This window comes from Hoeflea sp. TYP-13 (genome assembly GCF_040932035.1).
In the GTDB taxonomy this organism is placed as follows: Bacteria; Pseudomonadota; Alphaproteobacteria; order Rhizobiales; family Rhizobiaceae; genus Hoeflea_A.
Window position 1 is genome coordinate 171,882 of the sequence record NZ_JBFRBB010000001.1, and the last position, 55,934, is coordinate 227,815.

At 57.9% G+C, this 55,934-nt stretch carries 59 protein-coding genes (2 of these 59 cut by a window edge); 47 read left to right on the plus strand and 12 right to left on the minus strand.

Annotated features, from left to right (window positions below; translation table 11 throughout):
- Positions 1 to 204, minus strand: partial view of a GntR family transcriptional regulator gene (locus ABVT35_RS00785; protein WP_368464174.1) — the beginning only. Its footprint begins 510 nt before the window's first position; 204 of the gene's 714 nt are visible here — the first part of the coding sequence; the start codon lies at positions 202 to 204; its stop codon lies beyond the left edge, outside the window.
- A 115-nt stretch (positions 205 to 319) separates the two neighbouring features.
- Between ABVT35_RS00785 and ABVT35_RS00790 the strand changes: the two genes are divergently transcribed.
- From ABVT35_RS00790 to ABVT35_RS00840, 11 genes are all read left to right on the plus strand, one after another.
- Positions 320 to 1,846: a UxaA family hydrolase gene (locus tag ABVT35_RS00790; protein WP_368464176.1), complete on the plus strand. Its 1,527-nt coding sequence runs from the start codon at positions 320 to 322 to the stop codon at positions 1,844 to 1,846.
- A 28-nt stretch (positions 1,847 to 1,874) separates the two neighbouring features.
- Complete coding sequence (locus ABVT35_RS00795; protein ID WP_368464178.1) at positions 1,875 to 2,210, plus strand: TfoX/Sxy family protein; 336 nt, start codon at positions 1,875 to 1,877, stop codon at positions 2,208 to 2,210.
- Positions 2,211 to 2,328: 118 nt separating this feature from the next.
- On the plus strand, positions 2,329 to 3,066 hold the full coding sequence (locus ABVT35_RS00800) for a FadR/GntR family transcriptional regulator (RefSeq protein WP_368464180.1): 738 nt from the start codon (positions 2,329 to 2,331) through the stop codon (positions 3,064 to 3,066).
- A gap of 122 nt (positions 3,067 to 3,188) precedes the next feature.
- Positions 3,189 to 4,265 carry a sugar ABC transporter substrate-binding protein gene (locus tag ABVT35_RS00805; RefSeq protein ID WP_368464182.1) on the plus strand — a complete coding sequence of 359 codons (1,077 nt, stop codon included), beginning with the start codon at positions 3,189 to 3,191 and terminating at the stop codon, positions 4,263 to 4,265.
- A 9-nt stretch (positions 4,266 to 4,274) separates the two neighbouring features.
- Complete coding sequence (locus ABVT35_RS00810) at positions 4,275 to 5,096, plus strand: ATP-binding cassette domain-containing protein (protein WP_368464184.1); 822 nt, start codon at positions 4,275 to 4,277, stop codon at positions 5,094 to 5,096.
- The gene (locus tag ABVT35_RS00815; RefSeq protein ID WP_368464186.1) at positions 5,071 to 6,270 is read left to right on the plus strand and encodes a sugar ABC transporter permease; all 1,200 of its coding nucleotides are present in this window, start codon (positions 5,071 to 5,073) and stop codon (positions 6,268 to 6,270) included. Before ABVT35_RS00810 ends, ABVT35_RS00815 begins: the two co-directional genes overlap by 26 nt.
- A 16-nt stretch (positions 6,271 to 6,286) precedes the next feature.
- Positions 6,287 to 7,261: an aldo/keto reductase gene (locus ABVT35_RS00820; protein WP_368464188.1), complete on the plus strand. Its 975-nt coding sequence runs from the start codon at positions 6,287 to 6,289 to the stop codon at positions 7,259 to 7,261.
- Between the two features lie 11 nt (positions 7,262 to 7,272).
- Positions 7,273 to 8,721, plus strand: a complete 1,449-nt coding sequence (locus ABVT35_RS00825; RefSeq protein WP_368464189.1) for an aldehyde dehydrogenase family protein — start codon at positions 7,273 to 7,275, stop codon at positions 8,719 to 8,721.
- Entirely contained in the window at positions 8,718 to 9,887 is a 1,170-nt protein-coding gene (locus tag ABVT35_RS00830) for a mandelate racemase/muconate lactonizing enzyme family protein (protein WP_368464191.1), read from the plus strand. The genes ABVT35_RS00825 and ABVT35_RS00830 overlap by 4 nt, the downstream gene beginning before the upstream one ends.
- Complete coding sequence (locus ABVT35_RS00835) at positions 9,884 to 10,846, plus strand: 2-dehydro-3-deoxygalactonokinase (RefSeq protein ID WP_368464193.1); 963 nt, start codon at positions 9,884 to 9,886, stop codon at positions 10,844 to 10,846. Before ABVT35_RS00830 ends, ABVT35_RS00835 begins: the two co-directional genes overlap by 4 nt.
- 181 nt (positions 10,847 to 11,027) lie before the next feature.
- Entirely contained in the window at positions 11,028 to 11,624 is a 597-nt protein-coding gene (locus ABVT35_RS00840) for a sulfite oxidase heme-binding subunit YedZ (RefSeq protein ID WP_368464195.1), read from the plus strand.
- Between the two features lie 5 nt (positions 11,625 to 11,629).
- On the opposite strand, the gene ABVT35_RS00845 is transcribed toward ABVT35_RS00840, so the two are convergent.
- From ABVT35_RS00845 to ABVT35_RS00865, 5 genes are all read right to left on the minus strand, one after another.
- Positions 11,630 to 12,550, minus strand: a complete 921-nt coding sequence (locus tag ABVT35_RS00845) for an ABC transporter permease (RefSeq protein ID WP_368464197.1) — start codon at positions 12,548 to 12,550, stop codon at positions 11,630 to 11,632.
- On the minus strand, positions 12,550 to 13,617 hold the full coding sequence (locus tag ABVT35_RS00850; RefSeq protein ID WP_368464199.1) for an ABC transporter permease: 1,068 nt from the start codon (positions 13,615 to 13,617) through the stop codon (positions 12,550 to 12,552). Before ABVT35_RS00850 ends, ABVT35_RS00845 begins: the two co-directional genes overlap by 1 nt.
- Positions 13,601 to 15,136, minus strand: a complete 1,536-nt coding sequence (locus ABVT35_RS00855) for an ABC transporter ATP-binding protein (protein WP_368464201.1) — start codon at positions 15,134 to 15,136, stop codon at positions 13,601 to 13,603. The genes ABVT35_RS00850 and ABVT35_RS00855 overlap by 17 nt, the downstream gene beginning before the upstream one ends.
- A gap of 104 nt (positions 15,137 to 15,240) precedes the next feature.
- Positions 15,241 to 16,335: a BMP family ABC transporter substrate-binding protein gene (locus tag ABVT35_RS00860; protein WP_368466243.1), complete on the minus strand. Its 1,095-nt coding sequence runs from the start codon at positions 16,333 to 16,335 to the stop codon at positions 15,241 to 15,243.
- A gap of 100 nt (positions 16,336 to 16,435) precedes the next feature.
- A complete protein-coding gene (locus ABVT35_RS00865; RefSeq protein WP_368464203.1) occupies positions 16,436 to 17,152 on the minus strand; it encodes a GntR family transcriptional regulator in 717 nt (238 codons plus the stop codon).
- Between the two features lie 230 nt (positions 17,153 to 17,382).
- Between ABVT35_RS00865 and ABVT35_RS00870 the strand changes: the two genes are divergently transcribed.
- The 19 genes from ABVT35_RS00870 (at position 17,383) to ABVT35_RS00960 (ending at position 37,935) form a co-directional block, all read left to right on the plus strand.
- Positions 17,383 to 18,255 carry an aromatic ring-hydroxylating dioxygenase subunit alpha gene (locus ABVT35_RS00870; RefSeq protein ID WP_368464205.1) on the plus strand — a complete coding sequence of 291 codons (873 nt, stop codon included), beginning with the start codon at positions 17,383 to 17,385 and terminating at the stop codon, positions 18,253 to 18,255.
- A 43-nt stretch (positions 18,256 to 18,298) separates the two neighbouring features.
- Positions 18,299 to 19,198: an aromatic ring-hydroxylating dioxygenase subunit alpha gene (locus tag ABVT35_RS00875; RefSeq protein ID WP_368464207.1), complete on the plus strand. Its 900-nt coding sequence runs from the start codon at positions 18,299 to 18,301 to the stop codon at positions 19,196 to 19,198.
- 36 nt (positions 19,199 to 19,234) lie between these two features.
- Positions 19,235 to 21,001: a Rieske 2Fe-2S domain-containing protein gene (locus ABVT35_RS00880; RefSeq protein ID WP_368464209.1), complete on the plus strand. Its 1,767-nt coding sequence runs from the start codon at positions 19,235 to 19,237 to the stop codon at positions 20,999 to 21,001.
- Between the two features lie 9 nt (positions 21,002 to 21,010).
- Complete coding sequence (locus ABVT35_RS00885) at positions 21,011 to 21,679, plus strand: glutathione S-transferase family protein (RefSeq protein WP_368464210.1); 669 nt, start codon at positions 21,011 to 21,013, stop codon at positions 21,677 to 21,679.
- A gap of 295 nt (positions 21,680 to 21,974) precedes the next feature.
- Positions 21,975 to 22,904 (plus strand): LysR family transcriptional regulator, encoded by a 930-nt coding sequence (locus ABVT35_RS00890; RefSeq protein ID WP_368464212.1) that lies wholly within the window; start codon positions 21,975 to 21,977, stop codon positions 22,902 to 22,904.
- A gap of 666 nt (positions 22,905 to 23,570) precedes the next feature.
- Positions 23,571 to 25,202 carry a methyl-accepting chemotaxis protein gene (locus ABVT35_RS00895; RefSeq protein WP_368464214.1) on the plus strand — a complete coding sequence of 544 codons (1,632 nt, stop codon included), beginning with the start codon at positions 23,571 to 23,573 and terminating at the stop codon, positions 25,200 to 25,202.
- Between the two features lie 86 nt (positions 25,203 to 25,288).
- Positions 25,289 to 27,268, plus strand: a complete 1,980-nt coding sequence (locus ABVT35_RS00900; protein WP_368464216.1) for a methyl-accepting chemotaxis protein — start codon at positions 25,289 to 25,291, stop codon at positions 27,266 to 27,268.
- Between the two features lie 49 nt (positions 27,269 to 27,317).
- A complete protein-coding gene (locus ABVT35_RS00905; RefSeq protein ID WP_368464218.1) occupies positions 27,318 to 27,620 on the plus strand; it encodes an STAS domain-containing protein in 303 nt (100 codons plus the stop codon).
- Positions 27,617 to 27,985: a response regulator gene (locus tag ABVT35_RS00910; protein ID WP_368464220.1), complete on the plus strand. Its 369-nt coding sequence runs from the start codon at positions 27,617 to 27,619 to the stop codon at positions 27,983 to 27,985. The genes ABVT35_RS00905 and ABVT35_RS00910 overlap by 4 nt, the downstream gene beginning before the upstream one ends.
- A 13-nt stretch (positions 27,986 to 27,998) precedes the next feature.
- Positions 27,999 to 30,317, plus strand: coding sequence for a chemotaxis protein CheA (locus ABVT35_RS00915; RefSeq protein WP_368464222.1), 2,319 nt, complete (start codon positions 27,999 to 28,001; stop codon positions 30,315 to 30,317).
- 4 nt (positions 30,318 to 30,321) lie between these two features.
- On the plus strand, positions 30,322 to 30,789 hold the full coding sequence (locus ABVT35_RS00920; RefSeq protein WP_368464224.1) for a chemotaxis protein CheW: 468 nt from the start codon (positions 30,322 to 30,324) through the stop codon (positions 30,787 to 30,789).
- Positions 30,786 to 31,712: a protein-glutamate O-methyltransferase gene (locus ABVT35_RS00925; protein ID WP_368464226.1), complete on the plus strand. Its 927-nt coding sequence runs from the start codon at positions 30,786 to 30,788 to the stop codon at positions 31,710 to 31,712. The genes ABVT35_RS00920 and ABVT35_RS00925 overlap by 4 nt, the downstream gene beginning before the upstream one ends.
- Entirely contained in the window at positions 31,712 to 32,767 is a 1,056-nt protein-coding gene (locus ABVT35_RS00930; RefSeq protein ID WP_368464228.1) for a chemotaxis response regulator protein-glutamate methylesterase, read from the plus strand. The genes ABVT35_RS00925 and ABVT35_RS00930 overlap by 1 nt, the downstream gene beginning before the upstream one ends.
- On the plus strand, positions 32,767 to 33,156 hold the full coding sequence (locus tag ABVT35_RS00935; RefSeq protein WP_368464230.1) for a response regulator: 390 nt from the start codon (positions 32,767 to 32,769) through the stop codon (positions 33,154 to 33,156). Before ABVT35_RS00930 ends, ABVT35_RS00935 begins: the two co-directional genes overlap by 1 nt.
- A complete protein-coding gene (locus ABVT35_RS00940; protein ID WP_368464232.1) occupies positions 33,153 to 33,698 on the plus strand; it encodes a chemotaxis protein CheD in 546 nt (181 codons plus the stop codon). The genes ABVT35_RS00935 and ABVT35_RS00940 overlap by 4 nt, the downstream gene beginning before the upstream one ends.
- 76 nt (positions 33,699 to 33,774) lie before the next feature.
- Complete coding sequence (locus ABVT35_RS00945) at positions 33,775 to 34,182, plus strand: hypothetical protein (protein WP_368464234.1); 408 nt, start codon at positions 33,775 to 33,777, stop codon at positions 34,180 to 34,182.
- Between the two features lie 172 nt (positions 34,183 to 34,354).
- Complete coding sequence (fliF, locus tag ABVT35_RS00950; protein WP_368464236.1) at positions 34,355 to 36,067, plus strand: flagellar basal-body MS-ring/collar protein FliF; 1,713 nt, start codon at positions 34,355 to 34,357, stop codon at positions 36,065 to 36,067.
- Positions 36,068 to 36,430: 363 nt separating this feature from the next.
- On the plus strand, positions 36,431 to 37,099 hold the full coding sequence (locus ABVT35_RS00955; protein WP_368464237.1) for a LuxR C-terminal-related transcriptional regulator: 669 nt from the start codon (positions 36,431 to 36,433) through the stop codon (positions 37,097 to 37,099).
- A gap of 194 nt (positions 37,100 to 37,293) precedes the next feature.
- Positions 37,294 to 37,935 carry a LuxR C-terminal-related transcriptional regulator gene (locus tag ABVT35_RS00960; protein ID WP_368464238.1) on the plus strand — a complete coding sequence of 214 codons (642 nt, stop codon included), beginning with the start codon at positions 37,294 to 37,296 and terminating at the stop codon, positions 37,933 to 37,935.
- A gap of 12 nt (positions 37,936 to 37,947) precedes the next feature.
- Here ABVT35_RS00960 and ABVT35_RS00965 read toward each other — a convergent pair whose 3' ends face one another.
- The 6 genes from ABVT35_RS00965 to motA all read right to left on the minus strand — a co-directional run bounded on the left by ABVT35_RS00965 (position 37,948) and on the right by motA (position 43,020).
- Positions 37,948 to 38,385 (minus strand): hypothetical protein, encoded by a 438-nt coding sequence (locus ABVT35_RS00965; RefSeq protein WP_368464240.1) that lies wholly within the window; start codon positions 38,383 to 38,385, stop codon positions 37,948 to 37,950.
- Between the two features lie 9 nt (positions 38,386 to 38,394).
- Entirely contained in the window at positions 38,395 to 39,471 is a 1,077-nt protein-coding gene (flhB, locus tag ABVT35_RS00970) for a flagellar biosynthesis protein FlhB (RefSeq protein ID WP_368464242.1), read from the minus strand.
- Positions 39,472 to 39,505: 34 nt separating this feature from the next.
- Positions 39,506 to 40,546 carry a flagellar motor switch protein FliG gene (locus tag ABVT35_RS00975; RefSeq protein WP_368466244.1) on the minus strand — a complete coding sequence of 347 codons (1,041 nt, stop codon included), beginning with the start codon at positions 40,544 to 40,546 and terminating at the stop codon, positions 39,506 to 39,508.
- Complete coding sequence (gene fliN, locus ABVT35_RS00980) at positions 40,546 to 41,127, minus strand: flagellar motor switch protein FliN (RefSeq protein WP_368464243.1); 582 nt, start codon at positions 41,125 to 41,127, stop codon at positions 40,546 to 40,548. The genes ABVT35_RS00975 and fliN overlap by 1 nt, the downstream gene beginning before the upstream one ends.
- Positions 41,128 to 41,192: 65 nt before the next feature.
- Complete coding sequence (locus ABVT35_RS00985) at positions 41,193 to 42,137, minus strand: FliM/FliN family flagellar motor switch protein (protein ID WP_368464245.1); 945 nt, start codon at positions 42,135 to 42,137, stop codon at positions 41,193 to 41,195.
- Positions 42,138 to 42,141: 4 nt separating this feature from the next.
- On the minus strand, positions 42,142 to 43,020 hold the full coding sequence (gene motA, locus ABVT35_RS00990; RefSeq protein ID WP_368464247.1) for a flagellar motor stator protein MotA: 879 nt from the start codon (positions 43,018 to 43,020) through the stop codon (positions 42,142 to 42,144).
- Positions 43,021 to 43,255: 235 nt separating this feature from the next.
- Here motA and ABVT35_RS00995 point away from each other — a divergent pair, with 235 nt between their 5' ends.
- The 17 genes from ABVT35_RS00995 to ABVT35_RS01075 form a co-directional block, all read left to right on the plus strand.
- Positions 43,256 to 44,032 carry a DUF1217 domain-containing protein gene (locus tag ABVT35_RS00995; RefSeq protein ID WP_368464249.1) on the plus strand — a complete coding sequence of 259 codons (777 nt, stop codon included), beginning with the start codon at positions 43,256 to 43,258 and terminating at the stop codon, positions 44,030 to 44,032.
- An 8-nt stretch (positions 44,033 to 44,040) separates the two neighbouring features.
- Positions 44,041 to 44,751 carry a flagellar basal-body rod protein FlgF gene (gene flgF, locus ABVT35_RS01000; protein WP_368464251.1) on the plus strand — a complete coding sequence of 237 codons (711 nt, stop codon included), beginning with the start codon at positions 44,041 to 44,043 and terminating at the stop codon, positions 44,749 to 44,751.
- Between the two features lie 48 nt (positions 44,752 to 44,799).
- Positions 44,800 to 46,194 (plus strand): flagellar protein export ATPase FliI, encoded by a 1,395-nt coding sequence (gene fliI, locus ABVT35_RS01005; protein WP_368464253.1) that lies wholly within the window; start codon positions 44,800 to 44,802, stop codon positions 46,192 to 46,194.
- A 16-nt stretch (positions 46,195 to 46,210) separates the two neighbouring features.
- Positions 46,211 to 46,771, plus strand: coding sequence for a flagellar protein (locus tag ABVT35_RS01010; protein WP_368464255.1), 561 nt, complete (start codon positions 46,211 to 46,213; stop codon positions 46,769 to 46,771).
- Positions 46,772 to 46,866: 95 nt separating this feature from the next.
- On the plus strand, positions 46,867 to 47,241 hold the full coding sequence (gene flgB / locus ABVT35_RS01015) for a flagellar basal body rod protein FlgB (RefSeq protein WP_368464257.1): 375 nt from the start codon (positions 46,867 to 46,869) through the stop codon (positions 47,239 to 47,241).
- Positions 47,242 to 47,246: 5 nt separating this feature from the next.
- On the plus strand, positions 47,247 to 47,666 hold the full coding sequence (gene flgC, locus ABVT35_RS01020; RefSeq protein WP_368466245.1) for a flagellar basal body rod protein FlgC: 420 nt from the start codon (positions 47,247 to 47,249) through the stop codon (positions 47,664 to 47,666).
- The gene (locus ABVT35_RS01025) at positions 47,663 to 47,998 is read left to right on the plus strand and encodes a flagellar hook-basal body complex protein FliE (RefSeq protein WP_368464259.1); all 336 of its coding nucleotides are present in this window, start codon (positions 47,663 to 47,665) and stop codon (positions 47,996 to 47,998) included. The genes flgC and ABVT35_RS01025 overlap by 4 nt, the downstream gene beginning before the upstream one ends.
- An 11-nt stretch (positions 47,999 to 48,009) precedes the next feature.
- Positions 48,010 to 48,795: a flagellar basal-body rod protein FlgG gene (flgG, locus tag ABVT35_RS01030; protein ID WP_368464260.1), complete on the plus strand. Its 786-nt coding sequence runs from the start codon at positions 48,010 to 48,012 to the stop codon at positions 48,793 to 48,795.
- A gap of 13 nt (positions 48,796 to 48,808) precedes the next feature.
- Complete coding sequence (gene flgA, locus ABVT35_RS01035) at positions 48,809 to 49,264, plus strand: flagellar basal body P-ring formation chaperone FlgA (protein ID WP_368464262.1); 456 nt, start codon at positions 48,809 to 48,811, stop codon at positions 49,262 to 49,264.
- 38 nt (positions 49,265 to 49,302) lie between these two features.
- Positions 49,303 to 50,367: a flagellar basal body P-ring protein FlgI gene (locus tag ABVT35_RS01040; RefSeq protein ID WP_368466246.1), complete on the plus strand. Its 1,065-nt coding sequence runs from the start codon at positions 49,303 to 49,305 to the stop codon at positions 50,365 to 50,367.
- 11 nt (positions 50,368 to 50,378) lie between these two features.
- Positions 50,379 to 50,912: a MotE family protein gene (locus tag ABVT35_RS01045; protein ID WP_368464264.1), complete on the plus strand. Its 534-nt coding sequence runs from the start codon at positions 50,379 to 50,381 to the stop codon at positions 50,910 to 50,912.
- On the plus strand, positions 50,909 to 51,619 hold the full coding sequence (flgH, locus tag ABVT35_RS01050; protein WP_368464265.1) for a flagellar basal body L-ring protein FlgH: 711 nt from the start codon (positions 50,909 to 50,911) through the stop codon (positions 51,617 to 51,619). The genes ABVT35_RS01045 and flgH overlap by 4 nt, the downstream gene beginning before the upstream one ends.
- 9 nt (positions 51,620 to 51,628) lie before the next feature.
- Complete coding sequence (gene fliL, locus ABVT35_RS01055) at positions 51,629 to 52,168, plus strand: flagellar basal body-associated protein FliL (protein ID WP_368464267.1); 540 nt, start codon at positions 51,629 to 51,631, stop codon at positions 52,166 to 52,168.
- Positions 52,165 to 52,902, plus strand: a complete 738-nt coding sequence (gene fliP, locus ABVT35_RS01060; protein ID WP_368464268.1) for a flagellar type III secretion system pore protein FliP — start codon at positions 52,165 to 52,167, stop codon at positions 52,900 to 52,902. Before fliL ends, fliP begins: the two co-directional genes overlap by 4 nt.
- A 247-nt stretch (positions 52,903 to 53,149) precedes the next feature.
- Positions 53,150 to 54,115 carry a flagellin gene (locus tag ABVT35_RS01065; RefSeq protein ID WP_368464270.1) on the plus strand — a complete coding sequence of 322 codons (966 nt, stop codon included), beginning with the start codon at positions 53,150 to 53,152 and terminating at the stop codon, positions 54,113 to 54,115.
- Positions 54,116 to 54,524: 409 nt separating this feature from the next.
- Complete coding sequence (locus tag ABVT35_RS01070) at positions 54,525 to 55,490, plus strand: flagellin (protein ID WP_368464272.1); 966 nt, start codon at positions 54,525 to 54,527, stop codon at positions 55,488 to 55,490.
- A gap of 355 nt (positions 55,491 to 55,845) precedes the next feature.
- Positions 55,846 to 55,934 carry the 5' portion of a flagellin gene (locus ABVT35_RS01075; protein WP_368464274.1) on the plus strand. 880 nt of this gene lie beyond the right edge of the window, so the window shows 89 of its 969 coding nt (coding positions 1–89); its start codon is at positions 55,846 to 55,848; its stop codon lies beyond the right edge, outside the window.

Here is a 55,934-nt window from a genome sequence, read left to right on the forward strand (position 1 = left end):
CAGCTTTGCGAAGGCTTCGGAAACGGGGGAGCGCGACACGCCGAGCTGTTCGGCGATTTCGTTCTTGCGAAGAATGTCCCCGGGCGCGAATTCCAGCGACATGATGGAATCTTTGAGGAACTGATAGACACGGGTTGCAAGCGATCCGGATATCCCTTCAAGGCTTCTCATCTTGTTTTGATCGGTGGTTTCGCTTGGAGTCATCTTTACTTCGCTTTCTAGAATGCTAACATGTTAGTTGACAAATCGGTGGCGTCAAGCCCAAAGATACGGCAGAGCCAAATGCGTAAAAGAACGACCGTCCGGAGCCAGCGTTAGAATGAACCGTCCAATGCATGAAACAGTCCGCCTGAATGATGCCGACAATGTGGTGATCGCTCTGCGTGATCTGAAGAGTGGCGGCACGCCTGCGAATGTGCCTGCACCGTTGATGTCCGATGTTGCGCGCGGACACAAGATAGCTGTGGCGCCCATCGCGGCCGGACAGAATGTCGTGCGTTATGGCCAGATCATCGGCCAGGCCAAAAGCGATATCGAGCCGGGCGAGCATGTGCATGTCCACAATCTCGGCATGAGCGAGCATAAACAGGACTATGCTTTCGCTTCAATAAATCCGGAACTGCCGCCGGCAACCGAGGAACGCACGTTCCTTGGATATCATCGTGAAGACGGCCGTGTTGGTACGCGCAATTATCTCGGCATCGTCACCACGGTAAACTGTTCGGGATCCGTGGCGCGCTTCGTAGCCGAGGCAGCGGACCGGACAGGACTTCTGGATGGACTTGAAAATGTCGACGGTATTGTTCCGATCGTGCACGGAACCGGTTGCGGCATGTCCGGCCGGGATGAGGGCTACGACACGCTTTTCCGCACCCTGTCCGGCTACGCTCAGCACCCGAATTTTGCCGGAGTCCTTCTTATCGGGCTCGGATGCGAAGTCATGCAGATCCCCGATCTCGTCGGCAACCGCAAGATCCGCAGCGACGGCAATTTCCGCTACATGACCATCCAGCAGACCGGCGGCACCCGGCGCACAATCGAGGCTGGTCTCAAAGAACTGCGCGAAATGGCGGCAATTGCCAACCGTGTGACCCGCACGCCTGCGCCTGTGTCGGAACTGACGGTTGGCATGCAGTGCGGCGGATCGGACGGCTATTCCGGCATCACCGCGAACCCGGCGCTGGGATACGCTTCGGATCTCCTCGTGCGCCATGGCGGCACGACCATTCTTTCCGAAACATCCGAAGTCTACGGCGCCGAGCACCTTTTGACCCGGCGGGCGGTAACACCGGACGTTGCACAAAAACTGATCGACCGCATCCGCTGGTGGGAGGAGTATACCGCCGGCCATGGCGGCGAGATGAACAACAACCCGTCACCCGGCAACAAGCGCGGCGGGTTGACGACGATCCTCGAAAAATCGCTTGGCGCGGTGGCAAAGGGCGGCACCGCGCCGCTGACCGAATTCTACAAATTCGCCGAACCGGTGGACAAGAAGGGCTTCGTCTTCATGGACAGCCCCGGATACGATCCATGCTCGGTGACGGGGCAGATCGCCTCCGGCTCCAATCTTATTGTCTTTACCACCGGGCGCGGTTCGGTGTCCGGCTACAAGCCGACGCCATGCATCAAGCTTGCAACCAACAGCGAGATGTACGAGCGCATGTCCGAAGACATGGATATCAATTGCGGCGACATCGTCTCAGAGGGTGTCAGCATCGAAGAAAAAGGGAGCGAGATTTTCGAGACCTTTATCCGTGTTGCCTCTGGCGAGCAGACAAAGAGCGAGGAGCTCGGCTTCGGCGGAGCCGAATTCGTGCCGTGGCATATCGGTGCGGTCATGTAAGCCATGCCGGTCATGATATTGTTCGCCCATGGCTGAACCCTATCTGACGCAGCTCAAATGCATAATTGACCGATTGAAAACCACGCACGAAAGCGTGGAGGATGTTTCCTGCCGCCATTTTTTCAGCGGTGCGGCCGCCTATGCGGGCGGGCATATCTTCATGTCGTTGTCGCCGGCCGGTCTTGCATTGAAGTTGCCGGTCCAGGACCGCACAGCTCTCTTTTCCGAGGGCGGCGCACCGCTGCGTTATTTTCCCTCGGCGCCGGTCAAGAAAGGTTATGTGGTTTTGCCGCCGGCCCTGGTCGCCGATGATGCGGCTCTGAACGACTGGCTCCTGAGAAGCCTGAAGCACGTGCGGAATTAGCTGAAACCCGCGGGGGTATTACCGGATTGCCACGCAATAAGGCGGCTTGCCTGGATTGGCTGCCCTAATTTCTGGAAACATCTTGACTATATAAACATCATATGTTTGATTAGATGTCATGAGTGAGCTGATTTATTACGATTTGAAACAGGTGGCGGGCCTTGCACCCAGCCTTTCAACGCAGGTGGCGCGCGAAATCGGGCGCCGCATCGTCTCGCAAACCTATGAACCGGGTGATCTGGTCGAGGATGAGGGAACACTGGCCGACCGATATCAGGTTAGTCGCTCGGTTATCCGCGATGCCGTCAAGATCCTCGTCGGCAAGGGGCTGCTTGAAGTGCGGCGTGGTATCGGCACCCGTGTACGGTCCCGTTCAAGTTGGGGGCTGCTGGATGATGACGTGCTCGCCTGGTATCAGTCTGCACCGCCCAATGGCGATTTTTTCCGGCAGCTCATGGATATCCGGCAGGTTTTCGAACCGAAGGCCGCCCGTTGGGCGGCCGAGCGGGCAACCGACGAGGAAGTGGCGCAGATAGAGATGGCGATCGAGCGCATGGAAGCGGAAAAGGGGTCGGCGGAAGATTTTGTCATAGCCGATGCATTGTTCCACCGTTCCATCCTGCGGGCCGCTCAGAACGAGTTTCTGGTCGCCATGGAAGGCGTCATCTTTTCAGCGCTCCTGAGCAGCATCAGGCTGACCAATAAGGATCCCCGCGAGAACGAGGATTCAATTCCGTTTCACCGCGAGGTTTATGAAGCGATCGCCGCCCGCGACGGCGCGCGCGCGGAACAGGTTATGGAGAGGCTGCTGGCCGATGCCAGCCGCCGTCTGGGAGGGCGACTCGATAACGCATAACAGGAAACTCGGACCTTAGTCCGACTGCAATCGGCGCATCAATTCAGAAACACATCACGCACCCGGTGTCCGGGGCGAGCGATGCGCTGTGCCCAAATTGTGAGCAACCATGGGAGGTATAAATGCTCAAATCACTTCGTAAAACCGCAATCAGCTACAGCGTGGGCCTCACGGCACTGGCCGTTGCCATGTCCGGTTCCGGCGCCGCGCTTGCCGGCGAATTCGTCGCCATGCTTTTGCCGGAAAATGTCAATCCTCGTTGGGAAAGCCAGGATGCCCGTTTCTTCGTGGAAGCAATGAAGGAAGTGGCGCCGGATGTTGAAGTCGAAGTCTTCAATGCCAACAACGACACAGCCACCCAGCAGCGACAGGCAGAGCAGGCTTTGACGCGCGGTGCCAAAGTACTCGTTGTCGTGCCGATCGATGGCGAAAGCTCTGCTATTATCGCCGACAGCGCCGCGGAAGCGGGCGTTCCGACGATTGCCTATGATCGGATGATTCACTCCAAAAACACCAGTTTCTGGGTACAGGCGGACTTGGGTGCCATGGGAGGCTCGCAGGCGCAGCACGTTGTCGAAAACACGAAGAAGGGTGACACGCTGGTGCTGCTGAAGGGATCGCCCACAGATCCCAATGCGGCCGTTATTCACAACGGGCAGCTCGAAATTCTTCAGCCCCTGTTTGATTCCGGTGAACGGGTACTCGGATATGAAAACTGGACGCAAGGCTGGGATCCGGCCATCGCCCGCCGCTCCATGGATCAGGCGCTGACCAAGTTGAACAACAATGTTCAAGGCGTCGTCTCTTCCAATGATGGCAATGCGGGGGCGGCGATTGCCTCGCTGGCCGAGCAGGGCATGGCAGGTAAGGTTCCGGTATCGGGCCTCGACGCTACTGTTCAGGCGCTTCAGCTGATTTTGCTCGGAGAGCAGACCCAGACGGGATGGCGTCCGTTCAAGGACATGGCCGGCGTGACGGCAAATGTCGCGGCGCGACTTGTCAAGGGCGAGGGCGTTGATGACCTTACCGCCGGCACGGTGAAGAACGGTGTCGAAGCCGATGTACCCTTTGTTCCGGTGGGGCACTATTCCGCCGTTGGCGAGGAAGGCGTAGCTTATGTGATCGAAAACGATACATCGATCTCTAAGGGAGACGTCTGTCAGGGCGCTGCCGCAGAAACGTCTTTCTGCAAGAACTAGGTGACGGATATGTCAACTGACGAAGCAATGACGGGGCACGGTGCCCCGTCGGCAACCGCACATCTTGGCGTGTTGGATATCAAGAAGCGCTTCGGTGGTGTTGAAGCCCTGCGCGGTGTCGATTTTGAGGTTCGGCGAGGCGAGGTCATGGCTCTTGTCGGAGACAATGGTGCCGGCAAGTCCACGCTGATGAAGATCCTGGCGGGCGCCTACCGCGCCGATGACGGAAAATTCTTTGTCGACGGCAGGCAAGTGCAGATAAACACGCCCCACGATGCCACGGATCTCGGCATTCAGATCGTCTATCAGGACCTTGCGCTCTGCGAGAACCTGGACGTATCGGCCAATCTCTTTTTAGGCCATGAGCCCACCCGGCCGGGATGGAGTTTTCTTCCCAGGGCATTGCGTCCGCTCGATGATCTGAGCATGGAAAGCAAGGCCCAAGAGGCCGTTGGTCGGCTGCAGGTCCGTACGCTTCAATCCGTCCGCGCCAAGGTCGGCGGATTGTCCGGCGGTCAGCGGCAGGCGATTGCAATTGCCCGTGCGGTGGGCGCGGAATCCTCGGTTGTGCTCCTTGACGAGCCGACGGCTGCGCTGGGCGTGGCGCAAACACGGCAGGTGCTCGACGTCGTAAAACGGCTGCGCGAGACCGGGCATGCCGTTGTCTATATTTCACACAATCTTCGCGACATTTTCGAGGTCAGCGACCGTATCACGGTGCTTCGACATGGAACGAATGTCGCAGTTTACGAAACCAAAGACACCAATCCGGACGAGATAGTTGTCGCAATGACGAGAGGCATCGATGGAGTATCTGATCGTGTCGCCTGAGCGGCAATCCGGTTTATTCGACCGGTTCCGCGAACTGCGTGAAACCCGCTTTGGCGCCTTTGTTCCGGTTTTGCTGGCGCTTGCCGCAATCTGGATTTATTTCGGCGTCACGGAACCCGCGTTCCTGAGTTCGCGAAATTTCTATTTTCTTTTCATGCAAAGCGCGGTTGTCGGAACGCTTGCGGTGGGCATCACAGTGGTGCTGTTACTGGGCGATATCGACCTCTCCGTAGCGGCGACATCCGGCGTTTGCGCCGCTCTCATGGCGGTGCTTATCGCAAGCCTCGGCCTGCCGGCCCCGCTGGCCTGTCTTGTCGCTATTACTGCCGGCATCATCCTGGCGACAGCACAGGGCCTGCTTGTGGCCTATGTCGGCATTCCTTCATTTGTGGTCACGCTGGCCGGTCTGCTGGGATTTCAGGGCCTTATGCTCAAAATTCTTGGCATTCATGGCGCCATTAATGTGCGGGACCCGTTTGTCCGCGGAATAACGACAATCAACCTTCCGCCCGAAGCCGGATGGCTTCTTGCTGCCGCTTGCGTTGCCGCTTTTGCCTACGTTACCTGGCGGCGGCACGGCATGCGCCGGGCGATGGGTCTGGAACTGGATCCGGTCATTGCTTCTTTTGGCAGGGTTGGCTTCTTCGCAGTCCTTGCCTTTGCGGCTGTGGCCACACTGAACGCCTATCGCGGGGTGCCGCTTCTTGTGGTTCTTCTTGTAGGGCTGACCGCGCTGCTTGCTTGGATCACCACGTCAACGCCGTTCGGAAGGTCGATATTCGCCGTCGGCGGCAATGCGGAATCGGCGCGTCGCGTCGGCATGTCAGTACAGAAAATCCGTGTCATAGCCTTCGCGATCGTCGGGCTGATGGCCGCTATTGGCGGCATCGTTGGCGCGTCGCGCTACGCTTCGGTTTCGTTCAACGCCTTTGCAGGCGGCCCGCTTCTTCTCGAAGCCATCGGGGCGGCCGTCATTGGCGGCACATCCCTGTTCGGCGGCCGCGGCAGTGTCTGGAACGCGCTTTTGGGCGCCCTGGTTATCGGTTCGCTTGGCAATGGCCTCGACCTTTCCGGTGCAAGCGCGGCGGACAAGCTGATGTTCTCCGGAGCAATCCTCCTTCTGGCGGTTTCAATCGACGCCATATCGCGGGCAGGCGCCAGCCAGTCCCGCTAGTAAAGAGATCAAGATTATGAAGACATACCAATTGGATACATTGGACAAGCCGGTTTCGGCGATCGGCATGGGCACGATGATTTTCCATCCCGATACGCAGGTTAGGGATTTCGGCCTTCTGGACGCCTTTGTCGAGCACGGCGGCACCTATGTGGATACCGCCGAAGTCTATGGCGCCATCGAGGAGCACGGCTATTCCGAAATGGTCATCGGCGAGTGGCTCGCCGCCCGGCCGGGCATGCGTGAGCGCATCGTTCTGGCCTCCAAAGGTCTCATTCCGGGTTATTGTGCGCCGATCCATCCGGGCGGCGCAAAGATAGATCCGGTCTCCATACACAAGGCAATCGACGGCTCGCTGGAACGGCTGAAGACCGATCATCTGGACATCTGGATGTTCCACAGGGACGACCCGAACCATCCGGTTGGACCGCTGGTCGATGCACTGGACGAAGAGGTGCGTGCAGGCAGGCTGAAAGCCTACGGCGCCTCCAACTGGACGACCGGACGCATTCAGGACGCGATCGATTACGCGCGTGCCAATGGCAAGGCGGAAATGATGAGCTCCAGCCCGAACTTCTCCCTGGCCCGTGCCAACGAACCCTTCTGGCCAGACACGGTTACGACCGATGAAGCGGACCGGCAGTGGTTTGCCGCCAACAACTTCCTGCTGGTCGCATGGTCTGCTCTTGGCCGCGGCTTTTTTGCGAAGGCGGATCCGCATGACAAGAGCGATGCGGATTTGGTGCGGGTATTTTATTCCGACGCCAACTTCGAGCGCAAAAGGCGTGCCGAGGCCTTCGGCGAAGCAAAGGGCATGAACATGTTCGAAATCGCGCTCGCCTACGTCATCAGCCAGGACTTTCCGGTCGTTGCTCTCAATGGAGCGGAAACACCGGAACAGGTTGCCTCGTCGGCCCGCGCCGGCGCGTTGACCCTGAGCACGGCGGAACGCGACTGGCTCGATCTGTCCAGCGACAACCGGCCGTTTTGAGGAGGGAGGCAATGTCACACCATAAAAGAATGTATGTCGGCGGGCAGTTGCTGGATGGGCGGGAAACATTCGAGATCGCCAACCCGGCAACGGAAGAAACCATCGGTTCTGTCGCCTGGGCCGGTGCGTCCGATGCACACCGGGCTCTAGAAAGCGCGCAGGCCGCCTTTGCCGGCTGGGCCGCAACGCCGATTTCCGAAAGGGCAGGGTGGATGCACAGGCTGCGCGAGGCGGTCATTGCCAATGAAGACCACCTTCGCGCGTGCATCCATCTGGAGATGGGCAAGAACTGGGCGGGAACCGAGGAGGACTACCAGTCCCTCGTCAACAGCCTCGAATACTATGCTGAGGAGGTCTCCCGCTTCGGGCCCGAACCCCTTGTCGATCGGGAGGGGACCCATACCCACTCTCTCGTTCATGAGCCTGTGGGCGTTGCCGTTGCCTTCATCGCGTGGAATTTCCCGCTGCTGAACCTTGCCTTCAAAATCGGGCCTGCCATGGCGGCCGGATGCCCGATCGTGATCAAACCGTCATTCAAGTCACCGCTTTCGGCCTATGCCGTCGGAGAGCTGTGCGCCGAAATCGGTTTGCCCGCCGGTGTGGTCAATATCCTTTGTGGTGATGACATTGAGGTCGGTGATGCGCTTTCTTCTTCAACCATCCCGGCCCTCCTGACCCTGATCGGATCCTCACGGACCGGCCGACACATCATGAAGACCGGAGCTTCCTCGATAAAACGCTATTCGATGGAACTGGGCGGCAACGCACCGGTCCTGGTGTTTGCAGACGCCGATCTCGATCTTGCAGCCGACATTGTCTGCGCTGTCAAATTCGGCAATGCCGGCCAGATCTGCGTGACCCCGAACCGCGTGTTCGTTGAAAAGGCGGTGGTTGAAACCTTTGCTCAAAAGGTGGTCGAACGCGCCGCATCCGTCAAAGTCGGGTTTGACAGGAATGCGCCGATCGACATGGGGCCGCTGATCGATGCTGCTGCCTGGCAGCGCGTCGACGGCCTGGTTGCGGATGCCGTGGAAAGCGGCGCGCAGCTTCTGGCCGGAGGCGGTCGCGCACCGGGGCAGGACCGGGGATATTTCTACGCACCCACGGTTCTAAAGGGCGTGACCGCCCCGATGCGCATCTACAACGAGGAAATATTCGGTCCGGTGGTCAGCCTCATCGACTTTTTCGACGAGGCCTCCGTCCTCAAGGAAGCCAATGATACGGACGCCGGACTGACGGCCTATGTCTTTACCCGTGATCTTCAGAAAGCCGAGCGCTGCGCCAGCCGGTTGCGGTTCGGGGAGGTGCAGATCAATGGAGTCAAATACGCGATCGATCTGCCCCATATCGGCATCAAACAGTCGGGTATTGGCTGCGACTGTTCCCATCTGGCGTTGCACGACTATCTTGCGCCAAAGCGGATTTCACGCGCGCTGGCGGATGCGGGTGGCCTGGGATGAAAATCACCCGCGTAACGAGTCACGTCCTGCAATATGATCTCGAACGGGAGCTCGGCTATTCGCAGCAATATTACGCCAGGAGAACGGCCCACCTGGTCGAAGTTCAGACCGATGAGGGATTGACCGGCTGGGGCGAGTGTTTTGGGCCAGGAAATGTTGCGCTGGCAAACAAGGCCATCGTTGAAAAAGTTATCCAGCCGATGATTATCGGCTGCGATCCCGTCGACCGCGATGCCATCTGGCACAACGTTTACAATCTTCTGCGTGACCATGGTCAAAAGGGCATGCCGATGCAGGCCCTGTCCGGCGTCGACATCGCGCTGTGGGATCTGACGGGCAAGATCGCCGGTCTGCCCCTGTGCAAGCTTGTTGGAGGCAGGCATCGCGACCGGTTGCCGGTCTACGGATACGGAATGATGTTGCGCCGAGAAGGTGTTGACGCCCACGTCGCGCGCTTCCGGGAGGAAGCTGCGGCGATCAGGGATGCCGGATTTGTCGCCACCAAAATGAAGGTGGGACTGGGCGCCGCAAATGATATTCGGCTCGCAGAGGCTGTACGATTGGGCGTTGGTGATGATTTTCCTTTCATGGTCGATGCAAACCACTGCTACATGGCCTCGGATGCGCTCTATGTCGGCCGCGCTCTCGACGAATTGAACGCCTATTGGTTCGAGGAACCGGTCGCACCGGAAGACCTCGACGGATATCGGGAGCTGCGCTCGAAGCTGAAAACAAATGTTTCCGGCGGCGAGGCCGAATTCACCCGCTGGGGATGGCGCCACCTTTTGGAGGGACGCTGTCTGGATATTGCGCAGCCGGAAGTCTGCGCGCTCGGAGGCGTGTCTGAATACCTGAAGGTGCTGTCGCTGGCGCATGCGCATTTCGTCCCGGTCGTCAATCACGTCTGGGGGTCGGCCATTGCCGTCGCGACGAATCTGCACCTGCTTGCCGCAATGCCGCCCGTGCCGGGCGGCCTCAATCCGCGCGAACCGATGCTTGAATTCGACACGACAGACAATCGGTTCCGCGACGAACTTCTGGTCGAACCGATGAATATCCAGGGACAGGTTCAAAAGAGCGGCGGATACGCATCTGTCCCGGAAGGTCCGGGTCTAGGTGTGGAACCGGACCGCGACTTCATCGAGCGTTATGAAACAGTGCAATGAGCAGGATCGCTGCGGCCATGGACGTATTTTGCGTTGCTGTTGATTGGGGAACGTCGAGCTTTCGGTTGTGGGCGCTCAAAGATGATGGTGGGGTTGCGGTTGAGCTGCAAAACAAGTCCGGAATGGCGACACTGAAGCCGCAAGAATTCAGGCGGGTTCTGGATGAGAGCCGTCGGGACCTCGGCCTGTCCGACGAAATTCCCGTCATAATCTGCGGCATGGCCGGTTCGGCTCAGGGCTGGATGGAAGCCCCCTATGCCGACCTTCCAGCACGGCTCACGGAAGTGCCGGGAACTGCTGTGCGCATTCCCTCTGACAGAGGCGACATCAGGATACTTCCGGGGCTTGCCCAACGCGACCCGTCACAACCCGATGTAATCAGAGGCGAAGAAACGCTGCTTTTGGGTGCGCTGGTCGAGCGCAAAATTGAAGGCACGGTATGCCTGCCCGGAACGCACTCGAAATGGGCGCGGATCGACAATGGAAGCGTGACCGGCTTCAGCACGGCAATGACCGGCGAAGTGTTCGCGCTGCTGTCTCAGAACTCAACACTAGCGCATTTCGTCCGACCGGCCGACAGCCACAGCTATGGGGGCGCGCCCTTTTCCGACGCGGTCCGCCAGGCTGTGGAGGCGCCATCGGACATCCTGCAGGCGTTGTTTTCGGTTCGTGCGGCGCCGCTTCTCGGCTGCGCCCGATCAGACGAAATGGCCGCAAGGCTTTCAGGGCTTCTAATTGGTTTGGAAATTGCCGGGATGAAAAACCGGGCAGGCTCTCATGTGACGCTGATTTCTTCCGGGATCCTGGCGGAAAATTATGGCCGCGCCCTGACTGCCGCCGGGCTCAGCTATGAGCTTTGCGATTCTGAGGAAATGGTCCGGGCGGGGTTGTATTTTGCCGCAAAATCACTGTGGCCGGGGCGAGTGCATGCGGCTGCAGAGGCGGCAGTTGAATTTTAATCCTCTATTCAGGTGAAATCCGTTGCTAGAAATCGCGCGATTGCGATCGTCGGCGAAGTGACAATTCGGGATCCGGCTGATCACTTGTCTTTAAATATGGTCATTCGCCGCCCATATGTTTGCGGGGAGGAGGTTTGTCAGCTCCTTCCGCTACGAATGTCCAGGCAAACTGGGGGCAGCCGTGAAAGCACTCAAAGCAGTATTCAACTCACCCTATTTTTTCTGGGCATTGCTGGCGTTGCCTTCCATCGGCATGATCCCCGCCGCTTTCAACGGCAATGATCTCGAGCCGCTGCTGCATCCGACCGGAGAGTTTTCCGCCCGGTTCATGATTTTGGCCATGATGCTGACACCGCTGAGGATGCTTTTTCCTGGGGCGGGCTGGATCAACTGGCTCATGAAACGCCGCCGCTATCTTGGAGTCGCTGCGTTCGGCTACGCGGTGCTTCACACGCTTTACTATCTGATCGATCTCGGATCCCTTTCGGCGGTGCTCGCCGATGCGGTCAAGCTCGGCATCTGGACCGGTTGGCTCGCATTCGTGATTTTCGTTCCCATGGCTGCGACGTCAAACGATCTTTCGGTTCGCGCAATGGGCAGGAAATGGAAGACATTGCAGCGCTTTGGCTACGCCGCCGTCGTCGCAACGCTGCTGCACTGGATCTTCGTTCACAACAATCTCGGTCCGGCGCTGGTTCATTTCGTGCCGCTCGCCGCCCTTGAGGCTTACCGCGTCTGGTATGTCTTCAGCAGGTCCCGCCAGGCTGTGGCGGGCTGAACGGGTCAGCCTGCAGGCCGGAATGGCTTGCCGAGCGATGCAGGAAAGTTTAGCGCCAGCATCTGGCGGTTCTGCGAAATGATCACCAGGACGACGATTGTCGCCACATAGGGCAGCGACGACAGCACTTCGGACGGAACGCCGACGCCAAGCGCCTGGCCCTGCAGTTGCAGGATCGTCATGCCGCCGAAGAGCCATGCGCCGAGCACCACGCGGGCCGGCCGCCAGGTTGAAAAAACCACCAGGGCAAGCGATATCCAGCCACGGCCGGCTGTCATGTCTTCCACCCACAGCGGCGTATAGGCGATGGACAGATACGCCCCGCCGATCCCGGCCATGGCGCCGCCAAAGAGCACCGCGAGATAACGGATCGCAATGACCGGATAGCCGATTGCATGCGCCGATTGCGGCGATTCCCCCACTGTCCTGACGATGAGCCCGCCCTTGGTGCGGTAAAGAAACCATGTGATCAGTCCGAACATGATGAAGGAAAGATAGACGAGCGGATCGTACTGGAAAAACAGCGGTCCGATCACCGGAATATCGCTGAGAACCGGAATGTGGAGATTGTTGACCGCATCGGTCGGCGTGCTGCCGAAATCCTCTCCAATAAAGGCCGAAACGCCGGAGCCGAAGATGGCAAGCGCCAGACCCGCCGCGTACTGGTTGGTCATGAAGGTCAGCGCCAGAACGCCGAACAGAAGTGCCGAAAGCGCGCCGGCGATTGCTGCAATTGTAACGGCGGCCATCATGGGAAGGCCGGAAAAGACGCACATCACGGCAATCGCCGCGCCGATCAGCATCATCCCCTCGATACCGAGATTGAGGACGCCGGATTTTTCCACCACCAGCTCGCCGAGCGCGGCAAAGACAAGCGGCGTGGCGGCAATGACTGTGCCGGTGGCAATGGCAATAAACAGATCCATCAGTGCACGCTCCTCAATAGTCTAAGGCGGTAGAAGATCAGGAAATCCGCCGCCAGAAGGAAAAACAAAAGCATGCCCTGGAATATCCGCGTCAGCGAAGAGGGCAGGTCGAGATCGATCTGCACGGCCTCGCCGCCGATATAGAGCAACGACAGGAGCAGGCCGCCGAGCACGATTCCGAAGGCGTGCAGCCTTCCGATGAAGGCGACGATGATTGCCGCAAATCCGTAGCCCGGTGAAATCTGCGGCGACAATTGTCCGAGCGGCCCGGAAGCTTCGGCCATGCCTGCGATGCCGGCGGTTGCGCCGCCGATCAAAAGCCCCATCCATACGGAAGAGGATTCCTTGAAGCCGGCATAGCGTGCGGCAAGTGGCGCAGCGCCGCCCACGGACATCTTGTAGCCGAGGAAACTGCGTTCCGTGAACACCCACATCGCGATAACGGCGGCGACCGTGATAAAGATCGACGTATTGACCCGGTAGGCATAGTCGAACGGCGCGAACATTGCCGCCTCCGGTAATAGTGCCGTCTGCGGATAGTTGAAACCGTCCGGATCGCGCCAGGGACCGTGGACGAGATAGGAAAGCACGAACGTCGCGACATAGGTCAGCATCAGCGTGACCAGGATCTCGTTGGTGTTCAGCCGCGCACGCAGAAAAGCCGGTATCGCCGCCCATGCCATGCCCGCGACCATGCCGGCAAGGATCATCAGCGGCAAAAGCAGCACGCTTTCCTGAAACGGGAAGAACAATCCGACGCCTGTCGCAGCGATCGCACCGATGACCAACTGGCCTTCAGCGCCGATATTCCAGACATTGGCCCGAAAACCGATGGCGAGCCCGCAGCCGATCAGTATCAGCGGCGAGGCCTTCAGCAGCCATTCGGAAATGTCGTTCATTGTGCTCAGCGGTGAAATGAAAAAAGCGACCAGTGTCGCGACCGGATCATGGCCGAGGAATGCGAACATGATCGAGCCGGCAATCAGTGTCAGAGCCGTCGCGACAACCGGCGCGGCGAATCGCATTGCTGCTGATGGCTGGCTTCGCTGTTCAATTTGAAATCGCATGATCGCCCGATCCGTTGTTGTTTTCGCCAAGGCCCGTCATCAGCAGCCCAACTTCTTCAACGCTTGCTTCGCCGCGTTTGAGCGCTGCCGACAAGCGTCCGGCGCAAATCACGTGCAGTCGGTCGCAGATCTCGAAAAGCTCGTCGAGTTCCTCGGAAATGATCAGCACCGCAACACCCGACCGGCTGAGGTCGATCAGTGTCTGGCGTATGAATGCAGCCGCGCCGACATCGACACCCCAGGTTGGCTGGGCGACGAGCAGCACCTGCGGCTTGAGTTCGATTTCCCGGCCGACGATGTATTTCTGCAGGTTCCCGCCGGAAAGGCTTTGCGCAACGGTCAACGGACCGTTGGCCTTGACGTTGAAGCGGTCGATGACCTTTCCTGCAAATCCGCGTGCTGTGCGCCGGTCGAGCAGGCCGCGCGTCACCATGTTCAGACGGTGACCGGTAAGCACGGCATTGTCGCCTAGATCGTGCGAGGGCACAGCGCCGCGTCCAAGACGTTCTTCCGGCACAAATGCAAGGCCCATCCGGCGCCGGTCGGCCGCCGACAGGTGTGCCGACGGTTGGCCGCAAAGCTTGACGGCATGCGAACTCGGCAGCACCCGCTCACCGCTCAAAAGCGAGACGAGCTCAGCCTGACCATTGCCTGCGACGCCTGCAATGCCGACGACCTCGCCGCCATGCACATCGAGATCGATTTCCTTCAGGTCGGTCCCGAATACATCGAGCGCGGGAGCCGAGAGCTTCGACACTGAAAGCAGCGGCTCGGCGCTGATTGTCGACGGATCGAGATGGGTTTCGGGAATATCGGCGCCCACCATCATGCGGGCAAGTTCGGCGGAGGTGCTGTTCTTCGGCTCGGCGGTGCCTGTGACTTTGCCGTTGCGCAGCACAGTTGCCATGTCGCAAAGCGCCTGCACCTCGTCGAGCTTGTGGCTGATATAGAGAATGCTGCAGCCTTCGGATGCGAGGTGCCGAAGTGTAACAAACAGTTTTTCAACGGCCTGCGGCGTCAGGACGGATGTCGGCTCATCGAGGATCAGCAGCTTGGGATCCTGCATCAGGCAGCGAACGATTTCGACGCGCTGTCGCTCCCCGACGGAAAGGTGATGGACAAGCCGGCGCGGATCGAGTGGCAGACCGTATTTCTCCGACACCCTGCTCACCTGGTTTGACAGGGTGGCGATGTCGTATTTGCTGTTTACCGATAGCGCGATGTTTTCGGCGACGGATACGGATTCAAACAGCGCAAAGTGCTGATACACCATTTCGATGCCGAGCGACCTTGAAACCGACGGACCGTGGGTTCCGATCAGCTCACCGTCGCACAGGATTTCGCCTTCATCGGCATGGGTGGCACCGTAGATGATTTTCATCAGCGTGCTTTTGCCGGCGCCGTTCTCGCCAAGGACCGCGTGGATTTCACCGGGCATGACCTCGAGCGAAATTCCGTCATTGGCGACGACGCCGGGATAGCGCTTGCAGATGTTGCGCAATTCAAGACGTGGCTTCATCAGATCCCTCTTGCAGCGGAGTGGGCGTACCGGCCCGAAAGCCGCCGCCACGTCTCAATGACGTGGCGGCAGATCACGTGATCATATGTGAGGATGTCCGGCTGTCAGCCGAGATTCCCGACCATGCCGTTGACGAACCAGTTGAAGCCGCGGATTTCACCGTCCGGCATGTTCTGCCCGGCAGCGACACGAACCTTGCCTTCCTGGTCTTTGATCTCGCCCGCATAGGGATGAAGTTTGCCCGCTGCGATATCGGCTTCGACCTGCGACAGCTTCTGCTGCACATCCGCGGGAATGGCTGAATTGTAAGGCGCCATTGCCACGACACCATCGGCAAGCCCCTGCCAGCGCTCGCTGGTTTGCCAGGTTCCGGCTGCAACCGCCTTGGCGGCACTGACATAGACGCTGCTCCAGTCGAGCATGAACGCAGTCAGATGATGTTCGGGTGCGAACTGGCTCATGTCACTGGCATAGCCGATTGCCCATGCGCCCTTTTCTCCAGCAACCTGCACGCCCGTTGCCGTATCGGTCATCGAGCAGATGACGTCGCAGCCCTGCGAGATGAGTGTGTTTGCCGCTTCCTTCTCCTTGCCCGGGTCGAACCAGGAATTCAGGAAGATTACCGAGCAGGTGGTGTCCGGATTGACGCTTTGCGCGCCAAGCAGCAGTGCGTTGGCCGGGCCCACGATATCTGGAATGGGGAAGCCGCCGATGAAGCCGATTTTGGCGGTTTTACTCATATGGCCAGCGGCAGCGCCCGCCACATAGGTGCCTTCATAATATTTGGCTTCGAACGTGCCGAGGTTTTTGAGGTGCTTGATGCCCGAGCAGTGCTCGAAGGCGACCTTCGGGAAACGCGGCGCGACCTTCTGCATCGGCGTTCCGTGCGAAAAGCTGGTGCCGAAGATCAACTGGTTGCCGTCGGCGGCAAGTTCCCGGAACACCCGCTCGGCGTCCTGTGGCTTGAAGATGTTGTCGATGACGGTGGTGTCGACATTGGTGCCGAATTCGTCGCGGATGGCCTGAACGCCAAGGCTGTGCTGCTTGGTCCAGCCGATTTCGGCAACGGGAGACACATAGACTGCGCCGACTTTAAGCACTTCCTGAGCGGAGGCTCCGGAAGAGAGGCCGCCGGTCGCCAGCGCGGTGCCGGCTGCAGCGGAATATTTCAGGAATTCTCGCCTGTTGGGTGAGTAGATAGTCATAGTTTGTTCCCTCATGTTTTGCTGTCGTCCGGATATTTGACCGGCTTCTTTTGGTCATGACTGCAAAGTTTCGCGCGAATAGCACCGTGCGAAATCAGGTTTCGGCGGCAGCGGCCGCCGGTGCGGTATCCTCCTGTTCGAGATCGGGTTTGATGGCTTCTTTCAAGGACATTTGCGTGTAGGAGGACGTATCAAGGACATATCCGCGCACAACGTGACGGTGATGCGCATCAATCAGTTCCATGGCCTGCTTGACCCGTCCCCGCTCCAACAGGTTGACGATCTTTGTGTGCTCGTTGAGCAGGTTGCAGTAGTCGAAACGGCTGGTATAGAGCGACCGCAGCAGGAAGGTCCGCTGAACGATCTGGGCATGCATGTCCTGCAGCAGGCGGTTGCCGGCAAGGCTGATGAACAATGTGTGAAAGCCCTGGCCGAGCTCGTCGGCGGCCTTGTGGTCGTTGCGCTCGACCGCCTCAGCCTGCAGGGCAATATGGTCGCGCAGCTTCTGCCATCCGGATGCGTCAAGCCGCTCGGCAAGCTGCATGGCGACGCCCTGTTCAAGAAGCGTGAGCGTGTCGTAGATTTCCAGCGCTTCCTGCAGGCTCGGCCTGGTGACAAAGGCACCGCGATTGCGCTCGATGGTGACGAGCCCCTCATTGGCGAGACGGATCAGCGCCTGCCGGATGACGATGCGGCTGACGTCGAAGATCTCTGCCAATTCCCGCTCGCCAAGTTTGGTGCCAGGATAAAGCCTTTGCGCCAGGATTGCCTGTTTCAGCGTTTCAGAAATGCGTTCCGACAGATTGCTCATGCACGTTCTGTTCCGGTTTCCCCATTCACGCTTCGTCTGTCCGCACGAACGCGTGCGGAGTTTTCAAGCGTCGTTCAGCCTGTCATGGTGGCTAGCAATCATCAAGCTTTGAATATCAAGATTTTTTTGATTGTGTTTCAAAATTCACAAGATTGGTATCCAATCTGACCATGTTAGAGTATGGTAAATTGTACGGCATCGTGTCTAACCCGGTCGGGAGGAGAACGGATATGGGACGGGCTGCAGGCCATGAATGCGCGGACTTCGCGCTGTTGAACGACTGGCACGTCATTGCCGATCTGGCGGCATTGAAGCCCGCAACACCCTTTGAAACGAGACTGCTTGGAGTAGACCTGAAGGTCGACGGAACGCCTGCGGACGCTTTATCCGTGCGGCGCGCCGATACAGGCGCTGACGTTGCAATCAAACAGCAATACGGGTTTCTCTGGGCCTGCATAGGCGAGCCTGCGCGCGATATCATCCACATACCCGAAGCCTTCGAGACTGACCGCTACATCGTCTCCGGCGGCTCCATCGCAGTAAACGTGTCCGGGCTTCGTGCAGTTGAGAATTTTCTCGACATGGGACACTTCCCCTTTGTCCACACCGGCTGGCTCGGCGAGGAACCGCACACGGAAGTGCCGTCCTACAAGGTGGAAATTACCGAAGGGGACGAGGTCCTGGCCACCGAATGCAAATTCTACCAGCCCGTAGCCTCGCCGACCGCCGAAGGCGGCATTATGGCCGACTACGAATACAAGGTTTCGCGGCCGTACACGGTGGCGCTGTACAAGACCAATCCTGTCCAGCCCGAGCGCATGGATTACATCGCCCTTTTTGTGCAGCCCGTGGATGAGGAAAACTGCATTGCCCATCCGCTGCTTTGCTATCTGAGGCACAATACGGATGAAGCGGAAATACGCTGGTTCATGCAGCTCATTTTTGCCCAGGATAAGCCCATTCTGGAAAACCAGGTGCCCAAGCGCCTGCCGCTGGACCCGCGCGCCGAAACGCCGATCCGCGCGGACGCCAGTTCGGTCTATTACAGGCGCTGGCTGCGCAGCCATAACATTACCTATGGTGCGATCGCCGCCTCCGCCTGAGACCGCAAAGAAAAAGCGCACCTGCGCCCAAAGGGAGCCCGAAATGCCAGTTTGCACCGATGAGACCGTCCTCAATCTTTGGTTTGCCATCTGCGCCACGCAGGAAATGCAGCCCGGTATCGTTCAGGACACGGTGTTGCTTGAGGAGGACCTTTCCTTTGCCTTGGACGCAGACGGTTCGCCGCGTGTCTGGCGGCGCAAAGGGGAGCTTCGTGCCGGTGCCGAACTGGATATCGCCAAGGTCGACGAATTGCTGCCGGCGCAATGCGCCTATGGATATGTGTGGACCTGCCTCGGCACTCCCTCAGCCGACATTTTTCCAATCGAGGAATATGACGAGCCGGATCGCCGCAATCTGAATGCGGCATCGATCGGTGTGAATGTATCGGGCCCGCGCGCCATCGAGAACTTTCTCGATATGGGACACTTTCCTTATGTGCATACCGACATTCTCGGCCAGGAGCCGCACACGGAGGTCAAGGAATACGAGGTCGAAATCTCCGAAGAGCGCGATGAAATACTGGCGACCGAATGCCGGTTCTTTCAGCCGATGGCCTCGACGGCGTCGAGCGGAGGCGCCGATGTCGAATATGTCTATCGGGTGCCGCACCCCTATTGCTCGGTGCTTTACAAGTCGAGCGGTCAGGATCCGAGCCGCATGGACGTGATCGCGCTGTTCATTCAGCCGATCAATGAGGAGCGCATCCGCGCGCATATGCTCCTGAGCATCATCGACGATGACAGCGAAGAGCGGGTGATGCGACGGTTCCAGCAGACGATATTCGGTCAGGACAAGCCGATCCTGGAAAATCAGTATCCGAAGAAGCTGCCGCTGGATCCGCGTGCCGAAACACCGATACGGGCCGACAAATCGGCCATTGCCTACCGTCGCTGGCTTCGCGCCAAGGGCGTAACCTACGGGGTGATCCCGTCGGCAGGCTGAATTCAACGATAAGAACATACATTGAGGGAATGCATTATGCTGGAAGCTGCCCACCGCCAATGGCACCCGATCGCCTCGAGCGAGGAGCTCGAATACCGTCACACATTTCATGGTCAGTTGCTCGGCCGCGAGTTTGCCGTATGGCGCGCGGATGATGGCTTTGTGAATGTCTGGGAAAACCGCTGCCTGCATCGCGGCGTGCGCCTTTCCATCGGCATTAATGACGGTACTGAACTCAAATGTCAGTATCACGGTTGGCGTTATGCCAACCGCACCGCCGGATGCACATATATACCGGCGCATCCTGCCGATTCTCCGGCCCGCACCATTTGCAATCGCACCTATCCCGCCGTTGAGCGCTACGGGCTTGTCTGGTCGGGTGAAGAGCCGGAAGGCGACCTGCCGGCATTCGATCAGCTCGCCGGCGATGAGTTGCTGGCGCTGCGCCCGATATCGGTCAATGCAACGGCGCAAAACGTTCTTGATAAGCTGAATTCCTATGTGTTTCAGCCGAACGATGCGCTGGAGGCCGGCGATGCCGAGGTAAACATCGAGCAGCAGGGCGAAATGAGTATCGTTCTCACGTCACGCGGTGGCGATGAGAAAACCGCGGCCGTCTTCTTCGTTCAGCCCGTCGATTCCAACCGCACAGTGATACGCGGCGTTCTCGATGCCATTCCCGATACCGCCGATATTGTGGATGTCCTGCGCCACCACAACGAACGCCTGTCTGCACTGCGCGACGATTGCGAGGCCGAAGCGCAAGACCTTCCCGAACCCGAAAAGCTGCAGCCCGTCATCCAGCCGGTTTCCGAGGAACTTGCAAGGATGCCGGAACGCAAGACCAGCGGCCGCAGTGCCGAATTGCGGGCAAAAGTCGCCCGCAAATGGCAGGCGGCTGAAGGCGTTGCCGGTTTCGAACTGACTTCAACCGATGATCAGCTGCCGACATTCCAGCCGGGCGCCCATATCGACGTGCACCTGCCGAACGGTCTTGTCCGCCAATATTCGGTGACCAATGGCCCAGGCGAAACGCAGTCCTATACGATCGGCGTCAAGCGGGAAGACGATTCCGCCGGCGGCTCGAAATGCCTCCATGACGACGTCAGGGAAGGCGATGTGCTGGCGATATCGGCGCCGCGCAACAATTTTCCGCTGCGCCGGGACGCGCTCAAGACAATATTGGTCGCCGGCGGCATCGGCGTGACGCCCATATTGTCGATGGCCAGGGCGCTTCACCATTCCGGGCATCATTTCGAGCTTCATTACTTCGCCCAGTCGAAGGGCCATATGGCCTTTCCGGAGGTGCTTGAAACCCTGGGAGACAGTGTAGAGGCACATCTTGGCCTCGATCCCGACGAAACCGGCAAGCAGCTTGAAAATCTGCTCGCCGGCTATGGGCAGGCAATGCACCTTTATGTTTGCGGTCCGGGGCCGATGCTTGAGGCAACGCGCCGGACGGCTGAGCGCCTCGGCTGGCCGGACGAGGCAGTGCATTTCGAGTATTTCAAGAACACAAACGAGATTGACGACAGTTCCAGCTTCGAGGTCGCACTGTCGCGCTCGGTCATGACGCTGCAGGTGCCTGCCGGAAAGACCATAATGGAGGTGATGCGCGAAAACGGCGTAAGCGTTCCGAGTTCCTGCGAGCAGGGTGCATGCGGCACTTGCATGGCAACGGTCCTTGAAGGCGAGCCCGATCACCAGGACGTCTATCTGAGCGACGCCGAGAAAAAACGCGGCGACAAAATTATGACCTGTGTGTCGCGGGCCAAATCCGCCCGACTGGTGCTGGATATCTGAGGTGACGAAATGATCAAGCTTTACGATTACGAACTGTCCGGCAACTGCTACAAGCTGCGCCTGCTCATGAGCATGCTCGGTGTGGAATATGAGGCGGTCCCCGTCGATTTCTATCCCGGCAGGGAGCACAAGTCGGACTGGTTTTTGAAGATCAATCCGCTTGGACAGCTTCCCGTCCTCGATGATGACGGCGTCATCCTGCGCGATGCACAGGCGATCCTCGTCTACCTCGCCGCCAAATACGACAAATCAGGCAAGTGGTACCCGACGGACAACGCCGCACTGTTGGGCGAAATCAGCCAGTGGCTGGCCTTTGCCGACGGGATTACATCGACATCTTCCGCAGCGCGGCTGCATGACGGCCTGTTTTACGATTTTGATGTCGATGCCTGCCGCAAGGGTGCACACCGTCTGTTCCGAATATTGGACGAGCATCTGTGGTTCGGTGAAAAGGAGGGACGGAACTGGATTTGCCCCGGTGACCATCCGACCATCGCCGACATTGCGTGTTTTCCCTATGTGATCCTGTCGGAGGAGGGCGGCATCTCCCGCCAGGACTATCCGGCGATCCGCCGCTGGTGCGACCGGTTCAAACGCATCCCCGGCTTCGTTGTCATGTCCGGCGTATTCCCGGCAGGTCCGGCAAGAGGCGGCTCATCCGCCCACAAGGCTGCCTGAGGCGCAAATTTCAAGTCGGCAGTTGGATTTGGGGCGTGGCGCGAGAAGGTAATTGTCGGCAATGACCGCCGTACCCTCCTGCGAGTTTTCTTCCAAGAACCAACCATTTTTGGCGTCTACCGCGCCCCAAATCCTTTGTGCCGTACGATCTGGGAAGAGCTCCGATAAGCCTGTCCGTTGCATATCCGGGACAGTTCCGGGCCCGCCAAACCGCGCAGCGGCTATATTTCATTTTTGTATAGTCTATAATGAGCGATAGCAGATTGCGAAGGTTAGGGCGTTGGATCTCCGGCAGTTGAAGACATTTATCTGTGTCGCAGAGTGCGGCTCGCTGAGCCGTGCCTCGGATCGCCTGCGCATAGCGCAGCCGGCACTGTCACGCCAGATCAAGCTGCTGGAACACCATGTCGGCGTTCCGCTTTTCGACCGGCATATCAGGGGTATGGAACTGACGGAGGCAGGCTCCGAACTGCTGCGGCGCGTTTCCGGTGTGGTTCGCCAGCTTGAAACGACCATGCAGGATATCCAGTCGGCGCATACCGAGATCAGCGGCAATGTTGCCTTGGCTGTTATGCCGACGATTGCCATGGTCGTTGCCGCCAGGCTGGTTGCCCACGTTGCCCGTGAACTGCCTCAGGTCACGCTTCGCATTAGAGAAGGATACTCCGTAGACATCATTGAATGGATGCAGCGCGGCGAAGTCGATATTTCCTTTTTATACGGCCCCTCCAGCGATCTGCACATACGCTCGAAAGAACTGCTTCTGGAGGAGATAGCCCTGATCAGTCCGCCGGGCGCGCTGAACAATACCGGTGGCCAGATCGATTTCGATCAGGTGGCAGGGCTTCCCCTGGTCCTGCCCGGCCGTCGCTATGCCATGCGGCGGATCATAGAAAATGCGGCAAAAAAGGCCGGCTCTTCATTAAACATCGCCTATGAGGTCGATTCCTTTTTTGCCACCCGGGCTATGGTGATGTCCGGCATCTGTCACGCTTTCCTGCCACTTGCTTCCTTGGCAGAGGAAGTGTCCGCAGGCGCGCTTGAAGCCCGGTCGCTCGGTCCGGCGGGGCTGTGGCGGGAGCTTGTGCTCGGACTGCCCTCGGAAAGATCCAACACCCGTGCGACAAATGCCGTTGTTGAAATTCTCATGAAGGAAATTGCGCTAATGGTTTCGCAAAACGACTGGATAGCCCAGCCGGGGCCGGAACTGCGCCAACTCGTTTGATTCGATAGCGATCGGTATGCGATTTTCCGGCTGCAGCCTTAAATCCGCGGATAACCTGTTGTTTTTCTGTGAGTATCCAAAAAATCGAGCAGTGAAAACGCCAGACACATAACGATAACAAGAAATATAGCGGCAAGACCCATAGCAATCATGCTGTAATTCTCCACACGGTCATCATGACGGGAACTCGGTAATATCCCATCTGCAACCTTGCAGAGAAAACTTGCACGAAGCTTGCGGCGGAACTTGCCGTTAATCAATGTTATTTAAACGGTCTGCAACAACCCAAAGTAATATTCTCTTGCCGCGCATTACATCTTAGCCGGATGGATCGGCAGTTCAGTCTATTGATTTTGAATATTTTTTTGAATGATTTGTTAACTTAAGGGAAACGAATTACCCATAGCGTTTCAATGCGGCGGGATGGAACTTCGCAAGAGCGTATGGTCCATGGGCATGAAGCTGTTCCGTTGAACCGGTCAGAACCCGGTATTTCCATATCAGATGAATTTTGACCGGATCTTTGGTCCTGTGAACACATCGCGGGCGTCCGCCTCGCGTGCGCCGTCGCTGTCGAAGACGGTATGCGGTGACAACGGGATATTTCCGGAAGGAGTGGCGCATCGTTCGTACCGGACGATGATGCGGGGTTGTCGGGGAAACCGTGTGCGGAAGCAGGCGTCAGCAAAAACGGGGCAGGACCAGGTATCGGACGCGCGCGCGCATCGCGACTTCCTGATCCTTGGCGAGGTTGCCGCGGAAGCGAGCCATCACTGTGGCGACCGCTTTGCGGCGGCCGCGACCGATGTCCAGGCTGCGCTGCTTTCAAAAAACGTTCGACAACAGACTGACGGCCCGGAGCCCGAGCAACTTCGAGCAGCAATGGCCGCAGCAATCAGGCATCTGGGCACAGCAGCCGCATTGGCGGATCCTGAAGAGCGCAAGGGTTTTGAGGAAAACGCAAACGCACAGGGCCGGGCACTGGCCCGCGACGACATCGATCCGCAATGGTGTCTTGCCGCTCAAAATCTGTTTTTCGAACAGGTACTCAGACAAACGCTGAAGGACCACTGGCCGAAGGGAATGTTCGCCCGCTCGGGTGTGAAGCAGGACAGTTTCGAGGAGGCTGTAACGGCAATTCAGCAATTGTTCGCGGTCTTCATGCACAACACCGGCCTTGTCTGGAAAGGCTTCAGCGAAGAACAGGGAGTCCGGAACGCGGCCTCATTTGAGGAACGGCGCGGCCAGGAGAACGACCTTGTCAACGCGGAATTCGGCGATGCTCTTCGCAGCCTGATGGTCGGCGACCTTGGAACCCGAATAAAGGGGTCCGTCCCGGCCGCGCATCATGAACTCGCCGCAACCTTCAATGTTGCGCTTGACCGTGTGCAGTCGACATTCTCTGCCATCGTCAAGAACCTGCTGGCAGGAAACGACAAGGCCGGCCATTCGGTTGCCGCGCTCAACGAACTCGCTCAAATAGCCACAGATACTGCCGAGCGTATCGGTCAGGCGGCCGGTACCGTCGATGCGATGATTGGCCAGTCTGGCGAGCCCGGGCAGGGTTTCGGCAAGGTCGAGGAAGTCATGGTCGACGCCCGCCGAAGTGCGGAAGACGGAGGCACAACGATGGGCCTTGCAGTCGAAGCCATGAACGGCATCGAAGGGCTCACGGAACGCATCGGGCAGATCACCACAGCAATTGACGATGTCGCCTTTCAGACAAACCTGCTTGCTCTCAACGCCGGGATTGAAGCTGCGCGCGCCGGGGAGGCGGGACGCGGATTTGCGGTCGTTGCCCAGGAGGTCAGGGCGCTGGCCCAGCGTTCGACGGAAGCTGCCAAGGAAATCGAGGTCCTGGTCCAGGACACCAAAACCCGTATCGACACAGGTGTTACCGCCGTCAACAAGGCCGGTACCGCGATCCATGAGGTGGTCGGTCGCTTCACCGAAATTGACAACGTCATTTCGCAGACGGTTGCCGCCTCCGCCGAGCGGTCCGAGGAGATCGGCAGGCTGCGTGATGAACTTGCTTCAAGCAGATCAGAAGCTTCGCGTCTGGCCGCAAGCTCGAACTCCGCCGAAGCCGAGGTCAGGGATGTTCAGGCGGCATTCGTTCAACTCGGCGAGGTTGTCCGCCGGTTCAGACTTGGCGACGCAGGAGAGCAGCATGCCTCCGGATCACCGGAGCCGGCAGAACGTCTTGAGCCGATTGATGAGCGAGCGACTGCTCGTTGTCGCGACGCGGCCGCCGAGCCGGAATTGCCGGTTGCCATGGATATGAGGCGGAGTGCGTGACGATGAATTTCGCAGGCAACAAAAGAGCGGAACACAAAGGGCAGACGGTCAACGTCGAAGCCTGTGCGTAACTGAGGGGAGTGCGTATGAGATTGACAATTGCAAAGAGCCTGTTGGTTTTCGGCTCTGTTGTCTCAATCGGATTTATCGGCGCGGTTGGCATCAACACGCTGACGATCAGCAAGGTTGAAATCGGGTCGCCGGACTACAATCGGATCATCGACCTGAATGACCTGCGTGCTGATATTTTGCCGCCTCCCCTGTTCCTGGCGGAAGCCTACATGATGACGCTGGAGGCCGCGAGCACACGCAGCCTGCTTGCGGCCAATGTCGAACGTCTCCACAAGCTGCATGAGCTTTACTACGAACGGGCTCAGTACTGGCGCGATTCAGAGATCAGTCCAGTCCTGAAGGAAGGCATTGAAGCCAGCGTTCAAAACGACGGCAGCCGGTTCTGGGACGTTATCGAAAATAAGGTCATTCCCGCCCTGGAAAGCGGTGATGCGCTGGCACTGCATCCGGCACTCAGCGAGCTGCGCACGGTGTTTCATGAGCACCGGGACAATCTGCAGAGCGTTGTTTCCGAAACGGATTCTGCGCTGACCGGAAAGCAGGCCGAAGCCAATCGGATGGCCAGCCTTTACCAGATCCTGGCTATTTCAGCCGCCATTCTTGCTCTGGTGCTGTTGGTTGGCGGGCTATTGGCCATTCGCCGTCTCGTGGTCCAGCCGATCGGGCGCATGACCGACTATATGAATGTCCTGGCCGACGGTTCCTATGATCAGGAAGTGCCTTTTACAAATCGCAAGGATGAGATCGGACAGATGGCGCAATCGGTGGAGATTTTCCGCCAGGCGATCATCGATGGTCAGGACGCACGCGATGCCGCGGACACGGAACGACGCAACCGCGAGGAGGCCGAATCCGGCATCGCCGCCCGCAAGGAGCAGGAGGAACAGCAGCGCCGTGATGTCATCGAGCGCCTGTCGGCCGGTCTCCATCATCTGGCGGAAGGCGACCTTTCCCACAAGCTGGATGAACCGTTTATTGAAGAATATGAAGAGCTTAGAAGCACCTTCAATCAGACTGTCCAGGTTCTTAACCAGACCCTGACCGACATCACCGGTTCCACCGACATCGTTCAAACGGGTTCCACCGAGATCTCGCAGGCTGCGGACGATCTGTCACGCCGAACCGAGCAGCAGGCCGCAGCGCTTGAAGAAACCGCTGCTGCGCTGGATGAAATTACCGCAACCGTGCGCAATTCTTCCTCGGCAGCCGAAGAAGCCGGTCAGATGGTCGATGAGGCCAAGGGCGGTGCTCAAAAGTCCGGCAAGATCGTCAAGGACGCGATAACGGCGATGCAGCGCATCGAGCAGTCCTCCGGTCAGATCAGTCAGATTATCGGCGTGATCGATGACATTGCTTTCCAGACCAATCTTCTGGCGCTTAATGCGGGCGTCGAAGCGGCGCGTGCCGGGGAAGCCGGCAAGGGATTTGCCGTGGTCGCGCAGGAAGTCCGTGAACTTGCACAGCGCTCGGCCAACGCCGCCAAGGAAATCAAGGACCTGATCAACAATTCGGTCGCTGAGGTTGGCGACGGTGTGTCGCTGGTCAGCCAGACGGGCGAAGCGCTTCAGGAAATCGAACAGCATGTTCTGAAGATCAATGACCGCGTTGCTTCGATCGTGACCTCTTCGCGTGAACAGACCGCCGGTCTGCAGGAAATCAATACCGCCATCAATCAGATGGATCAGGTGACCCAGCAGAATGCGGCAATGGTCGAGGAAACCAATGCTGCCTGTCAAAACCTGACCGCCGAAAGCGGCAAGCTGAGAGGGCTTGTATCAGCCTTCAACACCGGTGGTCCGGCCCACGCGGAGTTTGCGCCCGCCGCGGTTGCTGCACCGGCCGCGGTTGCTGCACCGGCCGGAGATCACAATGCGCCAGTTGCCTCGCCGGCGAGGAACCTGGGCAAGAAACTGGCAAATGCCTTCGGAATGGGCGGTGGCACCGCAGCTGCGGCTGTCGCCGAACCGGATGGCGAGGACTGGACCGAGTTTTGAGTATCCAGCCCTCGCCCCTTCGATAAATCGATAAAAGGATGGGATTGAAATGAGTGTCGCAAGCCAAACTGAGATCGGGCAAATGCAATTGCCCGAAAATCTCGATCTGACGGCTGTAACTCCCCTGCACAAGGACCTTGTGTCAATGCGCGGCAGCGAACTCGTTGTCGATGCCTCTGCAGTTGAGCGCCTGGGAGGCCAGTGCGTGCAACTTCTGCTGAGTGCCAGCAAGAGCTGGGCCGAAGACGGCGTATCGTTTCAGATCGAGAACGCCTCGGACAGTTTCCTTTCCGCCATCGCACTGCTCGGTGTGGAACCGGACAGCCTGCATGTGAAGGAGCAGCCCCAATGAAGAAAACGACAGTTCTCACCGTTGATGACTCGCGCACCATCCGCAACATGCTGCTGATGACGCTTAATGGCGCGGGATACGAAACCCTGCAGGCCGAGGATGGCGTGCACGGGCTCGAAGTGCTCGGCGATTCGATGCCGGATGTCATCATCACCGATATCAACATGCCGCGCATGGACGGTTTCGGTTTCATCGAAAATGTCCGCAAGAGCGACAGGCACCGCGCCGTTCCAATCCTTGTCCTGACTACGGAAAGCGACGCCGAGAAAAAGAACCGTGCCCGTGAGGCGGGAGCCACCGGCTGGATCATCAAGCCGTTCGATCCGGAAAAACTCATCAACGCGATTCAACGCGTAACGGCCTGATGGAGACAGCCCGATGGATATGAACGAAATCAAAGAGATATTCTTTCAGGAATGCGAAGAGCAGTTGGCCGAGCTTGAAACCGGCCTGCTGGCGATCCACGATGGCGACGAGGATCCCGAAACCGTCAACGCGGTTTTCCGGGCTGTGCATTCGATCAAGGGTGGCGCCGGCGCTTTCGCGCTTGATGACCTCGTCAGCTTCGCCCATGTGTTTGAAACGACACTCGATTGTGTTCGATCCAATCAGCTTGAGCCGACACGGGATGTGGTAAAGGTAATGCTCAAATCAGCTGATGTGCTGGCTGATTTGACCAATGCCGCTCGCGACGGCGGCAGCGTCGAGGAAGCCCGTTGCAAGGCTCTGGTTGCCGATCTGCAGGCGCTGGCCAATGGTGAGACGCTCGCAGGCGAAGACGAGGCCGCGGCCCCCGAGTCTGCAGCAGCCCCCGAGCCTGCCGCGGCAGCAGAAGACGATGCGGGTTTTCAGCCCGTGCCGGTTGAGTTTGACGATCTGAAGACCGAAGAGGAGGGGTCCGACTTCACGCCGGTGCCGTTTTCCTTTGATGATTTTGGCACTGACGAAGCTCCGGCCGGAAACGTGTTTCAGATAAGACTGAAGCCGAAGGCCGACCTGTATCACAAAGGCAATGAGACCCTGCTCCTGCTGCGCGAACTCGGTCAGCTCGGCGAACTGCGTGTGACCTGTGAAACCGTTGATCTGCCCGGCATTGACGAGATCGATCCGGAAGGCTCCTATCTCGTCTGGAATGCCACGCTCACCACGCAGCAGGATGAGGAAGCCGTTCATTCGGTTTTCGAATTTGCCGAGTGGGATTGCGAGCTTGAAGTAAGCCGCGTTGACGAAGACGCACCCGCTGAGGCGGCTGTTTCCCAGGAAGAGGAGCAAGCGGAAACGCCGGTGGAAGAACAGCCGGCGGCTGACGAGGCTCCCGCTGCTGAAGACGTCGCGCCTGATGTGCCGGCCGAAGCTCCGGCCAGTCCGGCCGAGCCGGTTGAGGCGCCCAATGTCATTGATCTGCAGCAGGCTGCCGGTTCGCAAAAACCGGATGTGCCCGAGGCAGCTTCAGCACAAAAGACACAGACCAAGGCGGCTGCCCCTGCGGCACAGGCGACGATCCGCGTCGAACTCGACCGGATCGACCGGCTGATAAATCTGGTTGGCGAACTGGTTATCAACCAGGCGATGCTGGCCCAGAGCGTAGCCGAGTCTGCCAATGCCGGCTCCTCGGCGGTGACAATGGGGCTCGAGGAGCTCCAGCAGCTCACGCGGGAAATCCAGGACAGCGTCATGGCCATCCGCGCCCAGCCTGTCAAACCGATATTCCAGCGCATGTCGCGCACGGTCCGCGAGGCTGCCGACATGACCGGCAAGAATGTCCGTCTGGTGACCGAGGGTGAAAACACCGAGGTCGATAAGACGGTCATCGACAAGCTCGCCGAGCCACTGACCCACATGATCCGCAACGCCGTCGATCATGGTCTGGAGTCGCCTGAAGACAGGCAGGCCGCCGGAAAATCAGCCGAAGGCATTGTCAAGCTGTCGGCCAAGCACCGTTCCGGCCGCATTGTCCTGGAAATTGCTGATGACGGGGCCGGGATCAATCGGGAACGGGTGCGTCAGAAAGCCATTGACCGGGGTCTCATCACGTCGGAAACGGCTATGAGCGATGAAGAGGTCGATAATCTGATCTTTCATCCCGGGTTCTCGACCGCCGAGCAGCTCTCCGACATTTCGGGCCGCGGTGTCGGCATGGATGTCGTCAAACGATCGATCCAGGCGCTGGGAGGCCGTGTGACCATTACCTCTACACCGGGTAAAGGGTCGGTCTTCACTATGAGCCTGCCTCTGACGCTTGCGGTGCTGGACGGCATGGTTGTCACGGTGGCGGACCAGACACTGGTCGTTCCGCTGACATCGATCATCGAAACGCTGAAACCCGAACACGAACATATCCACGGTTTCGGCGCCAGCGGCCAATTGATCTCGATCCGCGACAGCTTCAAGCCGATGGTGGATGTCGGACAGATCCTGAATTTCAGGGTGCAGCCGACGGATCCGCTTGCCGGTGTTGCCCTGCTGGTCGACTCCGACGACGGCGGCCAGAGCGCGCTTCTTGTCGATGCTATCCAGGGACAGCGGCAGGTCGTCATCAAGAGCCTCGAAGCCAACTACGCCAATGTGCCGGGCATTGCCGCAGCCACCATTCTGGGCGACGGCCAGGTCGCACTGATTGTCGATGTCGAGGCGGTCGTGTCCGCATCGCGCAACGGCGCGTTGAAATCCGAAATGTCACTAGCAGCAGTGGGGTAAGACCATGCATCAGACTTCAAAGAATCTTGCAGAGGGCGCTCGCGAACTGATCGCCTTCAGGATAGGTGAGCAGGAATTTTGCGTTGACATCATGTCGGTTCGCGAAATCCGCGGATGGACACCGGCCACCTCCTTGCCGCATTCACCCGGATACGTGCTCGGTGTCATCAATTTGCGCGGCGCGGTTTTGCCGATCGTCGATCTGTCGAGCCGCCTGGGTATGAGTGAATCCGATCCTTCCGCCCGGCATGTCATCATCGTTGCGCAGGTGCATCAGAAGGTTGTTGGGCTGCTGGTTGATGCGGTTTCGGATATTTTGACCGTCACCGATGACAACATTCAGCCGACGCCGGAAGTCTCCTCCGAACTCGACCGGTCGTTTGCAAAAGGCGTGCTTGCCATTGAAGGTCGCATGATCTGCCTGATCGAGCTGGAATCAATCTTCCCGCACGACGAAAGCGAGGCTGCATGAGTGCATCGCATGCATTGAAGGGCTCGCTCCCACCGCCGGCCGCTGCCAAGCGAGTGGCCGCAGCTCCGAGTGACCAGTTGCTGGTGGATGGCGAATTCCGCATGACCGCCAAGGATCTGCAGGACATCGCGTCGATGATCTATGACGATGCCGGGATTTACCTCAATGAATCCAAGGCTTCGCTCGTCTATTCGCGGCTCGCAAAAAGAATCCGCCGCATCGGCCTCGACAGTTTCGCAACCTACTGCAAGCTTGTGTCCAGCAAGGAAGGCGCCGATGAGCGCCGCCAGATGCTGTCCCTGCTGACGACGAATTTCACCAGGTTCTTCCGCGAAGAGCACCATTTCGACCATCTGCGCGACGACGTGCTGCCGGGCCTTGTAGCCAAGGCCAAAGCAGGCGGCCGCGTGCGCATCTGGTCGGCCGGCTGTTCCCAGGGGCAGGAGCCCTACACCATTGCATTGACGCTGCTTTGCGCCATGCCGGACGCCGAGCGTTACGACGTCAAAATCCTGGCGACCGATATCGATCCGATGGTGGTATCCCACGCAAGGGAAGGCGTCTACGACAGCGCGGCGATCGAGACGGTTGAGCCCAAACTGCGCAGCCAGTGGTTCAAGCCCGAGGGGTCTTCCGGGCAGTGGCGCGTGGATCCCGCGCTCAAGCGTCTCATCACCTTCCGCGAGCTCAATTTGATGCGGGACTGGCCATTCAAGGGGCCGTTTGACGTGTTGTTCTGCCGCAATGTGGTCATCTATTTCGACGAGCCGACCCAGGCCCGGATCTGGTCGCGCTACAGCAATATGCTGGCACCTGGCGGCTGGCTCTATATCGGCCATTCGGAACGGCTCTCCGGCGAGGCGAAGGGTCATTTCAGAAACGCCGGAATTACTACCTACGAAAAATTTGCGGGGGGCGCGTAGTGCAAAACGGAATTGTGCGGGTCCTGGTGGTGGACGATTCACCCACCATGCGCAGTATGATCGGTTCGGTGCTGAATGCGGATCCGGAGATCGAGGTCGTCGGAACCGCGGGCGATGCGGCGCAGGCGCGTACCGCAATAAAGCAGCTCAATCCGGATGCGATCACACTCGACGTTGAAATGCCCAATATGAACGGGCTGGAGTTTCTCGAGAAGATCATGCGGCTGCGTCCGATGCCGGTCATCATGGTTTCAACGCTGACCAGCAAAGGTGCTGAGGCATCGCTGGCGGCTCTCGAACTTGGTGCATTCGACTGCGTCGGAAAGCCGTCTGCCGGTGATCCAAACCCCTTTTCCGGTCTGGTGGACAAGGTCAAGCAGGCGGGAAAATCGAAGGCGCGCGTGGCATCGGTCGCGAGTGGCGCACCGGCTGTCAATGGTGCGTCATCCATATCCGAAAACTACAGGCCCGGTTCAAAAATCGTGGCGATTGGCGCGTCGACCGGCGGTGTCGAGGCACTGATATCGGTTCTATCGACGTTTCCGCAGAACTGTCCGCCAACATTGATTACCCAGCATATGCCGGAAGCCTTCACCACCAGTTTTGCCGCTCGGCTCGATCGGCTTTGCAAACCCGATGTGACCGAAGCGACAGACGGTGCGGTTCTCAAACCCGGCAAGGTCTACCTTGCGCCGGGTGGGAACAAACACCTTGAAATTGTTGGCGATGCGACACTGCGCTGTCGTTTGCGGGAAGGCGAGACGGTGAATGGTCACCGACCATCCGTTGACGTGCTTTTCAAATCGGTTGCCGCACGTTGCGGCCGCAGGGCCGTGGGTGTGATTTTGACCGGAATGGGACGCGACGGCGCATCCGGTCTTTTGCAGATGCGTCAGGAAGGCGCCAATACCATCGGACAGAATGAAAACAGCTGTGTCGTTTATGGAATGCCGCGATCGGCCTTTGAGATCGGCGCGGTGGAAAACCAATTGCCGCTACGCCGCATAGGCGAAGAAGTACTTAAGCAAACATTATCCCGCGGAGGGACAGCGTGATGTCTATTGCCCAGAAGATAAAGGCACTTATTGTCGACGACCAGGTTACCAGCCGCCTATTGCTTGGCGACGCGCTGCAGCAGCTCGGTTTTACGCAGATCACCATTGCCGGTGATGGAGAACAGGCCTACCAGATAATGCAGAAAGACCCGCATCATCTGGTGATTTCGGATTTCAATATGCCGAAAATGGACGGTCTCGGTCTGCTTCAGGCCATTCGAGGCAACGCTGCGACCAAGCGTGCTGCATTCATCATCCTGACCGCGCAGGGAGACAAGGCCCTGGTTCAAAAGGCCGCTGCACTCGGCGCCAACAACGTACTGGCAAAGCCATTCACCATCGACAAGATGAAGGGCGCCATCGAAGCTGTTTTTGGAGCTCTTAAATGAATGCAGCCACGCCGCGCAATCGCTTGCATGTGATCCAGGGGCAGTATCACATTTCAGACAAGCCGGACGTTGTCTTGTCGACAATCCTGGGCTCGTGCGTTGCAGCCTGTCTGCGCGATCCGGTCGCTGGTGTTGGTGGCATGAACCACTTTCTTCTGCCAGGTTCGGCTGGCGAGGGCACAGGTGAGGCAACACGCTACGGTGTGCATCTCATGGAGCTGCTGATCAACGCTCTCCTGCAACAGGGCGCCAGCAAGAGCCGGCTCGAGGCAAAGGTTTTCGGGGGTGCGCAAACCATGTCGCGCCTTTCGGATGTCGGACGCAAAAACGGCGCTTTCGCCGAGCAGTTTCTGCGCGATGAGGGCATTAAGATCGTCAATTCAAGCCTTGGAGGCGAACTCGGCCGCAAGGTTGAATTCTGGCCGGTGAGCGGCCGGGCCCGCCAGAGCATTTTGAACGGCAGCGAGACGATGAAGGCCGTTGCCCGGGAACAGCCAGTGGCGCCTAAGCCGGCACCGGCCGATGATATCGAATTTTTCTGACTGCCATTAAGCGGATCGAAACTGCAATTGGTATAGAGTAGGCATCAAACGATCAGACCCAGTGGAGAACAGGGCGATGGCAGGGATAAACGGAAATTTGGCGCAAAACGGCGAATTCGGCGAAACGGATGCCGATTCACTGGCGACGTTGTTGTTGAAGCTGCAGGTGGAACTGGCCGATATAGCACAGCTCATCGAAGCGGCCGAGGCCGTGCTGTGCAGTGGCGATCATGACGCAAATGACGTCCACCCGACAGATGTGGCAGTCATCCAGGGCATGGATCTGGCAATACAAAAAGCCCGGGGGCTTGGGGATTTTCTTGCCGAACTGTCCGTGCGCATGCCGCAGGATTGGCTGATCGACACCACCACCGCCCTGAATGTGATCACCCTTACCGACATGCAACAGCGTTTGCTGCCGCGTCAGGCCCCAAGTGAATCGGTCGAGTTTGCCAAAGCCGCCGGCGACACCGAATTGTTCTGATCCTTCCACAGGCATTCCGCAGTCCGAAATTTGCCCCGGATAGAGGCAATTTCCTGTATCCGCAACACCCTCGCGCAAGCTTCAGCGAGTAGCTTGGCATGCGTCGGACGGGCGCCAAAAGGCCTGGCCGGCGCTGCCTTTAGCGGTAGCGTGATGGTGATGTGGAGACAGAATGAATCTGTTGAACCAACTTTCCAGTTTGCCGGGGAATCTAACCGATCTCGGACCCAAACGCCTTCTTGCCCTGGCAGGAACCGGTGTCCTTGCGGTTGCGCTGATAATTATTGCGGCCATGTTCCTCAACCGGCCCAGCTATGAAACGCTGTATGTTGGTCTCGAAGGCAGCGATTCCAGCCAGATAGCCATAGCGCTTGGCGAAATGGGAGTACCGTTCGACGTCAGTTCGGATGGATCCGTCATCAGTGTCCCGGTCGGCATGACCGGCAGAGCCCGCATGACGCTTGCAGAGCGTGGACTTCCGAACAGTTCGACATCGGGCTACGAGCTCTTTGATAATGTCGGCTCGCTCGGCCTTACATCCTTCATGCAGGAAGTGACCCGGGTTCGTGCGCTCGAAGGCGAAATCGCCCGCACAATCCGCTCCATCAACGGCATCAGCGCCGCACGTGTTCATATCGTCATGCCGGACCGCGGCAGTTTTCGCCGCGGCGAGCAGCAGCCCTCCGCTTCGGTCATGGTCCGCGCCAACGGGAACGATGGCCGCCGTGCGGCTCAGTCGATCCGGCATCTCGTCGCCTCATCGGTTCCCGGTCTCAGTGTCGATGATGTCACCGTGCTCGATTCAACCGGTCAGTTGCTTGCATCCGGCGATGACTATTCCAACAGCACCATGAACAGGTCGCTCAGCATCGTTCAAACCGTTGAATCTGAGATCGTCAGCAATATCGACAAGGCCCTGGCGCCGTTTCTGGGCATCGATAATTTCCGCGCCAGCGTTCGTGCCAATATCAACACCGACACGCAGCAGATCCAGGAGACCGTTTTCGACCCGGAATCGCGGGTGGAGCGCTCCGTTCGGGTTACGCGGGAAAACAAGGCCTCCAACAGTTCGGAAACCAATGCTCCCGCAACTGTGGAACAGAACCTGCCGACCGAACAGGTGCAAAGCAGCGCCGGACCGCAATCGTCCGAATCGAACGAGCGCAAGGAAGAACAGACAAACTATGAGATCAACTCCAAGACCATAGCGACTGTTCGCAACAGCTACAGCGTGGAGAGACTTTCAATTGCCGTGGTGATCAATGAGGGTCGCATCAAGGCGATGCTAGGCGATTCCGCCACCAAGGACGACATCGACGCCCACCTTGCCGAACTTCAACAGATCGTCGCATCCGCTTCCGGTCTCGACGCCGAACGTGGAGACCAGATCAAGCTGACCGTCGTGCAGTTCCTGGATACCGAATTGCTCAGCGACGCGGCCCAGGCGGAAGGAATTGGCCAGACGGTTTCACGTCACATCGGCAGCATGATCAACGCCGGCGCATTTGTTCTGGTGGCGCTTTTGGTTGTCTGGTTCGGGTTCAGACCGCTTGCAAATGCACTTTCGTCCACAGGCAATTCCGGAGAGGAAGGCGGGCCGGATCTGCCGGACTTCAGTCCGGGCACGGCAAATATGGAAGGATTCGGTTCGGATTTCGGTTTTGATCCGGCCGACGAGGCACCGGCCACCGGTGATGGCTTTGCTCTAGGTTCCGACGGACCGGCTGCAGCACCAGGCGCAATGCCAGGATTTGGCGCAACAGCCGAGGATATAAGCAGTCGCGTCAAGGAAGGGCCGGAAAAACGCCTGGCACGCATGGTTGAAATAAACGAAGAACGCGCCGCCAAGATCTTGAGAAAATGGGCGCTGGAGGATGCCGCCTAGCGGGCGTCCCGCACCAGCAGGTTTATGGTGAGATGACAAATCGCACCATCTAGTTGCGTCGAGCGTGCAGTGCTTCAAGCCAAATTACTGGCTGCAACAATTCATTAGTTGTGTAAAGTGTTAGAACTGACCATTCGAATTGTTTGGGTGTGGTGCTAGCGTTTCTTAGAGCCCGGCATTGTCGTTTGACTTATTCATGCTGGTCCATGGGGGCAGTGGCAGTTATATAATGGGGATAGTGTTGGTACGGAACGTCGATATTGGCGGATCATCTGATCTGAATAATGGCGTGTGCGGCTGGATATTTAATATGATTGATTTGCGCTCAAAGGTAGCTGCGATTTTATGCGGGTGTGCGTTTAAATGAGCAGAACCCGCCTTCTGGAAGATGTGAAAGCAGCCGGACAATCCGGTGACATTGCCGACGGTCTGAAACTGATCGCCGACTATGCAGGCGCAGCCAACTACATGCTTGCCCGCTGGGATGTTTATTCGGAGGGGAGCCTGGAATTCGCGGTCTCGGCAAATTGGCCCTTTGACATGGTGCGCACCCTTGGTTCTGTGCTGGTAAGAGCCCAGTTCAAGGTAACGGAAATCGAGCGCTGCATGTCGGCAACGCTGCCTTCTTTCATAGAATGCCCAGGCTCAATCAGCATGCCGGCGCATCTCAGCCGCCAGCTTTGCGCAGTCCCGTTCGATGTCGGCCCGGCCCGCATGGTTCTGATGCTGTGTTTTGCCGACGGGATGATCTATTCCCAAAACCGGCTGCATGACCTTGCGCAGGTTTGCGCGTACCACCTTGCAAGTTTCCAGAAAGACATATTTGGTGTCGAAGTACTGCAGGATCTGACCGATCGTGAACTGGAATGTCTGTCCTGGATTGCCGAAGGTAAAACCAGCGACGAGATATCGCTCATCATCGGCATTTCACGCAACACCGTAAACAACTACATCACGAGCATAATGAAGAAGACATCAACAAAGACCAGGTCGGAGGCCATTGCACATGCCGTGCGCAATAACTTGATATAATGCCCGCATACATCCGTAATCCGAATTGTTGGCTGTTGGTGCGGATACATTATTAGTTCGTTATTTTCACAATAGAAATTTACGTCAAAAACGGGGGCGAGACGTTGGAGACGGCACTTAAAGAATCGGTCAATGACAATCTAGCAGATAGTCGTCCATGGCCACCAAACAACGAAGCGGATCCGAACGGTTCCATGGAGCTGGAGGATGCTGCCCAGGAGCTGCGCGCTATCCTCGGTGCAGACGGTTACGTCGTTTGCCGCATTAACCGGTTTGCACCAAGCAAAACCCAGCGCGTGACGGTCGTGCTGAGTTCGGTTGACCGCAATATGCGCCGCGCACTGTCGGCAATCGGCGAAGCGATAGAAAATCACATGGAACGTTCGCTGCTGCCATTTGCTTGGACGGCAGCGGGGCATGAGGCAGCCGTCGGCACGTTTGTCGAACCGTTGCCGGTTAAGGCGCTCGATGTCCCGGGTGTGGGTTTTCCTGTAAAGCTCGGCATAATGGGCAATGGATTTGCCTTGTTTTTCGGTTCGGACCTTGACCTGTCAGGGGATCGCGTCGTTGAGATTCACCGCGACATCTACCGCATCATGAGGGAATTGCTTGCGCTGGACGTGCAAAGGATTTCACCGCATCAGACCCTGAATGACCGAGAGCTGCAATGCCTGCAGCTGGCGGCCGACGGTTACAAGAGCGAGGCGATTGCCGAGGAACTGACCCTGTCTGTCCACACAGTCAACGCCTATCTCGGTTTTGCGGCGACAAAGCTTGATTCGGTCAACAGGATCCAGGCGATAGCAAAGGCCATCCGTCTTGGCCTGATTGGTTGAACCCGAAACGGTCTATACCGGGCTCGGCAGTTCTATCCCGTTGAATGAGCTAGCCTGCAGGCTTGCTGCGAGGAAGGCCGTGTTTTCGTCCGGATCAGCGGATGGATCATCGAACGAAATGTGGTTGATCTCGAGCTGGCCGTGGCTTTCCAGCAATGTCAGCCGTGCAAAAACGGTCATGCCGTCGGGCTTTAATTCGATATCAAGCGTTATCTGGGGCGTCGTTCCCCAATCCAGCTGGTAGTCGCCGCCGACGCCGAAATTGACCGTGCCAGGCTGAAAGAAAAGCTCGGCGGCCGATGATACAAGGTCGGCCAGATCGCTATGACATTCCAGCTTCAGCAGAGCGATCAGATCGCCGGCATCAATGAGCCGCAACTCGCTCGCGACGGACCGTATTGCGTGTGCAACGATCTCTTCGCGCTGTTTGGTATAAGGGCAAATCTTCATCGAAATCGTTTAGTTTATCTTGGCTGGCGACTTGGAATAAACCACATGAATCAGTTCGGCGACGGCTTTGTAGAAGGCCGGTGGAATGACACTACCAACCGAAGCTTGCGCAAAAATGGAGCGTGCCAGAGGCGGGTCCTCAAAGACCGGTATGTCATTGTTTTCAGCAACTTCACGAATTTTCAGCGCAACAAGATCCTGTCCCTTTGCAATGATGACGGGAGCATCATTTTCCTCGCGCACATAGCGCAGTGCCACAGCAAAATGCGTGGGGTTCGCAATGACCAGCGTTGCCCGCGGCACATCGGAAATCATGCGGTTTCGAGCCCGGTCGCGCGCCAGCGACCGCTGCCGCGCCTTGACGATTGGGTCGCCGTCGGACTGTTTGATCTCGTCCTTGAGTTCCTGCCGGGTCATACGCAACTGGTTGCGCCAGTGAAACCGTGTCCACAACAGGTCGGCAATTGCCAGCACCGCCGTTGAAATCAGTACGATGACGAACACCTTGCGCGCCATGCGCGCCATGGTCTGCGGAATGATCGCCGGTTCTGAAAACATGCCGCTCAATACGGTGTAATAGTCGTCGACCATGGCAAAGGCCACAATAGACGAGATAACGAGGATCTTCGTTATCGACTTGGCAAAATCAACCAGACCCTGTGCACCGAATAGGCGCTTGAATCCCTTGCTCAAGGACAGGCGGGACAATTGCGGCTTGATCCGCTCGAGCGCCGGTCGCGGAATATTCTGCATGACCGATGCCGCAATTCCGAATGCCATCATCAAGGCGAAGGCAGGCAACAGGAGATGGCTGGTTTCCCAAAACAGGTGATGGAAAAGTGAAACCACATCCTCGCCATTGTTCAACTGCCACCGCGAGGATTTGGCAAAGACATCGGCAAGCGAAACCGCAACATATGATGCGCCAGACGGCATGAAGAAGATGCAAAAGACGAGGATGGCGGTCGACGACGCGAAGATCGGAACCTCCCTGGAAAAGGGTATGTTTCCCTTCTCGACGGCATCGCGGATCTTTTTCTCGGTTGGTTCTTCGGTTTTGCTGTCCTGGTCCTGCTCTTCAGCCATGATTCAGGTTCCAATCGGCGCATGTTTCAAGCGGTCAGGCGGCTTGTTCGCTGTCTTCTTCTTCCGCGAGTTTGATCTGCCCAAGCGAGGCGAACCGGATGGCTTCCTGCGTGATTGACCGCCGGGCCACCGCGATATCGCGGTCGGTGACACTGGGCATATCCTCCGCCAGGTCCGCCTCGATCATACGACGCTGGCGCGCACCGATCGAGCCGAGCACCGCCTCTTTGATATCGGCGTCGGATTTGCGCAGGCTGAGCGTGATGGTGTCGCTGCTGATATCGTTGAAAAGAGTAATGCGGCTGCGTTGCGGCATGGTCAGAATATCGTCGAACAGGAAGACCATCGGCTTGACCTTTGCCGCATCGCTCGAGCTGATGGCCTCGAGTTCGCCGAGCAATGCGTCCACAACCGGCTTTTCCATTTCGTTGATCATATCCGCAACACGGCTTGTCGCTTCGGTGTTTTCATCGCCTTTCAGGTCTTCGATCATCTGCGCGACCCGTTGTTCGATGATTTCAGCGACTTTCGGATTGACCGTTTTCATATTGACGGCCCGGTGAACGATATTGGCCCGCTGCTTTTCCGGAACCTGAAGCAGAATTTTGGCGGCGAATGAGGACGGTAGCATGGACACGACATAGGCAATCGTCTGCGGATGCTCCCTGGACAGGAACTGGCCGACCGCTGTCGGATCGGCTTCCTGAAGCCTGTCCCAAATCGTGGTTTCGAGCTTGTTCAGTGCTTCGCTTCGGCCGAGCAGACCGTCGACTTCGTCCGGTGTCAGGCCTTCTTCGAGTATGCCTTCCATGGCCTGGGCGTTGTCCATCAGCCCCGTACCCTCGGTAAACAGATCCTCAAACTCGGCGACGACATTTTCCAGTTCCTGCGGCGGTATGCTGCGCAGCGACTGGGCGCTCGCGATGATTGTCTGTAGCTCGGAGGGTGCAAAGAACTTAAGCAGTTTGCCGGCAACGGGTTTGCCCATCGCAATGAGGATTGCGGCCGCCTTTTGCGGCTTGGACAATGCCTGTCCAACCGGATTGTCCGCGGAAAAGTCCTCGTATTCCTGCATCATTTGTTGCCCGGCCGCTCATTGCTGCCGTGAATCTCGGTTAGCCGCACGCCAAAGCGTGTTTCGTCCTCTTCCAGAACGGTGATTTCCCCGTGCCCGATCATCCGGCCATTGACCATGATGTCGACAGTCTCGCCGATCTTGCGGTCAAGGGAGATCGTTGCGCCTTCGTCGAGGCTCATCAGGCTGGAGACCTTCATGCGGGTTTTGCCGAGAACGATCTGCACATCGACCGGTATTTCCATGATGATGTCTGCGTTGGCGATACTGCCGGTTGCGCCGGTCGGCTGTTCCGGGGCGGACACCTGCGGCTCGGCGGCAAAATCATCTCCGAACCCGCCGAGGTCAGGGGCCGGAGCATCGTCTGTGGCATTCGTGTCGGGAAAGTCGTCCATTGAAAAATCACCGGTTCCGAAAGGCTGTTCCTCTCCTGCCTGTTCCCCTCCTGCCTGTTCCTCCAGAGTTCCCGCTGCATCCTGTTCCAGAACGCCGCGAAGGTCATCTATGGCCTGGTCAAGTTCTGCCGCCGACTCTTCACCCGGCAATTCCTCTTCGTCCTTCATGGCCTTGTTGTCAGACATAATCATGTGTCCCTTGTTTCATTCCGCTCCCCGGAAAAAGCATGCGATTGCGATCGATTGGTGCGTCATCCCGAAGCCAACTCCCGTATCAGCTCGTGTTCGTGGCGGTGCGGCTCCTGTACGCGTACGGTGTAACGGTTTCCTGCCTTGCCGAATTCGCACCAGAACAGCTCCTTGCCGCCGGCGGACAAAAGCGCGCGCACGGCGCCCTCGTCGGCAAACGGCAGAAGATCCCCGACCTGCAGGCGGGCAACCTCGCCAAGCGTCAGTTCACTCAGTGCAATCCGCGCCTCAAGCATGACATGCGACCGCGTGATCTGCGTCGTCAGCTGCCTCGCCCAGGCAGGTTGTTCGGGTGCTGGCGGTTTTTCTTCGGCACTTTCGGTGATTCTTGTCTTCAGCAGGGGGCGCTGCGGCAAAATAACCTTGAAAGGCGCTTCGACAGAGCCGAGGTTCAGCAGAAACTCGATCACAACGGCCGGCGTGTCTTCTTCCTCTTCCTCGGCTTCGGGCGGCTCCATGGTCGCCGGATCCGCAACGACATCCTCGGTAGGCGGGTAGGCGATGCCGGCCCGCATGCTTTCTGCAAACTGTTTGAATATGACGGTGGCGACATCGAGCTCGATGTCGGACAACGCTCTGGATTCGATCGCCGCGTCTTCTGGCAGCGTTCCGCCGAGCATGCACTCCATCACCGCAATGACAAACACATCACTCCCCGACAGGATGATGTCGTCGCACCAGCCGCCAATGCCCGCACTGCAGATGACGGCATTGTCGTCGAGTGCCGCGATAAGCTCCGACCGTTCGCCTATGTCAAATTTCTCGAAGGCGACCGTGATCGGAAATCCTATGGCCTTGCCGGCATTGAGCGTCAGAGAAAGCGCGGTGACTTCCGCAAGAGTGACGCACTGCGTTTCAAGCGTTCCACGGTCACCGGACCGTCCGATCATCCGCTGGACCAGCGTCGGATCCATGCGGCTGGATGTTTCTGACGAAGGATCTGTCATCGCATCAGGCCGCTTTCGCTTCACCGCCGCTGCCGGCGCTCATCATTTCCTGTTCCACCGCATCGATCGACGGGCGTTCGTAGGAAGAAATGGTCTTGCGGCCATGTTCAAGCGCCACCTGCGGAACCGACCCGTTCATGTAGGCAAGCAGGGTCTGTTTGACGATGACGTAGAGGCGGTTCTGCTTTTCCCGCACCAGCTTGATCTGCGCGGCAATGGGTGCAAGCACCGAATAGGAAAGAAAGATGCCCAGAAAGGTGCCCACGAGCGCGGCACCGATCAGTCCTCCCAGAATTTCCGGCGATTGGTCAATTGCCCCCATCGCCTTGATAACGCCGAGCACCGCCGCAACGATACCGATCGCCGGGCAGGCATCGGAAACCGTGACGATGGCGTGGTAGGATTTGAGCTTGTCGTGCTCGATCGTATTGATTTCCTCATCCATCAGCGCCTCGATCTCATGGGGCCGTGCATTGCCAATGATGATGAGCCGCACATAGTCGCAGATGAAGGATGTCAGCTCTCCGTTTGCAAGTACCGAAGGCGCGGTCTGGAAAATGCTCGATTCTTCCGGATTGTCGATATGCGCCTCGATCTCGTTGCGCGATTTGGACCGCAGGTCGCGCATCAGACCGTAAAGGACCGCAAGCGTGTCGAGATAGTCGCGCTCCTTGGGAACGGCGAACTTGAAGGCCTCCCACATGGCCTTGCCTGAATCCTTGATGATTTTCATCGGATTGGCGACCAGGAATCCGCCAAATGCCGCGCCGCCGATGATCAGCAGCTCATAGGGCTGCATCAGGACGCTGAGATATCCGCCCATGGCCATGTAGCCGCCGAGGATACATCCGAATGTCACGACAAGTCCGATGATGATGTTCATGGGCAGCTACGATTCCGTTCAAACAAACACACACTAGGGGTACGTGCTCTGGCTTGCGTGAAGCTGGACCGGACCATTCTCCTGCAGCCCGATTGGCCGGTTATGTCTGTTCGCGAAAGCTTCGCACAAGGATATCTGCCTAAGTTCTGTCCGCAGATGCGATGAGAAGGTATTTCCGGGCGCGGATGTCTCGGGTTTTGCCGACGCCGATACGAACCGACACGGGCATGACACGATGGTCACCACCTATACCAGCTATCTGAACATCGCTACCGACCTCAATCGCTCCATTGAGCGTGTTAAGGCGCAGCCAATCGTTTCGCGGGAGACGGAGTATTATCTCGAAAACATCGGCAAGGTGGATTCAATAGATGAATTCATGGCCGACAGCCGGCTGTATGATTACGCGATGAAGGCCCACGGCCTTGAGGAAATGAGCTATGCCAAGGCCTTTATCAGAAAGGTCCTGACCGAGGGCATCGATGACAGCGACAGCTTCGCCAACCAGCTGACCGACACGCGATACCGGGATTTTGCCGACGCATTCAACTTTGCCCGCCATGGTGAAACGGCGACGGTTTTCACCAAGGCCCAGCAGGGAACGGTCGATAAATATCTGCGCCAGTCCCTTGAGGAAGAAGCCGGAAACAGCAATGAAGGTGTCCGACTGGCGCTCTATTTCGAACGTCTGGCTCCGGACATATCCAACGCCTACGAAATCCTGGCGGATCCGGCGCTGGCCACCGTTGTGAGGACCGCTCTCGGCCTGCCGGATGAATTCGCCTATTCGGACATCGACAAACAGGCCGACTACTTCAAGGAAAACATCAATTTTGACGACTTCAAGGATCCGGAAAAGCTGAACACTCTGTTGCAGCGCTTCACCAGCCTTTGGGAAGTGAGCAATCCAAGCACGACGGTGACATCCGCCGCTCTGCTGACCCAGTCGTCAAGTTCGGAGATTTCTCCGGATCTGATGATTGCGATCAACAATCTCAAACTTGGCGGGTAGACAACAAGATGCAATCTTCCCTTTACGTTGCCCTTTCCTCGCAGATCGCACTGGAAAACCGCCTGAACACGCTGGCCGACAACGTCGCCAATTCCAGCACCATCGGATACCGGCCGACCGAAATACGGTTTGAATCCCTGCTCAACAACAACACGGCCTTTGTGTCGCACGGCGAGACCTATTTGTCGACGACGGGCGGCGGGCTGACGCAAACCGAAAGTCCGCTTGATTTTGCGGTACAGGGCGAAGGCTGGTTTGCAATTGAAACGCCGGCGGGCATGACGCTGACCCGGGACGGCCGTTTCACAATGTCCGGGACTGGTGAACTGGTCACGCTCGCCGGCTATCCGGTGCTTGATCCCGGTGGCGCCCCCATTCAGCTCGATGGCAATGCCGGTCCGCCGGATGTTACCCGTGACGGACTGTTGCGTCAGAACGGGACCGCCGTCGGTTCGATCGGCATTTATGCCGCCGACCTGGAGCAGGGCTTCATCCGATATGAAAACAGCGGCATCATTCCGAATGCAAAACCGGAGCCGATCCTCGACAGGACCAACTCCGGTGTGTTGCAGGGATATCTGGAGAAATCGGGCGTTAATGCCCTGTCTGAGATGAGCCGGCTTATCATGGTGACCCGGGCTTTCGAAAATGCGGCCAGCCTGATCAAGGACAGCGAAAACTCGCTTGACGATGCGGTCAAGACCCTCGGAAACACATGATGCGGATGAGGGCAATGTCGTCGTTCGCGGTCAGCAGCACCGTGTGTCATGTCGTCAGCTGAGCCAATTCACCAGCGCCGTTCGGCGACACTGGACGCGCTGGACCGCCTGGTCAGCAAGTACTCCAACCCGGAAGAGCTTGTGCGGCGTGGCGGCGTTGTCACCACCATAACCCCTAACAACTATCAGGTTTCAGGACTGTCTCAGCACGTGTGCCTTGGTGATTATGTGGAACATCACGGTCGCGCCGGCATATCTTTGGGAGAAGTGGTCAAGGTCGAGCCCGACGCCGTCATTGTCTGTCCGGTCGAGCGCGGAGAAGCCATCGCCATCGGTGATCCGGTCATCAGGTTCGGCGCATTTCGCATCGCGCCGGATACCGACTGGTGCGGCCGAACGATCAATGCGCTTGCCCAGCCCATCGATGGTCTCGGACCACTGACGCCCGGCAAGCGTCGCCGGGCTGTGGCAAACGATGCGCCAGCGTCGATGAGCAGGCAGCGGGTCAATAAGCCGATGAAAACAGGCATACGGGCGATCGACATATTCTCGCCGCTGTGTCTTGGGCAGCGCCTGGGGATATTTGCCGGCTCCGGCGTCGGCAAGTCGACGCTTCTGTCGATGCTGACCCGCGCGGATGCCTTCGACCGTGCCGTCATCGCGCTGGTCGGCGAGCGGGGCAGGGAGGTTCGCGAATTCATCGAGGACACGCTTGGCGACCAGATGGGCAAATCGGTCGCGGTCGTTGCCACCAGCGATGAAAGCCCTATGGTGCGCCGCATGGCGCCGATGACGGCAATGACCGTTGCCGAACATTTTCGCGACAATGGCGAAAATGTCCTTCTGGTTGTCGATAGTGTCACCCGGTTTGCCCACGCAATCCGTGAGGTCAGCGTGGCTTCGGGCGAACTTCCCGTGGCACGCGGATATCCGGCCACCGTCTTTACCGAACTGCCGCGCCTGCTGGAGCGTGCAGGTCCGGGCAGCGCCGGTGCCGGATCGATTACGGCCATCGTCTCCATTCTGGTCGATGGCGACAATCACAACGATCCGATTGCTGATTCGACGCGGGGTATTCTCGACGGGCATATCGTGTTGGAGCGTGCACTGGCCGAGGAAGGGCGCTACCCGCCGATCAATCCTCTGGCATCGGTTTCGCGGCTGGCGCGAACGGCATGGGAGGCGGATGAGGAAAAACTCGTAATCCGGCTGCGCGCGCTTATCCAGCGCTATGAGGAAACCAAGGATTTGCGGCTGATTGGCGGATATCGGCCCGGCGCCGACGCCGAGCTGGATATGGCGGTCCGCCAGGTGCCGGTCATTTATGAAATCCTGAAACAGCAGCCACATGACAAACCGTCCCGTGATGCGTTCAACGACCTGGCCGACGCGATGAAACACGCCGCGGCCATGGCGCAGCAGGAAAACCAGCCCGGTCAATAGAAACGAGAGCATGTCGATGAAAGAACAGGAAGCAGGCGCGAATGCCGTTCAGCCGGTCCAGGAAAAATCCGAGGTCAAACACGACCGCGCGGATCGCATCCTGATATCAGCAGGCCTGCTAATCGCTGCGTTCGCGGCTTTCTTTCCCTGGTATGTTTTTCTTAACCAGGAACAGTTCGGCATCCAGCCCTATTCCTATTCGTCGGGCAGGGATCTTTCCAAAATGCCCGGCCGCAACTTCGTGAACGTCTCGCCTCTGGCCATTCCCGATTCGGATGAGAAGGAAATCAGCGAGTCGCTCGACGCACTCACCACGGCAACAATTACGCTCAGCGGCCAGCAGGCAGAGCAGGAAGCCGAGGCGAAGGAAGACCCGCCGCAGTCATTCCCCGGCGCAAAGCCATCATTTCGCCTGCTTCACGTCGTCAACGGCCGGGCGCTGATAGAGGACGGCAACGGTGTTTATGTCGTCAGGGTCGGGTCCGTGTTACCCGATGACAGCAAGCTTGCGACGCTGGAGCAGCGCAATGGGCGCTGGGTGATCGTCACATCTGACGGTGAGGTCATCGAGCGCTGATACAGGCGTTTCCTGCGCAAAACTGTGTACGGATGCGGGACCGCAAGTCCCACGCAAGATTGGCTTCATAGATTATCCCGCAAAGGGAGAATCGGATGCAGCCGATCCAGCTATTTGAATTAGCGTCAAGTAAGGCCCATTGGCTGTCCGTGCGCCAGAACGTGGTTACGGGCAATATCGCCAATGCCAATACGCCCGGCTACGTCACGATGGAAATCGATCCTTTCGAAACCGTGTTGCAATCCGTCGGCACCAGCATGTCCGCAACCCATCCAATGCATTTTACCGAAGACTCCATGCGTGGCGCGGTCAGAGCCGACGGCGGGGATGTGGCGGTCTCGCCATCGGGCAATTCCGTTGCCCTTGAAGAAGAATTGATGAAGGCGGGTGAGGTTCGGCAGGAATATGAACTGAACGCAGGCATCCTCCGGTCCTTTCACCGGATGATGCTCATGACGGTACGCAAATGACAGTGATTGATCCACTTGCCGCTGCCATGAGAACGGCGGCCTCGGGCCTTGAGGCGCAGTCGACACGACTGCGCATCGTCTCTGAGAACATGGCCAACGCCCAATCGACCGGCACCACGCCCGGCGCAGACCCCTATCAGCGCAAGACGGTGAGCTTCATGTCGGAGCTCGACAGGGTGACCGGTGCGGCGCTGGTAAGCATCGACTCGATCGGGCGCGACAATTCCGAGTTCCACGTGGAGTTTGATCCGGGCAATTCTGCCGCCGACGAAGACGGCATGGTCAAGCTCCCGAACGTCAATGTGCTGGTGGAAATGGCTGACATGCGCGAAGCCAACCGCTCCTATCAGGCCAACCTGCAGACAATCAAACAGGCGCGTGAACTGATTTCCATGACAATCGATCTGTTGAGGACGACGGGATGATCGATGCAATCAATACCGCTGCCATAACGTCACTGAGCAGGCAGGCTGCCGGCTCCGACGTTGCCACGGAAGTAGCGCAGCCCAATGCGGCAGCAGCGGCCGCCGCCGGGACGGATTCCGATTTTTCGTCGATGCTGTCCGACATGGTCGCCGACATGACGACGACCATCCAGCGGGGCGAGGAGATGTCGGTGAAGGGCATCAGCGGGCAGGCCACCACGCAGGAGGTTGTCGAAGCGGTCATGAGCGCCGAGCGCACGCTGCAAACGGCGCTCGCGGTCCGGGACAAGATCGTGACCGCCTATCTTGAAATAAGCCGCATGGCCATCTGAGGGGACGATCGATGAAAGCACTGGCCATTGCCGCAACCGGCATGAATGCCCAGCAACTGAATCTGGAAGTGATTGCCAACAACATCGCCAATATCAACACCACGGGCTTCAAGCGCGCCCGCGCTGAGTTTTCCGACCTTCTCTATCAGGTGGAAAAGGCGCAGGGCGTGCCGAGCCGGGCCAATCAGGCCATCGTGCCTGAGGGCGCCTATGTCGGCCTTGGTGTGCAGACAATGGCTGTCCGCAACGTTCACATTCAGGGTTCGCTCGTCAGCACGGGAAACAAGCTTGATCTTGCGCTCGTTGGTCGAGGCTGGTTCCAGATACAGAGCCCCGATGGTGAGACCCTTTTCACCCGTGCCGGGGCCCTTAATACGAATGCCAATGGTGAGATTGTCACTGCTGACGGCTATCTTCTTCAACCGGCCATTACCGTTCCACAGGATGCCAGCGAGATCGTCGTGACCAAGTCCGGCCAGGTTTTCGTGCGCATTGGCGATGATGCGGACATGCAGGAGATCGGCCAGATAACGATCGCCAACTTCGTCAACGAAGCCGGTCTTGCCCCGCTTGGCGACAATCTGTTTCAGGAAACCGAAGCCTCGGGAGAATCGACGGTCGGTGTTCCTGATGATCCGGGATTTGCTTCTATCCAGCAGGGTTATCTTGAGGCCTCCAATGTCGATGCTGTCAAGGAGATCACCGACCTCATTTCGGCGCAGCGGGCCTATGAGATGAACTCCAAGATTATCAAGGCGGCCGATGAAATGGCCTCCGTCGTATCGCAGAACATGTAATGGGACCCTATTGATGACTTGCCGCACCGCCCTTGCCGTACTAGCGATCCTGCTGGCAGGTGTGTGGCAAGCTGCGGCCGGCGAGCAGGTCGCCGTCATTCCCAAGCAGATAATCTATCCGGGCGAAACGGTTCAGGCGCATATGCTTGAAATCGTCCAGGTGACAAACCCGAACATCCGGCGCGACTACGCATCATCCATGGATCAGGTCGAAGGCATGATTGCCAGGCGTACGCTGTTGCCGGGGCGGGTGGTGCCGGTGTCGTCCGTGCGCGAGGCCTATACCATCGAACGCGGAACGGTTGTCACGATGATCTATTCACAGGACGGATTGGTCATCACCGCGCCAGGAAGCCCGATGAAAAACGGTTCCGTGGGCGATTTCGTGCGGGCGCGCAATATCAACACAGGCGTAATGGTTTCCGGCACGGTGATGGCGGACGGTACAATACGGGTTGCGGCCCAATGATTTTGTACCGGACAGGTCTTGCACTCCTTGTCGGTCTGATGCTGGCGCTGCCGGCCGGTGCTGCATCGCGCATAAAGGATGTCGTGTCCCTGCAGAGCGCGCGTCAGAACCAGCTGATCGGCTACGGGCTGGTAATCGGTCTGCAGGGGACCGGCGACAGCCTGCGCAATGCGCCTTTCACCGAACAGTCATTGCGCGCAATGCTGGAAAATCTCGGCATTGCGGCAGAAGGTCAGAACGTCCGCGTCAATAACGTGGCCGCCGTCATCGTGACGGCCAATCTGCCGCCGTTTTCCAGTGTCGGTTCGCGCATCGACGTCAATGTCTCGTCCATGGGCGATGCAACATCGCTGCGTGGCGGTACCCTGGTGATGACGCCGCTGTCGGCTGCCGACGGGCAGATCTACGCCGTTTCGCAAGGGTCGGTGGTTGTATCGGGCTTTACTGCGGAGGGAGATGCCCAGTCACTGACACAGGGCGTGACCACCGCAGGTCGGGTGCCCGGAGGCGCGATCATTGAACGCGAGATTCCCCTGCGCTTCAAGGATACCGGGCATTTGACCCTGCAACTGCGCAACCCGGATTTTACCACCGCCGTGTCGATTGCCGACGCCATCAACAGGCATACCGGCCGCCGATACGGCAAACTGCTGGCCAGCGCCAACGATTCCACGACGGTTCAGGTCCTGCGGCCAAAAAAGGTCTCTCTTCCCCGCTTTGTTGCTGAGATCGAGCGTCTTCTTGTCGAACCGGACGCACCCGCGCGCGTGGTCATCAACGAGCGCACCGGGACCATCGTAATGGGACATGATGTGCGCATTTCAAAGGTTGCAGTCAGCCATGGCGCCCTCACAATCCGCGTGACGGAAGCGCCGATCATTTCGCAACCGCTGCCGTTCAGCGACGGGGTGACGGCCGTCGAGCCCCTGACGGATATTCAGGCAATGACGGAGGGCGGCCAGGTTGCCATCGTCAATGGACCCAATTTGCAGACCCTGGTGGCCGGATTGAACAGCATCGGCGTAAAGCCTGACGGCATCATCGCCATACTTCAGGGGATCAAATCGGCCGGAGCCCTGCAGGCGGAGCTGGTATTACAATGAGTGGGTGGCACATGAGCGCAATAGTCCGCAAAACAGCAGCGTCCGCGCTGGCGCTGGCAATCGCAGCCGGCCTGACCTCACACCCGCTTTCGCTGGCCCAGGCAGCCGGCAAGGACGCAGAGATTTTGCAGGAGGAGATCTCCGATGAAATCCGCGCCTTCTGCACGAACATAGCCGATGCCGCCCGCGATCAGCGTTACCTGCTGCAAAAACAGGAACTCGAGCAACTGCAGGCCGATATCGAAGATCGTATCGCGATGCTTGAAAAACGCCGTGCGGAATATGAGAACTGGCTGCAGCTGCGCAACGATTTCCTCGTCAAGGCCGAGGGCGGGCTTGTCGAGATCTACAAGAATATGCGCGCCGATTCAGCGGCGGAAAAACTTGAGCTGGTCAACATCAATGTGGCGGCCGCCATCGTCATGAAACTGAAACCCAGGCTGGCAAGCCAGATTCTCAATGAAATGGATGCCGAAAAGGCGGCCAATCTGACCAGCATTATTGCAAGCGCTGCCGACACCAGCATTCCGAAGGATCCGTCATGAAACGCAGCGCTGCATCAGTCCTGTTATGCCTGTTACTGGCCGGCTGCGGCTCCAGTGCTCTGAAAGATGTCGGCAGGGCACCGGCCATGAGCCCCATAGGAAGTGGATTGAAATATGGTCAGACGCCGCAAATGGCGCTCTATCCGAAACCGCCGCGCAAGCCGGGCACCGGCTATTCGCTGTGGACGGACGCACAAAGCGATTTGTTCAAGGATGCCCGCGCCATGTCTGTCGGCGATATTCTGACCGTAAATATTGCCATAAATGACAAGGCGACCTTCGACAACAAGACCGACCGCGACCGGACCAATTCCAGCGGCATCAACGCCTCGGGTGAATACGGTGTCAACAGTAGAAGCGGTGAGGCGTCTGCAGGACTGAAATTCGGCTCAAACACCAGCACAAAAGGCAAGGGCACCACGGCGCGGTCCGAAAATCTGGAGCTGCGCGTCGCTGCCGTTGTTACCGGTGTCCTCGACAATGGCAATCTCGTTATCAGCGGATCGCAGGAAGTGCGCGTGAACTTTGAAATGCGCATATTGAATATTGCCGGGATAGTGCGTCCCCGTGACGTTGATGCCTACAATACCATCGCCTATGAGAAGATCGCCGAAGCACGTGTTTCCTATGGCGGGCGTGGTCGTCTCATGGAAGTTCAACAGCCGCCCGTCGGCCAGCAACTCGTGGATAAATTCTCTCCAATCTAGCACGGTGACATGACGACACCTGACGATGAAAACAAGAAAAAAGGCGGCGGATCGGTCATTATGACCATCGTCGTTGTATTGGTGCTCTCGGCACTTGCCGGCGCCGGGGGCTGGATTGTCGGCATGATTGCCGGTGAAAAATCAGCCGATGCGGAAATGTCAACGCCAGAAGCCGAAATGGCGGCAAAAGCCGGCATTGGTTCCAAAAAAACGGACAAGGAAAGTAATTCCGGGGAGGGCGACGAGGCCGATACCCCGGCGCCTGCACGGCAGATCGTGTCGCTTTCGCCGATCACCACCAATCTTTCCTATCCATCGAACAGCTGGGTCCGTGTTGAAATAGCTCTGGTGTTCAATGGAAAACCTGATCCGGGCATGGCGGAACTGGTTCACCAGGACGTCATGGCCTATATGCGGACGGTTTCACTTCAGCAGATTGAAGGGCCGCGCGGCTTTCAGCATTTGCGTGATGACCTTTCCGAACGCGCGACCATACGTTCGGGTGGTCAGGTATCGAAGCTCCTGTTCAGAACCTTTTTGATCGAATGATACGATTTTTATTGGCAGCGTTCGCCATGATGGCGACAATCGCTTCGGCCGAGGCCCAGGCCCTGGCCCCGGATGTTCTGACCCAGCCGGTCGATGGTTCCGTCGCCAGCTGGATAATCCGTACTTTCGGATTGCTGACGGTTCTGTCGGTGGCGCCGGGCATTTTGATCATGGTCACCAGTTTTCCGCGTTTTGTGATTGCGTTCGCTATTCTGCGCGCCGGCATGGGGCTGCAGACTACGCCGGCAAACCTCATCCTCATAAGCCTGGCGCTGTTCATGACCTTCTATGTCATGACGCCGACATTCGACCGGGCGTGGGAGGGCGGTATCCAGCCGCTGCTCAACAATCAGATTGATGAGGCGCAGGCATTCGACCGGGTCAGCGACCCGTTCCGCGATTTCATGCTGTCGAATACCAGGGACAAGGATCTCAACCTGTTTGTCGATCTTGCGGCCGAAAGGGGGCAGCCGGTCGAGACCGGCCAGAAGATCGATATGCGCGTCCTGGTTCCCGCATTCATGATCTCCGAAATCCGCCGCGGTTTCGAAATTGGCTTCCTCGTCGTACTGCCGTTTCTGGTGATTGACCTGGTCGTTGCGACGATCACCATGTCCATGGGTATGATGATGTTGCCGCCGACCGCCATATCGCTCCCGTTCAAGGTTTTGTTTTTCGTGCTGATCGATGGATGGAACCTGCTTGTCGGCAGTCTGGTGCGTTCGTTTATCTGAGCTGATTCAGGCGCGTACATTTACGATCCATTAACCATGTTTTCCAGTTGATCGGATGCGATTTACTGGCAACCGGCAGTATTAGTCATTTCGTAACCGGTGACTGCGAGTGTTGCTCCAACATGACGGGAAAGGTTTTCGGCCGAGGGGCGGAGGACCATGGGCATGATGCCGCGCCGCCATTACCGGTAATCAAGTCCGGTATGTCCCTTATTCTAATGTATCGGGTAATCCGAGGGACAATTCCATGACAAGTATTATGACGAATGCTTCTGCGACGGCTGCCCTGCAGACGCTTCGCAACATCAACTCCGGCCTTGAAACGACGCAGGCACGCATTTCTTCCGGCTACCGGGTTGAAACCGCTTCCGACAACGCCGCTTACTGGTCGATCGCAACCACGATGCGTTCGGACAACAACGCGCTTTCGACGGTCAAGGACGCCCTTGGTCTCGGCGCCGCCAAAACGGACATCGCATACACGGGCCTTAACAGTGCCATCGATGTTGTTGACGAAATCAAGTCCAAACTGGTCGCTGCAGCCGAGCCCGGCGTCGACAAGGAAAAGATCAACTCCGAACTGACGGAACTGAAGAACCAGCTCACATCGATCGCCGAATCGGCATCGTTCAGTGGCGAGAACTGGTTGTACAGCACCGCTTCCGGTGGCGCGAGCACCGCCTCCATCGTCGGCTCGTTCAACCGCTCATCCAACGGCAATGTTTCCATCGCAACGCTGGACGTTAATGTTGCCAGCACGGTCCTTATCGATACGGACAATGCCGGCCGGGGTATTTTGACCAAGGATATCGATGCTGACGCATTGCTCGACACACCGACCGGTACCGCCGAGAACTGGTTCCTGATCGACGCCAGCTCGGCAACAGCCGCAACCGGTACGGAAATCACCTTGTCCGCCTCCACGACGGATGCGCAGGTCAGCTCCATGATCCGCGTCGTCGATGAGATCATGAACCAGCTGACAGACTCGGCTTCCAGCCTTGGTGCCGTTAATTCGCGTATCGACATGCAGGAAAACTTCGTGTCCAACCTGATGGATGCGATCGATGCCGGTGTCGGCCGTCTGGTCGATGCCGACATGAACGAGGAGTCGACGCGGCTGACAGCCCTGCAGACCCAGCAGCAGCTTGGCATCCAGGCCCTGTCGATCGCCAACTCCAACACCCAGAACATCCTCTCGCTCTTCCGTTAAGGGCGTGAACTTCTGATGGATTGAGGCAACCAGTAGGGCAGCCCGTACGGGCTGCCCTACATATTTCAGCCCACATCCGCATTTTTTATATTCAGCACGATAAAGCGTCGCGTCCCTTTGAACGGGGACAGCGGCGTTTTGTCCGTTATCCGTTGAAAATACTTGCATTCCCGGTTTCACTGGTTAACAAGAGTTTAACATTAACTTCATATTAACTAAAAAAAACAACCGGTTATGGGCATTTGTTCAGAATTGATTAACCTTAATATTGTGTTGTGTTAGCGACGAATGACGGACCGGGTTGGCGCCTGCGCACAGGCGGACCCCAGGTGAGCATGATGCAACACCGTCGTTGCCGGTTCCAACTCCGGCATGTCCCTTACAAGTCCACTGTCAAAAGGGGCAGACAATGACAAGCATTATGACGAACTCAGCTGCTATGGCGGCTTTGCAAACCCTGCGGAACATCAACTCCGGTCTTGAGACGACACAGGCGCGTATTTCCTCGGGTTACCGGGTTGAAACCGCATCGGACAACGCCGCTTACTGGTCGATCGCCACCACAATGCGCTCGGATAACAAGGCGCTTTCAACGGTCAGCGATGCGCTTGGCCTCGGCGCGGCAAAGGTCGACGTTGCCTATACCGGTCTCAACAGCGCCATTGATGTCGTAGACGAAATCAAGTCCAAGCTGGTCGCCGCCCGCGAACCGGGTGTCGACAAGGACAAGATCAACTCCGAACTGACTGAACTGAAGAACCAGCTTTCTTCCATTGCAGAGTCGGCATCGTTCAGCGGCGAGAACTGGCTGTACAACACCACAGTCGGTGGTGCTACCACCGCATCCATCGTCGGCTCGTTCAATCGATCGGCCAATGGCAATGTCTCGATCGGGACGCTCGACATCAACGTCTCAACCACCATTCTCATTGACACGGACAATGCTGGCAGGGGCATCCTGACCAAGGATATCGACGCCGACGCATTGCTCGATACGCCGACTGGTACCGCCGAGAACTGGTTCCTGATCGACGCCGGCTCGGCAACCGCTGCGACCGGCACGGAAATCACCTTGTCCGTCTCGACGACAGACGCACAGGTCGAATCCATGATCCGCGTCGTTGACGAAATCATGAACCAGCTGACTGATTCGGCTTCCGGTCTTGGTGCCGTTAACAGCCGTGTCGAATTGCAGGAAACATTCGTGTCGAACCTGATGGACTCCATTTCCAAGGGTGTCGGGCGACTTGTCGATGCCGACATGAACGAGGAATCGACAAGACTGACAGCCCTGCAGACCCAGCAGCAGCTCGGTATCCAGGCCCTGTCGATCGCCAACTCCAGCTCGCAGAACATTCTGTCGCTATTCCGATAGGTTAACGAGCCCCGGCCCGGAAATCAGGGCCGGGCCTTCTTTCACAAAGCTGTTCGTTTTCCTGCTACCGATTTACAGGACATCGCGAACTGCAATGCTCATCCAGAACCGCGTCACCCCGGTGGCGCGGTTTTTTGTTGTCCGGTCCGATACGTTCATAATTTGGTGACGAATTTTAACAACTTGCTAATGCGGTTAAGAGTCTGTTAACCATAGCGTTAGTAGTTTTGTTAACGAATGGCGGGTTGATCCGATTTCGATCCGGTTCAACGGGCATGATGCCAGTCGCCATTGCCGGCACTTCTAATCCGGTATGTCCCTCTTCTTTTATGATTTGTCGACAGGGGCAGCCCAGATGACCAGCATTATGACCAACACCGCCGCAATGGCGGCCCTGCAAACACTGCGCGGCATCAACTCCGATATGGAAACGACGCAGGCGCG

What these genes read in the sequence shown, in the direction of transcription:
- ABVT35_RS00945 (WP_368464234.1), top strand. Translation starts at nt 33,775, where the DNA reads ATGGCAGGGATAAACGGAAATTTGGCGCAAAACGGCGAATTCGGCGAA.
- ABVT35_RS00815 (WP_368464186.1), top strand. Translation starts at nt 5,071, where the DNA reads ATGGAGTATCTGATCGTGTCGCCTGAGCGGCAATCCGGTTTATTCGAC.
- fliI (WP_368464253.1), top strand. Translation starts at nt 44,800, where the DNA reads ATGTCGTCAGCTGAGCCAATTCACCAGCGCCGTTCGGCGACACTGGAC.
- fliF (WP_368464236.1), top strand. Translation starts at nt 34,355, where the DNA reads ATGAATCTGTTGAACCAACTTTCCAGTTTGCCGGGGAATCTAACCGAT.
- ABVT35_RS00975 (WP_368466244.1), bottom strand. Translation starts at nt 40,546, where the DNA reads ATGCAGGAATACGAGGACTTTTCCGCGGACAATCCGGTTGGACAGGCA.
- ABVT35_RS00900 (WP_368464216.1), top strand. Translation starts at nt 25,289, where the DNA reads ATGAGATTGACAATTGCAAAGAGCCTGTTGGTTTTCGGCTCTGTTGTC.
- ABVT35_RS00870 (WP_368464205.1), top strand. Translation starts at nt 17,383, where the DNA reads ATGGGACGGGCTGCAGGCCATGAATGCGCGGACTTCGCGCTGTTGAAC.
- ABVT35_RS00795 (WP_368464178.1), top strand. Translation starts at nt 1,875, where the DNA reads ATGGCTGAACCCTATCTGACGCAGCTCAAATGCATAATTGACCGATTG.
- flgF (WP_368464251.1), top strand. Translation starts at nt 44,041, where the DNA reads ATGCAATCTTCCCTTTACGTTGCCCTTTCCTCGCAGATCGCACTGGAA.
- ABVT35_RS00940 (WP_368464232.1), top strand. Translation starts at nt 33,153, where the DNA reads ATGAATGCAGCCACGCCGCGCAATCGCTTGCATGTGATCCAGGGGCAG.
- ABVT35_RS00805 (WP_368464182.1), top strand. Translation starts at nt 3,189, where the DNA reads ATGCTCAAATCACTTCGTAAAACCGCAATCAGCTACAGCGTGGGCCTC.
- ABVT35_RS00995 (WP_368464249.1), top strand. Translation starts at nt 43,256, where the DNA reads ATGGTCACCACCTATACCAGCTATCTGAACATCGCTACCGACCTCAAT.
- fliL (WP_368464267.1), top strand. Translation starts at nt 51,629, where the DNA reads ATGACGACACCTGACGATGAAAACAAGAAAAAAGGCGGCGGATCGGTC.
- ABVT35_RS00965 (WP_368464240.1), bottom strand. Translation starts at nt 38,385, where the DNA reads ATGAAGATTTGCCCTTATACCAAACAGCGCGAAGAGATCGTTGCACAC.
- ABVT35_RS00935 (WP_368464230.1), top strand. Translation starts at nt 32,767, where the DNA reads ATGTCTATTGCCCAGAAGATAAAGGCACTTATTGTCGACGACCAGGTT.
- ABVT35_RS00880 (WP_368464209.1), top strand. Translation starts at nt 19,235, where the DNA reads ATGCTGGAAGCTGCCCACCGCCAATGGCACCCGATCGCCTCGAGCGAG.
- flgB (WP_368464257.1), top strand. Translation starts at nt 46,867, where the DNA reads ATGCAGCCGATCCAGCTATTTGAATTAGCGTCAAGTAAGGCCCATTGG.
- ABVT35_RS00845 (WP_368464197.1), bottom strand. Translation starts at nt 12,550, where the DNA reads ATGGATCTGTTTATTGCCATTGCCACCGGCACAGTCATTGCCGCCACG.
- ABVT35_RS01040 (WP_368466246.1), top strand. Translation starts at nt 49,303, where the DNA reads ATGCTGGCGCTGCCGGCCGGTGCTGCATCGCGCATAAAGGATGTCGTG.
- ABVT35_RS01045 (WP_368464264.1), top strand. Translation starts at nt 50,379, where the DNA reads ATGAGCGCAATAGTCCGCAAAACAGCAGCGTCCGCGCTGGCGCTGGCA.
- ABVT35_RS00875 (WP_368464207.1), top strand. Translation starts at nt 18,299, where the DNA reads ATGCCAGTTTGCACCGATGAGACCGTCCTCAATCTTTGGTTTGCCATC.
- ABVT35_RS00960 (WP_368464238.1), top strand. Translation starts at nt 37,294, where the DNA reads ATGGAGCTGGAGGATGCTGCCCAGGAGCTGCGCGCTATCCTCGGTGCA.
- ABVT35_RS01070 (WP_368464272.1), top strand. Translation starts at nt 54,525, where the DNA reads ATGACAAGCATTATGACGAACTCAGCTGCTATGGCGGCTTTGCAAACC.
- flgG (WP_368464260.1), top strand. Translation starts at nt 48,010, where the DNA reads ATGAAAGCACTGGCCATTGCCGCAACCGGCATGAATGCCCAGCAACTG.
- ABVT35_RS00885 (WP_368464210.1), top strand. Translation starts at nt 21,011, where the DNA reads ATGATCAAGCTTTACGATTACGAACTGTCCGGCAACTGCTACAAGCTG.
- flgH (WP_368464265.1), top strand. Translation starts at nt 50,909, where the DNA reads ATGAAACGCAGCGCTGCATCAGTCCTGTTATGCCTGTTACTGGCCGGC.
- ABVT35_RS00830 (WP_368464191.1), top strand. Translation starts at nt 8,718, where the DNA reads ATGAAAATCACCCGCGTAACGAGTCACGTCCTGCAATATGATCTCGAA.
- ABVT35_RS00790 (WP_368464176.1), top strand. Translation starts at nt 320, where the DNA reads ATGAACCGTCCAATGCATGAAACAGTCCGCCTGAATGATGCCGACAAT.
- ABVT35_RS00850 (WP_368464199.1), bottom strand. Translation starts at nt 13,617, where the DNA reads ATGCGATTTCAAATTGAACAGCGAAGCCAGCCATCAGCAGCAATGCGA.
- fliP (WP_368464268.1), top strand. Translation starts at nt 52,165, where the DNA reads ATGATACGATTTTTATTGGCAGCGTTCGCCATGATGGCGACAATCGCT.
- ABVT35_RS00905 (WP_368464218.1), top strand. Translation starts at nt 27,318, where the DNA reads ATGAGTGTCGCAAGCCAAACTGAGATCGGGCAAATGCAATTGCCCGAA.
- flgA (WP_368464262.1), top strand. Translation starts at nt 48,809, where the DNA reads ATGACTTGCCGCACCGCCCTTGCCGTACTAGCGATCCTGCTGGCAGGT.
- fliN (WP_368464243.1), bottom strand. Translation starts at nt 41,127, where the DNA reads ATGTCTGACAACAAGGCCATGAAGGACGAAGAGGAATTGCCGGGTGAA.
- flhB (WP_368464242.1), bottom strand. Translation starts at nt 39,471, where the DNA reads ATGGCTGAAGAGCAGGACCAGGACAGCAAAACCGAAGAACCAACCGAG.
- ABVT35_RS00855 (WP_368464201.1), bottom strand. Translation starts at nt 15,136, where the DNA reads ATGAAGCCACGTCTTGAATTGCGCAACATCTGCAAGCGCTATCCCGGC.
- ABVT35_RS00835 (WP_368464193.1), top strand. Translation starts at nt 9,884, where the DNA reads ATGAGCAGGATCGCTGCGGCCATGGACGTATTTTGCGTTGCTGTTGAT.
- ABVT35_RS00920 (WP_368464224.1), top strand. Translation starts at nt 30,322, where the DNA reads ATGCATCAGACTTCAAAGAATCTTGCAGAGGGCGCTCGCGAACTGATC.
- ABVT35_RS00865 (WP_368464203.1), bottom strand. Translation starts at nt 17,152, where the DNA reads ATGAGCAATCTGTCGGAACGCATTTCTGAAACGCTGAAACAGGCAATC.
- ABVT35_RS00810 (WP_368464184.1), top strand. Translation starts at nt 4,275, where the DNA reads ATGTCAACTGACGAAGCAATGACGGGGCACGGTGCCCCGTCGGCAACC.
- ABVT35_RS01010 (WP_368464255.1), top strand. Translation starts at nt 46,211, where the DNA reads ATGAAAGAACAGGAAGCAGGCGCGAATGCCGTTCAGCCGGTCCAGGAA.
- ABVT35_RS01025 (WP_368464259.1), top strand. Translation starts at nt 47,663, where the DNA reads ATGATCGATGCAATCAATACCGCTGCCATAACGTCACTGAGCAGGCAG.
- ABVT35_RS00915 (WP_368464222.1), top strand. Translation starts at nt 27,999, where the DNA reads ATGGATATGAACGAAATCAAAGAGATATTCTTTCAGGAATGCGAAGAG.
- ABVT35_RS00800 (WP_368464180.1), top strand. Translation starts at nt 2,329, where the DNA reads ATGAGTGAGCTGATTTATTACGATTTGAAACAGGTGGCGGGCCTTGCA.
- ABVT35_RS01065 (WP_368464270.1), top strand. Translation starts at nt 53,150, where the DNA reads ATGACAAGTATTATGACGAATGCTTCTGCGACGGCTGCCCTGCAGACG.
- ABVT35_RS00955 (WP_368464237.1), top strand. Translation starts at nt 36,431, where the DNA reads ATGAGCAGAACCCGCCTTCTGGAAGATGTGAAAGCAGCCGGACAATCC.
- ABVT35_RS00985 (WP_368464245.1), bottom strand. Translation starts at nt 42,137, where the DNA reads ATGACAGATCCTTCGTCAGAAACATCCAGCCGCATGGATCCGACGCTG.
- ABVT35_RS00825 (WP_368464189.1), top strand. Translation starts at nt 7,273, where the DNA reads ATGTCACACCATAAAAGAATGTATGTCGGCGGGCAGTTGCTGGATGGG.
- ABVT35_RS00910 (WP_368464220.1), top strand. Translation starts at nt 27,617, where the DNA reads ATGAAGAAAACGACAGTTCTCACCGTTGATGACTCGCGCACCATCCGC.
- ABVT35_RS00925 (WP_368464226.1), top strand. Translation starts at nt 30,786, where the DNA reads ATGAGTGCATCGCATGCATTGAAGGGCTCGCTCCCACCGCCGGCCGCT.
- motA (WP_368464247.1), bottom strand. Translation starts at nt 43,020, where the DNA reads ATGAACATCATCATCGGACTTGTCGTGACATTCGGATGTATCCTCGGC.
- ABVT35_RS00820 (WP_368464188.1), top strand. Translation starts at nt 6,287, where the DNA reads ATGAAGACATACCAATTGGATACATTGGACAAGCCGGTTTCGGCGATC.